This is a genomic window from Streptomyces kurssanovii (genome assembly GCF_040677245.1).
Taxonomy (GTDB): Bacteria; Actinomycetota; Actinomycetes; order Streptomycetales; family Streptomycetaceae; genus Streptomyces; species Streptomyces kurssanovii.
The window spans coordinates 1-57,671 of the sequence record NZ_JBFAQK010000041.1; the positions used below are offsets into that span (position 1 = coordinate 1).

The following is a 57,671-nucleotide window of genomic DNA, read 5'->3' on the forward strand; positions in this document are numbered from 1 at the left end:
GAAGCGCGGTACGGGTCCGGGCGGAGCCCGGTTACGGGAAGGGGCGGGGAGGGGACAAGCCCCCGCGCAGCGGACCCCCCGCCCACCCCACACGCACGGGCGGCGTCTTCCCGGACCGTCGCCCGTCGCGCCCGGTCGGGGCGGCGTGCGTGGCCGCGGCCGGCCGCCGCACCCCCCGGCCGGGCCACACCGCACCACCCACCCGACCCGCCAACGACCCCGTACAGAAGGGGACGCCATGCTCGCCCACCTCATCCGCAACGCGACCGTCGTCGACGGCACCGGCGCCCCCGCCTACGCCGCCGACGTCGGCATCGGCGACGACGGCCGGACTGCCACCATCACGGAGCCCGGCACCGGCGCCACCCCCTCGGCCAGGACCGTCGAGGACGCCACCGGCCTCGTCCTGGCCCCCGGCTTCGTCGACCCGCACACCCATTACGACGCCCAGTTGTTCTGGGACCCGTACGCGACCCCGTCCCTCAACCACGGCGTCACGACCGTCGCAGGCGGCAACTGCGGTTTCACGCTCGCGCCGCTCAACCCGGACCGTCCGGAGGACGCCGACTACACGCGGCGGATGATGTCCAAGGTCGAGGGCATGTCCCTCGTCGCGCTCGAGCAGGGCGCCCCCTGGAACTGGCACACCTTCGGTGAGTACCTGGACGCCCTCGAAGGCCGCACAGCGGTCAACGCCGGCTTCATGGTGGGCCACTGCGCCCTCCGCCGGCACGTGATGGGCCCGGACGCGATCGGCGGGCAGCCGACCCCGGCGCAGCTCGAGCGGATGCTGGCGCTCCTGCATGACGCCATGGAGGCCGGCGCCTGGGGCCTGTCCACCACGCAGTCGTCGACGCACTCGGACGGTGACGGCAGGCCCGTCGCGTCCCGTCACGCCCTGCCGCACGAACTGCTCGCCCTCTCCAGGGCTGTGGGGGAGCACGAGGGCACCCAGCTCGAGGCGATCGTCGCCGGGTGCCTCGACCGGTTCGGGGACGACGAGATCGACCTCCTCGTGGAGATGAGCGCCGCCGCGGGAAGGCCGCTGAACTGGAACGTCCTCACCATCGACGCCTCCGTCCCCGACCGTGTCCCCCGCCAGCTCGTCCCCTCCGAGCGTGCCCGTAAGGCCGGTGGCCGTGTCGTCGCGCTGACCATGCCGATCCTGACGCCGATGAACATGTCGCTGGGGACGTTCTGCGCGCTGAACCTGATCCCCGGCTGGGGCGAGGTCCTGTCCCTGCCCGTGCCGCAGCGCATCGCGAAACTGCGTGATCCGGCCGTCCGGGCCGGGATGCTGCGGCGCGCGGACTCCCCGGAGGCCGGTGTCTTCCGCCGGCTGGCCCACTTCGGCCGGTATGTCGTCGGGGACACGTACACCCGGGAGAACGAGGGCCTCACCGGCCGCGTCGTGCGGGACATCGCCGCGGAACGCGGCCAGGACCCTTTCCAGTGCCTGGTCGAGATCTGCGCCAACGACGATCTGCGTACGGTCCTTTGGCCCATGCCCAGCGACAACGACCCGGACTCGTGGGCTCTGCGCGCGGAGACCTGGCAGCACGAGGACGTGCTGCTCGGCGGCTCGGACGCGGGCGCGCACCTGGACCGGATGTGCGGCGCCCCGTACACGACCCGCTTCCTCGGGGACTGTCTGCGGGGCCGGAAGCTGGTCGGGCTGGAGGAGGCGGTGAAGATGCTGACCGACGATCCGGCCCGTCTTTTCGGTCTGCGCGACCGCGGCCGCATCGTCGAGGGTCACCACGCGGACCTCGTCCTGTTCGACCCGGAACGTATCGACGCCGGCCCGGCGACGCTCGTGCACGACCTTCCCGGCGACAGCCCGCGCCTGGACGCGAAGGCCGTCGGGATCGTGTCCGTGCGGGTCAACGGTGTCGAGACGATACGGAACGACAAGGTCACCGGCGCCGTACCGGGCCGGGTGCTCCGTTCCGGCCGTGACACGAGGACGGTGTCGACCCGGTGACGCCGCCGGAGCGGGCCGGGCAGCGGCTGTTCATCGGCGGACAGTGGGTCGAGCCCGACCTGGGTCACTACGAGGTGATCGACCCGGCGACGGAGGAGGTCGTCGGCCTGGCGCCCGAGGCGAGCCGCGCCCAGGTCCACGCCGCTGCCGCCGCCGCCCGCGAGGCCTTCACCACCTGGTCCCGCACGCGGCCCGAGGAGCGCGCCGCGGTCCTGGACCGGGCGGCCGCCCTGGTCCTGCGGGACCGCGAGGCCCACACGGAGCTGGCCCGTGCCGAGAGCGGCGCGACGACGGCCACGGCACGCGGGATGCAGGTGGCGGTGGCGGCGGCCCGGTTCGCCCGGTACGCCAAGGGCGCGCTGGAGCCGGTCGAGCGGGCCCTGCCGCCGCAGATCAGCGCCGCGGGCCCGATGGGCAAGGGCGGCGTGCTCGGCGCCGTCGCCGTACGCCGGCCGGTCGGCGTGGTCACCTGCGTCACCTCGTACAACAATCCGTGGGCGAACCCGGCCGGCAAGGTCGCTCCGGCGCTCGCCATGGGCAATACGGTCGTGGTGAAACCCGCTCCGCAGGACCCGCTGTCGGTCTACCGGATGGCGGCGGCCCTCGAGGAGGCGGGCGCCCCGCCCGGCACGGTGAACGTGGTCACCGGTTCCGCGCCGGCCGTCGGCGAGGCGGCCGTCGACTGCGCGGACGTGGACATGGTCAGTTTCACCGGCTCCACGGTGGTCGGGCAGCGCATCGCCGAGGTCTGCGGCCGTGGGATGAAGCGCCAGCTGATGGAGCTGGGCGGCAAGGGCGCGGCCCTCGTCTTCGACGACGCGGACATCGGTTCCGCCGTGCGCGGGATCGGTACGACGTTCTCCTTCTACAGCGGTCAGATATGCACGGCGCCGACGCGGGTGATCGCGCAGCGCGGCGTGTACGACCGGCTGGTGGAGGGGCTGGCCGGCTTGGCGCGTGCCCTGCGCGTCGGCGACCCGCGCGATCCGGCCACGGTCGTCGGACCGGTCATCTCGGCGGCCCACCGCGACCGGGTGGAGTCGTATGTCGACCTGGGCAGGAAGGAGGGCGCGCGTCTGGTGGCGGGCGGCGGGCGGCCCGCCTTCGAGAAGGGCTTCTACGTGGCTCCCACGCTCTTCGCCGACTGCACGAAGGACATGCGCGTCGTGCGTGAGGAGATCTTCGGGCCGGTGGTGGTCGTCGTCCCGTTCGACGACGAGGAGGAGGGGATCGCGCTCGCCGACGACGGCGAGTACGGCCTGATCGACTACGTCTGGTCGGGCGATGTGGCCCGTGCCTTCCGGGTGGCGGCCCGGCTGCGGGCGGGCGGGGTCGGGGTGAACACCGTCGGCCGGAACATGGAGGCGCCGTTCGGCGGGTTCAAGCGGAGCGGCGTGGGCCGGGACGTCGGCTCGTACGCGCTGTATGCGTACAGCGAGCTCCAGTCGGTGGTGTGGCCGGGCTGACGGCGGGCGACGGGTGGCCTAAATCCCTTGCGCCAATTGGCCCGGCGCCGGGCCGGAAAAACGCACGGGAAAATTTGAAACCGGACAAAACGGGTGACGCTGCGGTTCTCGCATCTCGGAAGAGTGGCGCTGACGCCTTGCGATGTACCGCTGGTAACCGCAATGAGGCTTCCGAATGTCTCGGAGACGTCCGCCTTGACCTTGGAATCAAGCGGCGAGGCTCCAGGAGAATCCGGACTTCGATCATCCGGATGTGGAAACCGCAGCACTTAACGTCCTCTCCATGACTCAGCTGGATGCGCGGCCACAGGCCGGAGACACGGTACGGAGCGCCCCCGACGGGGGTGTCCGCACCAAGGGCCTGGGCGGGAACTCCGTCGGCCTCATGGGTGGGGCTGTCATCGGCGTCTCGACGGTTGCCCCCGTCTACTGCCTGACCTCGACACTCGGGCCGACCGTCGGCGAGGTCGGACTCCAGATGCCCGCCATCTTCCTGGCCGGCTTCCTGCCGATGCTGCTCGTCGCCTTCGCGTACCGGGAGCTCAACAAGGCGGTCCCCGACTGCGGCACCTCCTTCACCTGGTCGGTGAAGGCCTTCGGTCCCAAGATCGGCTGGATGTGCGGCTGGGGACTGCTGGTGGCCACCGTCGTGGTCCTCTCCAACCTCGCCGGTGTGGCCACGTCCTTCTTCTGGCTCACCGCCGGAGAGATCACGGGCAGTGCCGACGTGGCCGCCCTCGACGGCAACAAGGCCGTCCACATCCTCACCACACTCGGCTTCATCGCCGTCGCGACGGCCATCAGCTACCGGGGCATCACCGCGACCAAATGGGTCCAGTACGCCCTGGTCGGCCTCCAGCTCACCGTCATCGTGATCTTCGCGGCCATGGCGATCGCCAAGTCCGGCGAGGTCGCCGGCTCCCTGGACTTCTCCCTGTCCTGGATGAACCCGTTCGGCGTCGAGTCCTTCTCCGCCTTCACCGCGGGGCTCTCCCTCTCGATCTTCATCTACTGGGGCTGGGACGCCTGTCTGTCCATCAACGAGGAGAGCGTCGGCAGCGCCCGCACCCCGGGCCGCTCCGCCATGCTCGCCATGGTCGTCATCGTCGCCTCGTACCTGATGGTCGCCATCGCCGTGCAGATGTACGCCGGCATCGGTGAGAAGGGCACCGGGCTCGGCAACCCGGAGACCTCGGACAACGTGTTCGCCGTGCTGGCCGACCCGATCATGGGCTCCGGTCTCGGCATCCTGCTCTTCGTCGCGGTCCTCGCATCCGCCGCGGCCAGCCTCCAGACGACCTTCATCCCGGTCGCCCGCACCGCCCTCGCGATGAGCGCGTACGACGCCATGCCGCCGGCGTTCGCGAAGGTCCACCCCCGCTTCAAGACCCCCGGGCTCGCCACGGTCGCCGCGGGCGTCGCGACCGGCGTCTTCTACACGGTGATGAGCCTCGTCAGCGAGAACGTCCTCGTCGACACGATCTACGCGCTCGGCCTGATGATCTGCTTCTACTACTCGATCACGGCCTTCGCCTGCGTCTGGTTCTTCCGCAAGGAACTGACCCGTTCGACCGGCAACCTGCTGGTCAAGGGCATCCTCCCCGGCGTCGGCGGCCTGATGCTCACCGCGGTCTTCGGCAAGACCCTCTACGACATGTGGGACCCGGCCTACGGCTCCGGATCCTCCGTCCTCGGCATGGGCTCGGTCTTCGTCATCGGAGTCGGCCTGCTGGTGCTCGGCTTCTTCCTGATGCTCCTCATGCAGCGCCGCAGCCCGGCGTTCTTCCGCGGCGAGGTCCTCACCAAGGAGACCCCGGCGCTGGAACTGGCCGACTGAGCGACCCTCTGCCGGGCCTGCGGTGCGTCTCTCGCGCCGCAGGCCCGGCTTTCGGCTGTCCGGGCCCCGTTGTCCGACCCGGGCCCTACAGTCAGCCGTATGACCGAGCCGCTGATCCGAGCCACCGAAGCGGGCGGGAGGTCCCTCGACGATCCGTCGGAGGTGGCCGTCCACGACCTGCTCGCCGACATGAATCTGGCGCACCCGTTCGTGATCGTCGAGCGGACCGACAGGGAACCGGTGGGCCAGCACTTCATGCAGGTCCATCTGAACGACGACTTCAGCTACCAGGTCGAATACCGCGAGGGCGGTGACCACCTGCACTTCGAGGCGCACGTGCCGTGGCAGGGGGACGTCATCGGACCCCAGTCGGTGGCCGAGGTCATCGGCGACTGGATGCGCGGCGGAGACCTGTGGCGCACGGCGCTGCCGTGGTCCCCGCTCTTCCCGGCCGGCAAGGACCGCGGCTAGGGTCGGGGCGGCCCCGGCGGCCGGCCCCGGGCCTCGCGGCCGTTGACGCCGTTCAGGCCGTGCGTTCGGCGGCGCCGCGCTCGACGCAGAACTCGTTCCCCTCCGGGTCTCCGAACACTCCCATCTAGCAGTTCTGGGAGTGCCCACCGATGGCAGCAAACACGCAGGTCAGCGCGCCTAGGCGTTTGACTCACTCTCCCGAGGGTGTGAAAACCAACCAGCCTCGCGCACTGTCCGCAATCCGCCTCAGCGTCGCCACGGACGAGACGACGTCCCCCGGTAGGCAGCGTGAAGCGAACGAGCTTGCCGCCGCTTCACTCGGCGCGATCATCGTCGGGGAAGCGGAAGACCTTGACGTGAGTGCCAGCAAGACCACGCCATTCGAGCGCCCGCAGCTTGGCCCCTGGTTCGAGCGGCCCGACGATTTCGACATCATCATTTGGTGGCGGCTTGACCGTGCCGTGCGCAGCATGGCCGACATGTCAGCGCTCGTGTCCTGGGCCCGGAAGCACGCCAAGCGACTCGTTTTCGCCGAAGGGCCCGGCGGGGCACGGCTCGAACTCGACATGTCCAATGTGGTCGGCGAATTGATCGCAACCCTTCTGGCGTTCGCCGCACAGATGGAAGCTCAGTCGATCGCTGAGCGCGTTACCGGCGCACAAGCGGCCATGCGATCCATGCCGCTGCGGTGGCGCGGTTCCCGTCCGCCCTACGGATATGAGCCTGCCGAACTCGACGGGGGCGGATGGACCCTCATACCGGACGCTGACGCCGTAAAGGTCATTGAGCGCATCACTCGCGAACTCATGGCGGGCAAGACAGCAAGCGCGGTTGCCGCTGAATTGAACGAGGAAAACGAACCCTCCCCGCGCGACTACTGGTCGATAAAGAAGGGACGCAAGACCGGAGGCAAGACCGGCGGGGCAAAGGGAGAGGGCGTCCAGCGGGAACAATTCAAGTGGGGTCCCAGTATCATCAAGCGCGTTCTCACCTCCGTTTCGCTGCTCGGTTGGAAGACGCACAACGGCAACCCCGTCCGGGACAGTGGGGGCCGTCCCGTTATGGCGACCAACGCACCGATACTCAGCCGTGAGGAATTCGACGCGATCGGCGCACTGTTCGCTGAGCGCTCCATAGACAACCGCGAACGCAAGGACACCAATGCGCTACTGCTGCGCGTAGTGCACTGCGATAGCTGCGGGGGCCGTATGTACCTCAGCAAGCCCACAAAGAAGGGTGCCAGCGTGAGCGACTTCTACAAGTGCAACGCGCACGCCCGGGGTGATAAGTGCGACGCACCCGCGAACATCAAGGCCGAATGGGCAGACGAGTACGCGGAACGAGAGTTTCTGCGCAGCGTAGGCGGACTCAAGATCACGGAAACCCGCACCATTCCCGGATACGACCCAACACCGGAGATTGAGGCCACTACCGCCGAGTTTGAAGACCACATGCGGCAAGAGGGCAGGCAGCGGAGCAATGCGGCACGGGACGCGTGGCAGCGGCGAGCGGACGCACTTGATGCCCGCTTGGCCGAACTTGAGGCACGGCCCAAGGTTGAGGCCCGTACAGAAGTGGTCCGCCTCAACCGCAGCTACGCCGACGAATGGCGGGCAGCGGATACAGCGGGCAAGCGCGCAATGCTCATTGAGGCGGGCGCACACCTGACCGTGAAGCGGGGCACCCGTGGCGGGTGGCGAACGCTGGATGAGCGGCGCGTGTGCTTCACCCTGCGGGAAGACTTCTTCGCTGAGGCAGCGGACGTTCTCAGTGACCACATAGCGGCCTAGCACGACAGCGAACAGCCCGTTCGGCCCGCGTGGTCGGGCAACACGACTTGACCGCAACGCTCGATGCCATCCTGCGTAGGATTTCGCTCGCGTTGAGCAAGCTCAGCGGTGAAGAGGAATCACTGATCACCCCGGGGTTTCGGCCCTGGGGCTTCCCATTTTGGAGAGAGTATGGAACCACACCCGCAAGACTCTGTGGCAGCCCGCCGGAAGCGGCACCAGGACGAGCCGACCGGGCCAGTAGTGCTCGGCGTGGTGCTCGCAAAGGCAGGCGGGGACACGGAAACCCACGCTGTCTTTGTCGGGGACCGTAGTAGAACGCTCTGCGGAGCACCGGTGTTCGCTGTCAGTGTCGGTAAGGGGGGCGGGACGCTGCCCCCGCCGTCATGCCGTGACTGTCGACGTGAGCTTAACGCGCTCTAGCCGCTCGCCTCAGCCCCTCTCAGCCCCGTTCGGCCCCAGTGGTCGAGCGGGGCTTTGTCATGCCCGCACACGGGCGCTGAGCGCCTTTCCGGTGCCCAGGTCGGCTGTGCCGCAACGTGCGTTCCTGCGCCGGGACAGGCGGCCGCAGAGAGCCCCTGAGGGCATCCGGGAAGGACGCTCGACGGCGGGTTCCCCAACGACGTTCGGTGCCCGCTGAGGGGGTGCAGCGTCATCCGACGGGGCGCGTTCGTCATCACAGCGGAAGGGGGGTGTCCCGCTGTATGAGAAATTGCGGGCCCGATTCGATTCGTCCACAGAGTTATCCACAACTTAGGTTCGCCTCAGTCGTCACCGCGTCACTCAGAAGCCAAGATCAATATGCCCTCTGACCAGCGGAAGTGACGCGAGTGACGAATTTAGGTTGTTTTTGGGTTCCCAACACAGGTATCTAATTAATGAGCTTTTATAGCTGCGAAACCAGAAGTGACATCATCGCGTCACTGCGTCACTCGGCCCGCTGAGTCGCCGGGCAACCCTCGCGATTCACGACGCAACCTTGCCCACTGACAGCGCGTGGGGGCTCCTGCACCCCTTCCCTTACCCGCTTCCGCGTTAGGCCAGCAAAGCGGCGCTTAGGCCGCTGAGCCATATCACGAATCAGTAACGGTAATTCCGGCGAACCCGACATAGTGGGCGCGATAAGCGTTTGACGCACTATCTAAATAGTAGAGGGGTTAACGCCCCTTGTCTTAGCGGACAGCGTGTGCGGACCCGAGTAGTTGAGAGTGCTATTCGGTTCCGCCCCTTCCGCTTACGTGTGCCAGCACGTAACACAAGCCCGGTGACCCCGGATCTCATGAGATGCGCTGCTGGCACAGCGTCCATGGGGTCCGGGTTTTTCCGTTTTCGGAGACCCTAATGCCCGACCTAAAAGCGTCCGTCCACCAGCTATGCCTAACGCTCGCATCCGCTGACCGTTCCTGCGGATGGTGCGCAAAGCCTGTTGGGATAGTGGACGGCCCCGGTCGACCCCGCAAGTACTGCACGGCGGATTGCCGAACCCGTGCTCAGAACTACCGCGCTGCTCTCAAGCTAAGGAACACAAAATGACTATCCCCGTGCCTAAGCCCGTGCCGATCCCCCGTCCGCTCGCTGACGAGATGGAATGGATCTTCCGTGACTTGGTCAAGTCGATTCGTGCCGATGGAACCGTGATCGAAGATGCGGACGGAAACATAGCCGTGCACCCGGGTGTTGAGCACATCAGTTGGCTTTATCGCTCGCTGCCTGCTAACCGTGTTTCTGGACGACGGGGCGACCATTGAGCGGGTATACGGACGACGAGCGAGATCTAGTTTTTGATTTCCTCCGAGCTAGGACCATAGACGCTCGGTCGCATCTTGTGCCCCGCCACTTGCTGATAGGCCTTATGCGCCGGTGGGCAAGAGAGAACGGGTATTCCGGGCATCCGGACAACGCGGCAACAACGGCGCTTCTCGCGCACGCTGGATACAAAACCGTCCGGGGCCGCAAAGACTGGGTCGTCCTAGGGCTGAACCTGCTACCCAAGGAAACGGCCAACGAAATGGACGCACCATGACGCTTGCATTCCTCGGCACCGTCGCTGTGCTAGCGGGTGAGCTTGCGGGCTCGCTTGCCGTGCGCCTGACTCGCCCCTAACACCCCTCAGCCGTAAGGCTGTTGTAAAACTCCATAACAACCGCAGCACCACAACCGCAGACACAACAGCGCGATCACAACCGGATACCACCAACAAGCCTGCGACCTACTCGATTGAGTGGGTCGCTTCCGTTTAAGGACCTACCTTGTCTTTCAACGTTTCCGCTGCCTCTAATGCACTCGCTGAGCGAGGACGAGCTACAGCCGAACTTCGCGCTCTCATGGATGAGTTTGCCAATAAGCCCATGCATGCCGCTGCGCGTTCGAAGGAAGCAAAGCTTCTTGAGATCATCGCGGATTATGACAAGATCCTCGGCTCGACCATTGCGGCCGGTGCTGCCGCTGAGCGTGCTGCGTCTCTCCACCAGGGTTACGTGATTCCGGGTGATCCGGTCGCTAAGCGTTCTCTTGCGGATGTCCGCGTGTTCGGCTCGTCTGTCGCTGAAATGCGTGAGGCTGATTTTGTGGCCGACACGTCTAGCGTTCCCGCTGCAACAATGCTCAGCGCTGCACCGAATGGTTCCCGACTGCTGGGCCGGCTGAATGCATTCGAGTTTTCGCGGACCCGTGGTGCCGTGCCTGTTGCCCCTCGTGTGACCGCTGAGCTTGCCCCGCGCAACGAGCCGATTGCCGATGTCGCCGTACCGGTGACCATTGGTTCGTTCCAGACGGTCAAGCCCACCGCGATTACTCGCATTGATGCGGACGAGCTGACCGATTACCCGTTCGCTGAGAAGTCCATAGAGGCTGCGCTACTTGCGGGTGTCGGTCAGCGTGTCGACCACGTTCTAGTGAACGGTGGCACCGATGGTGACGAGACTGTCTATGGCCTGCTCGACGTCGGCACCGTGACCACTACTCCGGCCGGTGAGACCACCCTCGACGCAGACCACGTCATTGACGCTGTGGCTCGCTGTGAGAACGCGGGCGGTACGCCTTCGGCGGTTATCGGTAACCCGGCTGAGATCCGAGCGCTACAGCGGTCTGTGGCGAGCCTTTACGGCGCTGCCTACCTTGACAAGCTTCCTGAGTTTGTCGCCCTGCCCGCTCTTGCAGACGGGACGGTAACCGTTCCTGCTGGCACGGTCGTTGTGGCCGATCTCGCTCAGGTCGGTGTGGGTGTTCGGAAGAACCTTGAAATTTCGAAGGTGACCACGGAAGCGAGCGTGTACGCGATTGATCACGTCGCGATTGCTGCTCGTGCTCGCGTTGGTGACGTGGCCATTGCGGACGCTGGACATGTTCAGGTCGTTGTAGCGGCTGCTGCGTAATGGCTGACAGCAATGCACCCCGGGTTCCCTCCCACCTCTGCGGAGGGGGCCCGGGGGCTTGTGCCGAGTGTCGACGCTACGACCAATGGCAGCGAGAGCAGAACGAGGAAACGGCAGCAACGATTCTCAACGACCGGGCCGAACGTAAGGGCTTTGAGGGTAAGTGGCCGTGCTATTGGGGCCGCTGCGAGCCTCAGCTACACGAGCCGTCTGCGCTATCTTTCGTGATCGCTGAACGGGCGTTGAGGTACCGAGCCAAGTTCCCTAAGACCATTGGGGAAACGGGGCTCGTGGTGGTCTGCCGTCCGTGCGAACAAGCCATACGTAACCGGACCCTTTTCGATGATGACGAGTTTGATGTTTGGGAGTCGCTGTGATCGGAGTCAAGTGGCGTTCCCGCGCTGCCCGCCTCCTCGCTCGCAAGTGGAATCCTGCAAGTGACGCAATCCTCACTGAGCTAGCGCAGCGAGCACTCAAGTTCGCCCGTGAGGGCAACGTCATTCGCTGTAGTCACTGCGGGGGAACGGGCCCCGTGCAAGGCGTTGTAGTTCTGTACGCGGACCCCGATCAGAAGGATTGGGATAGCGCTGCGGTGTGGTGCCAGGGCTGCGCTCGTGAGCTAGGCCGGCGGGACTATGTACGGCCTACTGCCCTGCCCGTTCCGCGTGATGACTCGGTTATCCAAGCCCTGTAAGGAGAGACATGTTCGAACCAACAGCAGCACAGATCGCAGCCGCTGTGTCTGCCATCCATGACTATGCGGTGGTGCCCGCCGATCCGGCGCAGCGGCACCGATTGTTCGCAGCGCTCGACGTGCTGAATGCCGTACGCCGCGCTGAGCAGCAAGACAGCGAGCGTGCTTATGAGTGACATCCTTCTAAGTGGCGATGACAGGGCGCACCTAACATACGAGCTGAGTTCGTGGGTATACCGACTCAGTCAAAGGAATGGTTACGAGCGTGTGCGATTCCCGGTCGCGCTGGCCGCTTCTATGCTTGGCGTGAATAAGCGCAAGCTATGGCGCAAGTTTGGGGACGTTGTCACGGCTGATCGGCTCGTAGAGTTTTGCCTGTTCGAGGAAAGCAGTCACCCGATGGTTGATATAGCGGCAATGGTTCTAGACAAGGACGACCGCTAGCACGAGAACCGGTAAGACCACTACACCCCCCGCCCCCTCAATTGAGTAGGTGGGGGGTGTTCGCATATAGGGGGTAGCAATGCGTACCCGGTGCCTAGGGATTCAGGGCCGTGCCTGTCGTGCCCTGGTGAAGTACGGCCATGGCTCACGCTGTGCAGCGTGTGAGTCTGAGTACCGCGCAAGGAAGAACGCGGTTAGTCGCAGCGTGCGTAAGCAACGCCTTGCGTCTGGCAATGGTGCTCAGCGCAGGATGCGCGCTGCGTTGAACCGTGTTGGTTCGGGTGTCTGCCGCTCGTGTCGGCGTGAGTCCTTGGCCATTGACCTACACGTTGACCACGTCGTGCCGCTTAGTAAGAACGGCATGGACATTGAGAGCAATGTGCAAGTGCTTTGCCGTGAATGTCATCGCCTCAAGACCCGCAGCGAGCGAGGCGGGGGCGGTAGGCCGCTGTGAAGTTGGCTGAGAGAGGGCTCAGCGAGCCCCGCTAAAACTCACAAGACGCACGCGTGACGCCGCCGCCCGCTGGGGCTGTCCGCCTACCCGCCACCCGTCACCACGAACGGAACACCAATGAAAATCACTAAGTGCCAGCACGTACCGTGCGGCAAGCCTTTCCCTGCTGGGTCCGACTGGCGTAAGCGGTACTGCGATGACCGTTGCCGTAAGGCTCACAATCGCGCTGAGAGGGTCGCGCAGACAGGCAGCGTCGCCACCGTCCACCCGATATCCCCTAAGGCGCTAGAGACCGCCTCAGAGCCCCTTGCGGAAGACGTTGTGAAACTATGGGCAGCGTTCATGGACCACGTTGCAACAGACGGACTTATGGTCATGGGAAGCGCGGGTGTCCCCGTCGCGCATCCGCTGTTGCGCTCGTTCAGCGCGCTGTATACGGCCATGAAGGAACAGACCGGTTTGGAACCCGCTGACGACGAAAGCGACGATGACAAGATTCTCGCCGCTGCCATGCGACGGGTTCACGCAATCCAAGCTGAGGAGTCCGCGCGGTATGGACACTGAGCCGCTTGTCTGCGCCATTGTCAGCGACGGTAGCGACCCGCTGTCACACGAGCTTTGGCCCGCTTTCGTGGTCCTGTTCAAACGTTCCTCAGGGCGTTTGCCAAGCCTCGCTGATCTCTACGCGTCCGCTTCCTGCCCGTGCTGTTTCTAAGAGCAACACCGTTGCCCCCGTGCCTAGTTGGCTGACGCTGACTGGCCGGGGGCTTTCGTGCGTTGGGGCTCAAGTAGGTGACCCTTGACAGGATTGCCGTTGTCGTGCTAGGGGCCGGCGGTGTCAGGCGTCCGCGACGAACGAGCCTTGACCCAGCACGGTGCGCAACTTCCCCTCAGCGCGGAGCGTGGCCACTGCCTTTTGAACCGTGGACGCTGCCACGTCGAACTCTGCGGCAAGGTCCACCACGGCGGGGAACCTGTCGCCGGGCGGGTAGGTGCCCGCGTCGATACGGCGGCGCAGCTCGTCGGCTACCTGCGGCCACACGGGCTTACCCCGGTCAAGATCCATGCTTCGAACGTATGCGTCTTCTCGAATTCGAGCGACCGCGAATGCGCGAATACGCGTATCCTCGGAACCGAAGGTGCCCCCGCGACGCTGCGAACGTCCGGGGGCGTGGTCGACGCTGAAAAGGAGCGCCAACGTGTTTGAGCTTATCCGCCGTCTCTTCGGGCTGTTCTTCCGGCCGTCCGGTCGACACCGAATCGACACGCCCCCCGCAGCGCCCGTAGTAACCCCTCCTCGGCCCGTGCGGCCCCATTTTGAACCGCTGGACGCTGAGGCGGTGGTCATGGTCCGTCCGTACCTTGTGGCGTGGGAGCAGCAAAGGGAACGGCAGTTGCAGCGGGAGCGGCGTACTGCGCTCGTTCTCGCCACTGCTGGTATCGACTATGCGGCGGTGAGCGCGTGAGCACTCGCCTACTCCCGTGGCCCGGTCCCGATGGGCAGCGCGCCTATCTGTCGACCGATGATGCGACGGGCTTCATGTCCCGGCTTGCCGACCGGCTCGAAGCAACGCAACTCGACACCGGGGCCGAAGTGCTCTGCCTGGTACGGCAGTTGCTCGAAGAGCCGAAGGTGTCTGACGCTGAACTCCGTTACGCAGTACGTCGGTTGAGCGAGTGCCTATCGGATGCGCTGCGGGTTGCTGAGTCGCGCGGAGCGCGCTTGCCCGTGCCGGACGGCGACGGAGACGACGACGGCCCCAGACTGCCCGCTGAGGCGTTCGGGTGACCCGCTCAGTGTTCCGCTACGAGCCCCACACCATCCGGACGGACACGAGTGCCGGGGCTACGTGGGAAGCGGCCTGTGTGACCGCTGACTGCCATGAGGAGTCCGGCCCGCAGACGGACAACGAAGCTGCGGATATGTGGGCGCTGCGCCACGCTGGACGCACCGGGCACATGCGGTTCCGGCGCACTGTCACCGGGTTCGCTGATGTGACCCGCTAGCCCCTCCAACTGCCCCCGTTGTGTGCTGCGCCGATGGTGCACGGCGGGGGCTTTCCCATGGTCTGACCAGGGGATACGATCAGAACTGGTAGTTACGAGTGTTCGGGTCCGCCAGCGTCACCCAACCCCGGCCGTCCGGCACACGGTGATCGGCGACGAGCGTCGCCCCGAGCGCCAGCAGACGCTCCACCTCCTCGTCACGGGTGCCTTCCGCCGGCACGATGTCCAGGTGGACGCGGTTCTTCAGGGTCTTCTTCTCGGGGACGGTGACGAACAGCAGCGCCCCGTTCTTCGACTCGACCAGAGCATCGTCGTCACCGGGAGCGTCGTCGTCGGAGACCTTCGCATCCAGCACCGCGGCCCAGAAGGTCGCGAGGCGGTAGGCGTCGGAGGAGTCGATGGTGATGTGGCGCACAATTGATCCCATGCCCGGAGCGTAGGCCCCGGGGCCGTACCGCACCGGCCATTTTCCGATGGGCGGGGAGGGCGGATAGGGTCGGACGCCGGGCCGCCCGCACCGCCGGCGGCCCGGACATCACTTCGCCGGACCGCGGGCTCAGCCGCCCAGAAAAACAGGGTTCGTGAACGCGGCGAGCGCCCCCGGCAGCGGCGGCATCACGGGCGCGTGACGTACCTCGGCGCGTACGTAGGTGGCGTACCGCGCGGTCGTGCGCCACTCCACCGTCCCGGTCCCCGAGGCGGGCAGCGCCGCCGAGTGCAGCACCCCTTGGTCGGTCACGAACCGAACCGTGCAGCCGGGCGCGCCCTCGACCTCCAGCCGGACCGTCACCGGATCCTTGTCGTCCACGCGGAGCCGCTCCCCGATGCCCGCGTGCCGGCCGCGCCCGCCGGCCGCGGAGAAGCCGAGCGAGACGTTTTTGGACTCGGCGACGTAACTGCGCCCTGCCTTGATCCCGTCGAGGATCGCCTCGCGGGTCAGGTCGTCGGCGAGGACGACGGTCTGCGGTGTGCCGACCGGGTCGGGGTCGCGGTGCGCGTCGCTGCTGCCCATGGCGGGTGTCCAGCGCCCGCCGTTGCGGGCGGCGAGCGCGAGGGTGCTGTCCCAGTCGGCGAGCGACACCTCGTCGTCGGGCGTGTAGGGCCCGTTCCAGACCTCCACCGCGTCGGCCTCCCCGAAGCCGAACTTCCAGTTGCAGCCGATGCAGGTGGCGTGCGGGTGGGCGGGGACCACCAGCCCGCCGGCCCGGCGGATCTCGCGGGCGTAGTGCCCGAAGCGGTTGTCGCGGGCGCGGTAGCGCCAGTCGACGAACGTGCCCGGATCGGTGCCGAGCGCCACCACGTGCCCGTTGCGGGTCGTGACCTCCTCCCCGAGCAGGATCAGCAGGTCGTCCCCGGCCTCCGCCGCCCAGTGGGGGTGCGCGGAGTGGGTGTTGTGCTCGGACGAGTTGATGAAGTCCAGCCCGGCGGCGCGGGCGAGGGCGGCGATCTCGGCGGGGGTGCGCCTGCCGTCCGAGTACCAGGAGTGGAGATGGCAGTCGCCGCGGTACCAGGCACGCCCACGGCCCTTGGCCCGCTCGGGCGGGTGAACCGCCTCCGGTGCCGGAGCCTGCTCGCCGTAGGTCAGCGTGACGGTCACCTCGTACGGGAGGCCCTGCGGCGCGACCGTGTACGGCCCCAGCGCGATGTGCCAGGTGCCGGGGCGGACCGGGCCCGGGATGTAGCCGGGGGTCGCCTCGTCCGCCCGGATGAAGAACTCCGTCCGGGCGCCGCCCGACCAGCCGCGGAAGCCGGCACCGCCGAGGGCGGTGCCGCGCTCGTCGAAGATGCCGATGTCGAGCGCGTTGCCCGCCGTCCCGGCCGGCTGGGCCGGCCGCTCGTACCGGTACGAGACGCGGATCTCCCGCACGCCCCGCGGCACTTCGACCGGCAGGTACACGTAGTCGGGGGAGCCCGGCGGCAGCGTGCCGCGTACGACCTCCGTCCGCCGGCCGCCATCGGGCGGCGCGGCGCTCGCGAAGCTCACGGTCCCGAGCGTAAGCGCGGCGGCGGCCCCGGTCACGAGCAGCCCGCGCCGCGCCATCGCGTGTCCCGCGTGTTCTTCCTCGTTGCACATGCCGTCGGACTCCCCAGGGTGTCGAAGGGCCTCAGTGACGCAGTCGAACGATGTGAACCCTGGTATTGAGCCGTGAACGGGCGACCAAGGGAAGGGGTTCGGCGGACGGCGCGGTCATGACCGGAGACGGCGCGGGCCCGTCCGCGGTCATGACCCGAGACGGCGCGGGCCCGTACGGCATACGTTGGGCGCATGCGGATGTCGACCACCATCTTCCTGACCGACGAGACGATCAGCCCGGTGCGGCTGGCCCGCGAGCTGGAGCAGCGGGGCTTCGCCGGCCTCTACGTCCCCGAGCACACCCACATTCCGGTGGAACGGACCACCGGCTACCCCGCGGGTGGTGAGCTGCCCCGCGAGTACGGCCGCACGCTCGACCCCTTCGTGGCGCTCGCCCAGGCGGCGGCGGTGACGTCGACGCTGGCCCTCGGCACGGGCATCACCCTGGTCGCGCAGCACGATCCGATCGACCTGGCGAAGCAGATCGCGTCCCTGGACCACGTCTCCGGCGGTCGCTTCACGCTGGGCGTCGGCTTCGGCTGGAACAAGGAGGAGGCGGCGGACCACGGGGTCGAGTGGTCGACGCGCCGCGAACTCGCACTGGACCGGATGCGTCTGATGCGAGCGCTGTGGGCGCCGGAACCCACCCCGTACAAGGGCGAGTTCGGCTCGGTCCGCCCTTCGTCGGCCTTCCCCAAACCGGCCGGCGGCGCCCCGCGCATCCTGGTCGGCGGCGCGGCCGGCCCGAAGCTCTTCGCCCACATCACTCAGTACGCGGACGGCTGGCTCCCGATCGGCGGCCGGGGCCTCACGGAGACGATGCCGCGGCTGCGTGCCGCCTGGGAGGCGGCTGGTCGCGACCCCAAGACCCTCCAGGTCGTTCCATACGCGGTCCGACCCTCGGCGGGGAAGCTGGCGCACTACGCGGAGCTGGGCGTGGAGGAGGTCGTCCTCCAACTCCCGCCGGGCGACGAGCCGGAGGTCCTGCGGGCGCTGGACGAGTACGCGCAGTATCTGTAACAGCTTCGGGAGGGGCCGTCGGACGGTGTACGGATCCCGCACGACCCGTGCGTCGATGCCGTCGATGCCGTCGACGACGCGCGCGACGGACACGAAGTCGTGGTCGCGATGCAGCACGACCAGGGCGTGGTGGGCCGACGTCGCACACAGCGGCAGGTCCAGCGGGCCGGCGCCGCGATGCCGAGTCATGCCGCCACGATGACGGCGGCCGTCGCACAGCCGCCGCACAGGCCCGGCTCGGGCGCGCGGAACGCGAGGTCGCAGGCGTCGCACGTCTGGAACGGGTCCGGGCGCGGCGCGGAGGGCGGGGCGGCCGGGAGCGGTGGCGGCAGTAGCTCCGTCAGCCGGTGCCGGAGCAGCCCCGCCGGACGGTGCAGCTCACCGGCGGGCAGCGCGGCCGTCAGCGTCCGCCGTACCGCGTCGGGCGCGACGCCCCGCTCGAGCCAGACGTCGACGGCCGGGGCCAGGCGGCCGATGTCCCGCTCGGAGAGCAGCAGCCGGGGATCGTGCCGCCGCAGGTCCGCGAGGAGGGCGGCGGGGACGGGCCGCGGTGGCGTCGGGGCGGGGTGCGCGGTCCCCGACCGGGGCCGTGGGCAGGGCTGCTTCGGCCGAGGTACGGGCTCGGGCCCCACGACCGGGTCCGGCACGGGCGGCTCGACGGCAGGCGGCGGCGCTTCCCGGACGGACGCGGTCACGGGCACGGCCCGCTCCGGCACACGGACCCGCATCGCGGTCGGGTTGTTGAACGACTCGGTCGTCGTGATCAGCCGCCCGGACGGCAACCGCACCCGCGTGCGCCGCAGATACCCGTACCGCTCCAGCTCGTTGAGCGCGTCCGAGATGCGGTCCTCGCCCTCGGGGAACCGCTCGGCGAGCTTCTTGACCGAGATCCTGGTCCCGGAGCGCAGCGACTGGATGTGCACGGACAGACCGATCGCGGTCAGCGAGAGCCGGTCGTGCTGGGCGAGGTGGTTGCCGACCACGACGAAGCGGTCGTTGTGCGGCAGGTTGATGTGCCGGATGCCGACCGTGGGAACGGGCGGCGACGCGCACAGGGGCGCGTTAAGCTGCGATACAGCCATGGGGAAGCGTTCTCTTCCTCGTTGGTGAGGCCCTCGATCGGGATGCCAGTCCCGGCCGGGGGCCGCCGCATTTCTGCGGTCGTGTTCTGTTGTCGAGGCTGAGCTTGCACCGCGTCATGGCATATGCGCCAGTTGAGTTGGGATGCGTCACCCGTCCGAGTGAGCGGAGGTGAGGTGGGGGTGGGGAAGGTTCTTTCCCTGGTTCTTGAAGCCTTTTGAAGCGGGCGGTTCGAGGTCCAGGAGAACCGGGACCGGGGAACCCCCGATCCGGCCGTACCATGGCAAATCGCCCCCATCCGGGCGCGCGTTCCGCCGCGGGTTCGGTTCAGCCCCTCAGGGCGTGCGAGCGGCCCCGGTGAGCGCGACGAAGTCGGCCCAGGCGGAGACTGGTTGTTGTAGACGTACAACTGGACGGCGTCCGCCTCCAACTTGGCGTAGCTCCGGTACCACTCCGGATGCCGAGTCCGGGCGCCTGAGCCTCCCGTACATCCGAAACCGCCGCCCGCAGTACGCCCCGCGCATCCAGTAACCCGTCCGCGCGTTCCAGGAAGTCGGGCTGTGGCGTCCGCACGCCGCGCTCACCACCCACTGATCGCACTCCCTGTGCGCGTATTGCAGCGCCCCGCAACGCGAGATGACCGACGTGCCGTTGCACGTCCGAGTGGCCCCCATGTGGACAGTGCGATCCGCCGTCAGTCGTCCGTCCTACCCATCGCACTCGGTCCGTACGCCCCGTTACAGAGACGCCGTCGTGTCCTCATCCAAGACACACGCAAGGATAGTCCCGGATTCGATCTCGGCGGGGACGATTCCTGTGAAAACCACCTTGGCGACGTGGGGGGGAGTGAAATAATCCACGAAGACTCCCTTGTACCGCTCGATTTGCTGAAGGCTGGCGCGAAATTGAGTGGAAGAGGCATCGCTGGTTGTGCTAGCGAGGGCGAACGTCTGGCCAATGTGCACCGTTCCACTGATGCATCTCACAATGTAGGTTCCGTGAGATGCGTCAGATGCTTCTGTGGAGTAAATCTGCAATTTACCGTCATCCGACATACCTGTAGGCCTCCGCGACGAAATGCTTTATCTGATCCGGTGACAGTTTGGGCACCTCCAACTTCAATGCCTCGCTTATTCCGCCTATATCGTGCACCTTTGGTAGGTGAATGCTCATATTTTCCAGGATGCCCTTCGCTGCATCTACGGGGAGTTCGACGCTGGCCAACTTGGCCAGTGCGGATGCGGGTAGTCCGACTGCGACCTCTGCTTCAGCCGGTATCCAGCCCCGCTCTGTAGGTACTCCGTCAAGAGCGCTTCGCGGGATCAGTTGAACTATCGCTTCGCCGAACCTCTCCGAGGTCCGTGCGCGGCGTCGGGCCGTAGACGCTCTCCGTGGACGCTCCAGTAGAGGTGGCAACCATCCGCATCCGCGGACGGGCGGGGCGTGCGCCGGGCCTCGGCCCGGACGAAGTGCGCCCCGGGCCGCGGCGAGGCGGCCCGGGGCGGGCGCTACTGCACGTATGGGATGGGACCGGGCGGCGGTCCGTGTCCCGTGCTGCTCGTCATCCGAACTGGCCGGGCCGGTAGCTGCCGGCGGGCTGCTGGACGATCACGTTCGCGCGGTTGTAGGTGTTGATGAGGGCGATGAGGCAGACCAGGGCGGTGAGTTGCTCCTCGTCGTAGAACTTGGCGGCGTTCGCCCATGCCTCGTCGGTGACGCCACCGGCCGCGTCGGCGATGCGGGTGCCCTGCTCGGTCAGCTCCAGGGCGGCACGCTCGGCGTCGGTGAACACGGTGGCCTCACGCCAGGCCGCGACCAGGTTGAGGCGCACGGAGGTCTCTCCGGCGTGCGCGGCGTCCTTCGAGTGCATGTCGGTGCAGAACCCGCAGCCGTTGATCTGGCTGGCGCGGAGCTTCACCAGCTCCTGCGTCGCGTGGGGCAGCGTCGAGTCCGAGACGACCTTGCCCGCGGCGTTGAGGTGCTTGATGAACTGGAGGGCGACCGGGTTGCCGAAGAGGTTCAAGCGAGCATCCATGGTGGGCTCCTGTGCCGTTTGCCGATGGTTACACCGACATGACGGAACGACCCGGCGCGGATGTGACACGGCTGGATGTGACCCGCGTCACGGTCCGCTGCGGTGCGGACACGGCGCCCGTCGATCACGTCGGCAGGGCCTTCGCACCTGGTGGGCGAGACGGTGGTCCCTGCGGATGGTCATGAACCGGGAGGTGCCTGCCGCACGCCGCCGCCGGCCATGCCGTGCGTGCCGGGAAGCCGGACCGTGACGAGGAGGCCGCCGGCGGGGCGGGGGACGAGGTCGAGGGTCCCGTCGTGGGCGCGGACGATGCTGTGCACGATCGCGAGGCCGAGACCCACGCCGGCATGCTCGTCGGTGCGTACGCGTTCTGTTCCGCGCCGGAAAGGCTCGGTGAGGGCCGGCACCAGCTCCGGTGGCACTGGATGACCCGTGTTCTCGACCCGCAGCACGCTCGCGTCGCCCTGCGCTTCGGTGTGGACCGTCACGGTGCCGCCGACGGGGAGGTTGTGGACGATGGCGTTCTGGACGAGGTTCGTCACCATCCGCAGCAGGAGCTCCGCGGAGCCGCCGGTCCATGTCGCTCCGCCGGTGACGTCGAGCGTGGTCCCACGCTGTTCGGCGAGGGAGAGCAGGGTCTCGGCGGCCTCTTCTGCGATGAGTGAGAGGTCGACGCTCTCGCGCGTGAAGGTCCCGCGGTCGCTGCGGCTGAGCAGCAGGAGGGACTCGGTGAGGCCGATCGCGCGCGTGTTGACAGCCCGCAGGCGTTCGATGAGTTCGGTCCGGTCCCGTGTGGGGTCCTTGCGGGCGACGTCGAGCAACGCCTGCGAGATGGCCAGCGGGGTGCGTAGTTCGTGGGAGGCGTTGGCCGCGAACCTCTGCTGCTCGGCGACGTGCGACTCCAGTTGCTCGAGCATGGTGTCGAACGCGTCGGCGAGTTCCCGGAATTCGTCCTGGCGGCCTTCCATGCGGATCCGGTGGGACAACGATCCGCTCCCGGCCATTCCCGCCGCATCCGTGATCCGTGTGAGCGGTGCGAGCATCCGTCCGGCGAGGATCCATCCCCCGACGAGGCCGAACACGAGCAGGAGGACCATCGCCACGGCCGCGGCGGGGAAGAAGGTGCGCACAAGGAGGTAGCGGTTGGGTGCGATCCCGAGAAGACCCTGAGAATTGTCGGGTACGTAGCGCAGCAGGAACACCCACACCACGGCCAGCAGGAGAGCGCCGGCGACGGCGAGGAACCCGGCGTAGCTGAGGGTGAGTTTCCAACGGACGCTGAGCCCTGGGCGTCTATGCATGCGCAGTGCCGGGGCGGGTGGTGTCGGGGCCGGTGTCGATGCGGTAGCCGACACCCGGCACCGTGGCGATGATCCATGGCTCGCCGAGCCGTTTGCGCAGGGCGGAGACGGTGATGCGCACGGCGTTGGTGAGGGGGTCGGCGTTCTCGTCCCAGGCCCGTTCCAGCAGCTCCTCGGCGCTGACGACCCCGCCCTCGGCGGCGACGAGGACTTCCAGCACGGCGAACTGCTTGCGGGTGAGCGCGACGTAGCGTCCGTCGCGGAAGACCTCCCGGCGGAAGGGGTCGAGCCGCAGGCCCGCGATCTCGCGGACCGGGGGCCGTGCGTACGCGCGCCTGCGGTCGAGTGCCCGCAGCCGCAAGACGAGTTCCCGCAGCTCGAACGGCTTGGTGAGGTAGTCGTCGGCACCGAGCTCGAAGCCGGACGCCTTGTCGTCGATCCGGTCGGCGGCGGTGAGCATGAGGATCGGGATGCCGCTGCCGGAGGCGACGATGCGCCGTGCGACCTCGTCGCCGGAGGGGCCGGGGATGTCGCGGTCGAGGACCGCGAGGTCGTAGGAGTTGACGCTCAGCAGTTCCAGGGCGGAGTCGCCGTCGCCGGCGATGTCGGCGGCGATCGCCTCCAGCCGCAGACCGTCACGGACGGCCTCGGCCAGGTACGGCTCGTCCTCCACGATCAGTACGCGCATGTCCGAAGCCTAAGCAGCACGACGTATCGCCGTCGTATCCAGAGACGTGTGCACATCGGACACGCGATTCAGCCCGCCGACGCCGACGCCGACGCCGACGCGGGCGCGGGCGCGGGCGCGGGCGCGGGCTCGGGCTCGGGCTCGGGTGTCGGCTCCGGGCCAGGCCGGTCCGAGGGCGCTTCCGCCGCGGTGCGCCACCAACGGCGCGACGCCAGCGCGGCCAGCACGGCACCGGTGGCGTTGACCAGTACGTCGTCCACGGAGGACACCCGGTCCAGCTGCAGGACGTACTGTGCGGTTTCGACCACGATCGAACAGCCCGCCCCGAGCGCCAGGACCCGCGGCACGGACGCCGGCGCCGCGAACCGCATCGGCGCGAAGAACCCCAGCGACGCGAAGACGAGCAGGTTGCCGGTGATCCCGAGCGGCCCCATTGTGACCAGGTCCCGCAGCGGTACCAGGCTCACCCGGGCGGGGACGATGCCGGCCCCGCCGCCCGGCATCATGGTCATCCACAGGAACGGCACCGTCCCGTGGACCATGCCCACCTCGGCCAGCGACATCCGCCACGCCGATGCGATGCCGGCGGCACGCCGGCGACGCGCCAGGGCCCACGCCACCAGCGCGGCCAACGGCAGCGCGACCAACGTCATGAGCACCACACCGTTGAACGTGTCGTAGCAACCGTGCCACCGCCCGGCCATGCACCTCGGAGCGGCCATCATGAGCGGCCCCCGCACGACGAACACGGCGCTCGCCAGGCCGAGGAGCGCCAGGCCGAGAAGCACGATCCTGCGCGTGCGGCGGGGCGGTGCCGACAGGGATGCGTTGTGGCTCATGCCCCCATTGGAGACGGAGGGCCGTTGCGGCGGCGTATGCGATTTTCGATACGCCCGCGATACACGGCCCGGCATCAAGGGACCGGCGCGAGCCGGAGCCGAGACGGCCCCGCCATCGGTGAGGCCCAACCTCCGGCCATGGCGGTAGTGCTCCTCACGGCCAGGCGCAGTTCGCGCCGTCGGTCGATCGACTCCTGCACATTCTCGCGGACCATCACGACTCGCTGCGCGACGGCGTCAAGGTCGGTGCGGTCAGGCCGTCTGTCGCGTCGTCCGGGCTCGCGTACGGGTCCGTCGGCGGGGTCGGGAGGTATGCGCACTCCGCGTGCACGCCCCCGTGGAAGCGGCCGCCGTCCGCGTACCACTCGTAGACCTGGCGGCCGTCGCCGTCGCGTTCCGTGCGCAGCGTCCAGTTGTCGCCCGACGGCGTGGAGTCGAACGAGACGACGTCCCAGCCCTCCGCCTTCAGGTGGTCGCGCAGGCGGCGCATGGCCGGGAGCGCGTCCGACTCCGGGACGTCGGTGAGTTGCCACTGGTGGGAGAGGGCGTAGGCGTTGTCGACGTGCTCGTCGGCCACGCTCTCCAGGCCGTCCGGGTAGCAGTAGCCGGACGACAGGGAGTTGAACTCGCCCGGCGGGAGCTGTGTGTCGAAGCCGAGGACGTCGTACGACTCCTGGGAGCGGGTGCCCGCCCGGTCGGCCATGGTCTGCGGCGCGGCCTTCGGGTAGTCCTCCGGGGTCGCGCGCTGGACGCCGTACGTCACCAGCACGACGAGGACCAGCAGCACAGGGATGCCGACGATCGCGGCCACGGTGATGCCGAGCCACTTGGCGGCGGACGCGGCGGACGGGCTGGTGCTGGGCGGCGCGAGATCTTCGGTCACGAGGACGACGCTACGAGGCGGGCCGCCACGGCCGTACCCGCCGACGCACTCAAGTCGGATGAGCACGGCTACTCAGCCGACCGGGCACGGTCCCGGCAGGTTGTCCGCGACCGCTCGTATGCTCGACGCATGACCGATCACCAGGGCGGACCCCATCCGGCACGGCCGACAGAGAACGCGATGCGGCGTGCGCTGAAGAGGGCAAGGGACGGGGTCGCGCTCGATGTCGTGGAGGCCGCCGTGCTGTTGCAGGCGCGCGGCGCGGACCTGGAGGACCTGGCGGCGTCCGCCTCGCGCGTGCGGGACGCGGGGCTGGAGGCGGCAGGCCGGGCCGGAGTCATCACGTACTCGAAGAGCGTCTTCGTCCCGCTCACCCGCCTGTGCCGCGACAAGTGCCACTACTGCACCTTCGTGACCGTGCCGGGCAAGCTCCGCCGCGCGGGGCACGGGATGTTCATGTCGCCGGACGAGGTGCTGGAGATCGCGCGGCGCGGCGCCGAAATGGGCTGCAAGGAAGCGCTGATCACACTCGGCGACAAGCCGGAGGACCGCTGGCCCGAGGCCCGTGAGTGGCTCGACGCGCACGGGTACGACGACACGATCGCGTACGTGCGGGCCATGGCCATCCGGATCCTCGAGGAGACCGGGCTGCTGCCGCACCTCAACCCCGGGGTGATGTCCTGGACCGACTTCCAGCGGCTGAAGCCGGTCGCGCCGTCGATGGGGATGATGCTGGAGACGACGGCGACCCGGCTGTGGAGCGAGCCGGGCGGGCCGCATTACGGGTCGCCCGACAAGGAGCCCGCCGTCAGGCTCCGCGTGCTGGAGGACGCGGGACGGACGAACGTGCCGTTCACCAGCGGGCTGCTGATCGGGATCGGCGAGACGTACGAGGAGCGGGCCGAGTCGCTGTTCGCGCTGCGCCGCGTCTCGCGGGCGTACCACGGCATCCAGGAGCTGATCCTGCAGAACTTCCGTGCCAAGCCGGACACGGCCATGCGCGGTATGCCGGACGCCGAGCTGGACGAGCTGGTCGCGACCGTCGCGGTCGCGCGCCACATCATGGGGCCCTCCGCCTGTCTGCAGGCGCCGCCGAACCTGGTGGACGCGGAGTTCGCGCGGCTGATCCGCGCCGGGATCGACGACTGGGGCGGCGTGTCGCCGCTCACCCCCGACCACGTCAATCCCGAGCGGCCCTGGCCCCGGATCGACGAGCTGGCCGAGAAGTCGGCGGCCGAAGGCTTCGAGCTACGGGAACGGCTGTGCGTCTACCCGGAGTTCGTCCAGCGCGGCGAGCCGTGGCTCGACCCGCGGCTGCTGCCGCACGTACGGGCATTGGCCGACCCGGAGACCGGTCTCGCGAAGAGCGACGCCTTCCCCACGGGGCTGCCCTGGCAGGAGCCCGACGAGGGCTTCACCGCCAGCGGGCGCACGGATCTGCACCGGACCATCGACACCGACGGCCGTACGCACGACCGGCGTGACGACTTCGACGCCGTCTACGGCGACTGGGACGCCCTGCGGGAGGCCGCCGCGCCCGGCATGGTGCCGCAGCGCATCGACACGGACGTGAGGGCCGCACTGGCCACGGCCGCCGACGACCCCACCAGGCTGACGGACGACGAGGCCCTGGCGCTGCTGCACGCCGACGGTCCCGCCCTGGACGCGCTCACCCGCATCGCCGACGAGCTCCGCAGGTCGGTCGTCGGCGACGACGTCACGTACATCGTCACGCGGAACATCAACTTCACCAACGTCTGCTACACCGGCTGCCGTTTCTGCGCCTTCGCCCAGCGGCGCACCGACGCCGACGCCTACACCCTCTCTCTGAGCCAGGTCGCGGACCGGGCGCAGCAGGCGTGGGACGTCGGCGCGGTCGAGGTGTGCATGCAGGGCGGCATCCACCCCGATCTGCCCGGCACCGCGTACTTCGACATCGCTCGGGCCGTCAAGGAACGCGTCCCCGGCATGCACGTGCACGCCTTCTCGCCGATGGAGGTCGTCAACGGGGCCAGCCGCACCAACATGTCCGTCCGGGAGTGGCTGACGGCCGCGAAGGAGGCCGGCCTCGACTCCATCCCCGGCACCGCCGCCGAGATCCTCGACGACGAGGTCCGCTGGGTCCTCACCAAGGGCAAGCTGCCCACGGCGACCTGGATCGAGGTCGTGAAGACGGCCCACGAGCTCGGTATCCGGTCCTCGTCCACGATGATGTACGGGCACGTGGACCAGCCCCGGCACTGGCTCGGCCACTTCCGTACGCTCGCCCGCATCCAGCAGGAGACCGGAGGCTTCACGGAGTTCGTGACGCTGCCGTTCATCCACACCAACGCACCCGTGTACCTGGCGGGCATCGCGCGGCCAGGACCGACCACCCGCGACAACCGCGCCGTCACCGCGATGGCCCGTATCCTCCTGCACCCGCACATCACCAACATCCAGACCAGCTGGGTGAAGCTGGGCGCGGAGGGCGCGGCGGAGATGCTCCGCTCGGGAGCCAACGACCTCGGCGGCACGCTGATGGAGGAGACCATCTCGCGTATGGCGGGCTCCAGTTACGGCTCGTACCGCTCCGTCCGTGACCTGACCGCCATCGCGGAGGCCGCGGGGCGGCCGTCCAGGCCGCGTACGACGCTGTACGGGGAGGTCCCGGCCGAGCGCCGGCAGGCGGCGAGCGCGTCCGACGGGCACCTGCCGGAGCTGCTGCCCCTGCTGCCGGAATGACGGCTGCCTGACGGACGCCGGTGGCCCGCCCGGCCGCCGATCGGTCCGGGTCGCCGATCGGCCCGGCCACCGACCGCCCGGGAGCCGACCGCCCCGGCCACCGACCGCCCCGGCCACCGACGGCCCGACCGCCGACCGGACCTCCACCGGTCGGCCCGGCCGCCGGCGCGCCGCGCGGAACAGGACGTCGGCCGCGGCCCGCCGGTGCCCGGCACGGTGGGGCATAAGGGTCGGTACGCCGCGCCTGCCTGCGTCCCGCGACATACCGGTGCGACCCGCGCACGGCCCGGCCGGGACCGGCCCTCGCCCCCTGAGCACGCCGTTCCCGTTCGATTACAGTGCTGGGCCGGGCAGTGTTCGTTCGACGTCGGGGAAGGAGCGCGGTGAGCGCAGCAGCCGCAGGCGTGTGGGGCCGTGCCGAGCAGCAGGACTTCCGCGCGAGGGTGCGCGGCGCGCTGCTCGGCGGTGCCATCGGCGACGCGCTCGGCGCCGGAGTCGGTGGGCTCACCATCGACGAGATCCGCGCCGCCCACGGCCCCGACGGGCTGACCGACCTCGAGCCGGTCAACGGCCGCCGCGGCGCGGTCACGGCCGCCACACAGCTGACGCTCTTCACCGTCGACGGCCTGATACGGGCCCAGGTACGCCGCGACACCGGCGCCTGGCATCCGCCCACCGATGTGCACCGCGCCTATCTGAGATGGGCCGCCACCCAGCGAGACTGGGGCCCCGACGAGCGGCGCAAGGACAACGGCTGGCTCGCCCGCGAGGAGTGGCTCTACAGCCGTCGCAACCCGCCCCGTGACACCGTCACCGGCCTCGGCGACGCGAACATGGGCACCCTGCAGACCCCCAAGAACCCGACCGCCCGTGACGCGGGAGCGCTGGTGCGGTCCGCGCCGTTCGGGCTGCTGGTCGGTTGGGAGCCGCAGTTGGTGTGCCAGCTCGCCGTCGAGTGCGCGGCGCAGACGCACGGGCATCCGACCGCGTACCTGTCGGCCGGTGCGTTCGCCGTCGTCGTACACGGTCTGGCCCGCGGCGAGACGCTGGACGGCTCGGTGCAGCGGGCATTGGCGCAGCTGGCGTCCAGGCCGGGTCATCAGCCCGTCACGGACGCGCTCAAGCAGGCGCTCGGCGCCGTGCGGCAGGGCATCCCCAGCCCGGCGCGGATCGCGTCCCTCGGCGACGCCAGGCAGGCGGAGGACGCCCTCGCGATCGCCGTCTACTGCGCCCTCGTGGGCGAGGACATCAGGCACGGGTTGCGTCTGGCGGTCAATCACGACGGCCCGTCCGAGGTGACCGGGGCCGTGTGCGGCGCGCTGCTGGGCGCGATGCACGGGGAGACCGCGCTGCCGCCGGCCTGGCTGTGCGAGCTGGAGGGCCGACCGACGCTGCTGGAGATCGCGGACGACTTCGCGATGGAGATGACCCAGGGTCCCGCACTGCACAGCCCCACGGTGACCGCGCCGGGCTGGCTCCAGCGGTATCCGCGGGCGGCGGCCGAACTGACCTGACCCGGCCGGCTTTCGCCGGTGGGACGGGCCGGAGGAGGCGCCCGCCGCGTTCCCGGAGCCGGGAGCGTCCGCCCCGTCCCGTTCCAGAAGCGACGAGGGCCCGGCCCCGTCCCGTTTCAGGAGCGGGAGCGTACGGCCCGTCCCGTTCCAGGAGCGACGAGGGCCCGGCCCCCCTCCTCGGGAGCCGGGCCCTCGCACGGTCGGCAGTGCTGATGGGGAGGCGTGCCTCAGCTGTCGGCGCCCTCGCGGCCGAGCACCTTGACCTCCGCGTCGCCGGCCGCGGCGGGTGACGGGATCAGCCGGGCGGTGCCGAGGCCGCCCTCGTCGTCGCCGTTGATCTTGGCGAGGACCGCGTCGCGTTCCGGGGTGTCCTCGGGCTTGATCCAGCCGATCGCGATGTAGAGGACGAGCGAGACGGCCAGCGGCACCGAGATCTGGTACTGCAGCGGCACACCGCCCTCGACGTTCCAGCTGATCGGGTAGTTGACCAGCCAGAAGGTGAGCAGTCCGACGCCCCAGCTGAGCAGGGCGGCGGTGGGTCCGCTCTTGCGGAACCAGGGGAGCAGGCCCAGCATCAGCGGGATGGCGATCGGGCCCATGAGGCCGGCGACCCACTTGATGACGACGGTGATGATGTCCCCGAAGAAGGGCGAGTTGACCTGCGTCGCGATCGCCATCGACAGACCGAGGAAGAGCAGCGTGGTCCAGCGGGCGGCGAGCAGTCCGACGCGGGTGTCCCACTCCCGTGCCTTGCGGGACAGCGCGGGCATGATGTCGCGGGTGACGACCGCGGCGATCGCGTTGGCGTCGGAGGAGCACATGGCCATGGTGTGGGAGAAGAACCCGACGATGACCAGGCCCAGCAGACCGTGCGGCAGCAGCTGTTCGGCCATCAGCGCGTAGCTGTCGGCGGGCACGTCGGTCTTGATGAGCAGCGGGGCGACCCACATGGGGAAGAACAGGACGGCCGGCCAGACGAGCCACAGCACCGCGGACAGGATGCCCGACCGCTGTGCGGACTTCGCGGAGTCGGTGGCCATGTAGCGCTGGGCCTGGTTCCACATGCCGCCGTTGTACTCGAAGGTCTTGATGAAGAGGTACGCGATCAGGAACACCATCATGTACGGGCCCGCGAGCGGCTCGGCGTGGCCCTTCAGTTCGGGCTCGTCCCACACGGTCCACAGGCTGCTGAAGCCGCCCAGCTCGGCCATGACGGCGACGAGCATCGCGATACCGGCGACGAACTGGATGACGAACTGTCCCAGTTCGGTGAGGGCGTCGGCCCACAGGCCGCCGACGGTGCAGTAGACGGCGGTGACCGCACCGGTGATCAGGATGCCCGTGTTGAGGGAGACGCCGGTGAAGACGGAGAGGAGTGTGGCGATGGCCGCCCACTTCGCTCCGACGTCGACGATCTTCAGCAGCACGCCGGACCAGGCGAGCGCCTGCTGCGTCGGCAGGTTGTAGCGGTTCTTGAGGTATTCGAGCGGTGAGGCCACGTGCAGTCGCGACCGCACCCGGTTGAGCCGCGGCGCGAACACCTTGGCGCCGATCGCGATGCCGATCGCGATGGGGAAGGACCAGGTGACGTACGAGGTGACGCCGTAGGTGTAGGCGATGGCCGCGTAGCCGGTGAACATCACCGCGCTGTAGCCCGACATGTGGTGCGAGATGCCGGAGAGCCACCAGGGCATCTTGCCGCCGGCGGTGAAGAAGTCGCTGACGTTGTCCACGCGTTTGTGGGACCAGACGCCGATCGCGACCATCACACCGAAGTAGCCGATGAGCACGGCCCAGTCGAGACTGTTCATGTCCCCTCCAGGGGGGTCCGCCTTGTGAACGAGGAGCGCGCTTCGTCTTTGCGTCCGTTGAGCGGCGCCCCCATGCGGGAGTTGGGGACTTCCCGGATTGAACAGGCTGCCGTGGCCGGTGGTCAAGGCCTCTGACGGTCATGAGTGTGAACGAGGATCAGCAAGACGAACGATTTTTACTCGTTCTTGACCTTGAGGGGCGTTGTCGCGAACGAGACGCGGGCCACACGATGAGCGGGCACTTCGTCGAGTCCGACAGACAGAAGAGACCGCACGGGATGCGGGTCCCGTGCGGCCAGGAAGAGGTGGTCCCCAGTCCTCGAACTACCGCATCAGCTCGCCGGCGTTGACGAGAAGCGACTGGCCGGTGATCGACCGGGCGCGGTCGGAGGCGAGGAAGACCGCCGCCTGGGCGACGTCCCGGTCCGTGGCGAGGTCGGGCAGGGCCGTCCGCTCGGTGAGCCGCCCGAGCACCTCGTCCTCCGGCACCCCCTCGGCGTCGGCGGTGAACCGGACGTACGCCTGCACCGGCGGCCCCCACATCCAGCCGGGCAGCACCGTGTTCACCCGGATGCGGTCCGGGCCGAGCTCCCGGGCCAGGGAGTACATCGCGGACGTCAGTGCGCCCTTGGACGCCGCGTACGCGGCCTGCCGCACCTGTGAGGGTGCGGCGACGGCCGACTGCGTGCCGATGAACACGACGGAGCCTCCCCGCTCCCGCAGTCCCGGCAGGCACGCCCGCGTCATCCGCAGTGTGCCGAGCAGATTCACGTCCAGCACGCGCTGCCAGGTGGCGAAGTCCGCGTCCTGGAGGCCGCCGAAGGAACTGTCCAGGGCGGCGACGTGCACCACGGCGTCGATGCGCCCGAAGCGCTCCGTCGCGAGCGCGGCCAGCGCCTCGCACTGGGCCTCGTCAGTGATGTCGGTGGCCCGGTACGCGCTACGGGCGCCGCCGGGGTCGATCCCGTCGGCCGTCTTCGCGAGGTTCGCCTCCGTGCGGGCGCCGAGTACGGCGCTGCCGCCCTCCTCGACGACCGCTGCCGCGACCTGGAACCCGAGCCCGGAGCCGACGCCCGACACGACGACGTTCTTGTCCCGAAGCAGCATCCCGGTGCCTCCCGAGGCTGGCGGATTATCTGACGGAGCGTCAGAGTAGGTCGGCCCGGCCCAGGAAGGAAGGGGAGCGCCATGAGCGAGGACAGGCACGGCGACGGCGACGACGGCGGTGAGGGCGGCACGCCCGGCGAGGACACGCGCAGCGAGATGTACGCGGAGCTGGCGTCCGTCGGCCCGTACGGGGTGCGCCCCGGCCACGCGCTGATCACGATGGTCGAGCCGCATCCGGGCCACGAGTACGCGTACAACCGCTGGTACGAGGACGACCACTACTACGCGGGCGCGATGGCGATGCCCTGGATCAGCGCCGGCCGACGCTGGGTGGCGACCCGGGACCTGCAACTGCTGCGCTACCCGGAGAAGTCCGCGGTGGCGCAGCCGGTGACGGCCGGGTGCTACCTCTCGACGTACTGGATCACCGAGGGCCGCTACGACGACCACATGAGATGGACCGTCGCCATCAACAAGCGCCTGGGCCGCGACGGCCGCGTCCACCAGCGGCGTACGCACGTCTTCACGGCCTTCCAGGACCACGAGGCCACCGTCTACCGCGACGGGGCCGCGGGCCCGCGCGACCAGCACGCGCTGGACCATCCGTACGCCGGTCTGGTGCTGGAGGTCGTCGACGCCGAAGGCCCCGCGCGGCGGGCCGAACTGCTGCGGTGGCTGCGGGCGAAGCATCTGCCGAAGAGGCTGGCGGGCTCGTGCGCGGCCATGGTGGCGGTCTTCCGTCCCACACCGCTGCCGGGGGACCGGATGACCTATGTGAAGCAGGTGGAGGGCGTGGACAGCCGGCTGACGCTGCTGTGGTTCCTGGAGGAGGACCCGAGGGACCGGTGGGAGGACACGTTCACCGGGCTGGACACGGCGGTGGCGGAGTCGGGGCTGGGGCGGGTGGAGCTGGTGGCGCCTTTCGTGCCGACCGTCCCCGGGACCGACCGCTATGTCGACCAGCTGCGCTGACGCACGCCGCCGACGCGGTCCGGGGAAATGCCGAGCCCCCTCGGCCGGGACGGCGATCCAGTCGAGAGGGCTCTCGGTACTGTCTTGTGCGGGGTGTCTCTCGTGTCTTCGCGTTGCTCGTACTGCGGGCGGTGACGCGCTCAGCCGAGATTGAACGCGCCGTCGCCCACTTCATTCACGAACGCGTTCCACGACTCGGGGACGAAGGTGATCGTCGGGCCTGCGGGGACTTTCGAGTCCCGTACGGAGATCGCCTGGACTACAGGGGACTTGACCTCTACGCAAGCGCCGTTTCCCGTGGAGTACGAGGACTTCGTCCAGCTCTCCGTCGCGCCCTGAAGGATTGCCATGTTCGCTCCGCTTCCGGCAAGTGGTGTGATCCGAGCCAACGTCTTGCTGGCGTGATCGACGCTACTCGCCGACAGGGCTGCGCGAGACGGGCGTTCACTCGACCGGATGGCATATTCCATGCGACTCTTCCGTCACACGGTGCCTCTGGTGTACCGTTCCGCCGCCTTGGTCAGGCGGCGTCTCCCGCGGTGTAGTCCTTGGCGATGGACGCGATGAACTGACGGGTCTGCTCCACGTTCAGGGCCTGCGCGCGCAGGTGCTCGTACATGACGCTGTACTTCTGCACGTCGTTGGCCTTCTCGAGATACAGGTCGCTCGTCACACCCTCGATGTAGACGACGCTCGAGTCGGAGGTGTCCGGGAACTCGAGGATCGCGTACTGACCGTTGACGCCCGGGTGCGCGCCCATCTCGAACGGCAGCACCTGCACGGTGACGTGGGGCTGCTGCGACAGCTCCACCAGATGCTCGAGCTGCTCGCGCATCAGCTGCCGGCCGCCGACCTGCCGGCGCAGCGCCGCCTCGTCGATCACCGCCCACATCCGCAGCGGGTGCTCCGCGTCCCTGATCCGCTCCTGGCGGCGCAGACGGACACTGACGCGCTTCTCGATGTCGGTCGTGCCGCTCTCCGGCAGCGCGCCGGAGATGAGGGCCTCCGCGTACTGCCGCGTCTGCAGCAGACCGGGAACGACCTGCGGCTCGTACACCCGCAGGCTGGCCGCGTCGGTCTCCAGCCCGATGTAGACGCTGTACGGGATGTCGCCGAAGGCGTGCCACCAGCCCTGCTGGCGGGAGTCCTTGGCCATCTGCATCAGCGAGTCGACGATCCGGTGGTCCTCGACCTCGTAGACGCCGCACAGATCGCGGACGTCGCGCTGGCTGATGGAGCGGCGGCCGTTCTCCAGACGGCTGATCTTCGACTGGGAGACGAGGAGGCGCTCCGCGACCTCTTCCGCCGTCATGCCCTTCAGCTCCCGGAGCCGGCGCAGCTCCTGCCCCAATCGGCGTCTCCTGACGGTGGGATTGACGTTGGACGCCACGGGTACTGCACCTCCGACTGCGTAGCTGTGCGTATCTACTGCTGAGCAGATTGCCACCAATGGTGGTCGCTGCGCTGCCAAATGGCTACACGCGCGAACGCCGTGGCTGCACATACGAACGCGCGGGGCAGCCTTCTGGCTGCCCCGCGCGTTCTTCTTGCGGCTCCCGAACCGGCCGTTGGGGACGACGGTGCGGCGGTCCTGCTGTGCGGCACCGCGGTTCCGTCTACGGCGCTTCAGCGCTCCGGTTCCGCGGTGCTGCTCCGGGGTGTCGGGTGGTGCGGTGGTGCGGTGCCGTGCTCAGTGCGCGACGACACGTGCCGCCATGCTGCTGCGGCGTGGCTGCATCGGTACGGGCCCCGGCTGGCGGCCTGCGGGGGCCGCCGGCTGGGCACGGCGCGGCTGGGCGGCCACACCGTTCTGGACGTCCATCACCGCGTGCGCGACGAGGCCGCCCATCGGGTCGTGCCTGATGAGGTCCCGCAGACGGGACCGCGAGGAACGTCCTTCGTTGCCCGGGTACAGGTGCTTGCCGAGTCCGACCGCGTGGGCCAGTGCGGCGAGCGCCGCGGTCCGCGGGTCCGGCGGTACACCGGTGCGGATCGCACTGTCCAGCCGGGCCCTGATGTCCCGGCTGATCGCCGTGTCCGTCGCCTGGTAGCGAGTCGTCGGCAGAACTCCGCACATCTGGCCCGCGACGGCATGGACCATGCCGCACCGCTCCAGATGCGAGAGGTATATCTGGCGCAGCCCCAGGCGGGGCCCGCCGATCCAGTGGACCGCCCGTACCGGACTGCCGCGTCTGCGCAGCAGTTCCAGTGCGGAGTCCAGGGTCGGATCTCCTGTCGGCCGTGGCATCACCACGGCGATACGATCCCCGTCTGGGGCTATCCGTCCTGCCAGAGCCAGCTCTACTAGCTGTGCCCCGGCCAGGCCGAGGTCGAGCGACTGCGGCTGCGCTGTGGTACCCGTTGCCGGGTCCAGAGCGAGCAGCAGAAGCTCCTCCGGAAGTGTTCTGCGGCTCCTGCCCATCCATGCCTCCCCGCGTGGATGAATGACAGGGTGACCCCTCTCACATTGGTCTGTCGAGGGCGCCTGGGTGCTTTGTTAGGGAACCGATAGGTATGTCGTTCTCGTCTAGCACGGGAGCCAAGCGCTCACACAGGACACTGGTAGATGGTTCGGACACCACGGGCCGTCGGCGGGCCGCCGGTTCCTGGTGTTCGTGAAGACATACGCATGGCGCATGGCACATGACTCATGGAGGAGGCACGGTGGCGGGCGAGTCCCCCGACAAGTCGGAGCAGCGGAAGTCGTCGGGGGAGACGACTCAGGAGGAACGCGATCCGCGTCTCACCGTGTTCCGCCGGCCATCTCCCGGACGCGACGCCGCGCAGGGACAGGGCTCCGGCCATGACACCTCCACGACGACGGCGACGGACGGGACGACGGAGAGCCCGGCCCCCGTCGACCAGGCGACGGCCGTCTTCAGGACCACGCCGCCGCCGGAGGAGCCGGACGCGGCCCCTTCGGGCAATGACGCACGCCTGCGCGCCGCGGTTGCGGCGTGGGTGGCGACGGCGGACGAGCCGGAGGGCGGCTCGGAGGACCCGGACGGCGCGGAGGGCCCTGAAGGCCCCGAAAACGCCGAGGGCTCCGAGGGCACTGAGGGCTCGAAGGGTGGCTCCGAGGGCTCCGAGGACTCCGACGCGTCGGAGAGCTCCGTGGGTGGCTCTGCGGCCGTCTCGCGGGACGGGGAGGCCGAGGAGGGCGCGGAGGCGCCGGACGAGGCGTCGGCCACGGAGACCGCGGCAAAGGCCACCAAGGAGCCCGCTGCGGAGTCGGGCGCGGCCGCCGCGCCCGCCGCGCCCGCCAAGGACCCGTCCAGCGACGCCGCTCCCGACGGTGACGCGGTGAGCGACGACGCATCGGCCGCCGCGGCCGATGCGTCCGACACGTCGGACGGCGCGGAGCCGGCCGATGCGGCGGCACCTGACGCCGCCACAGCCGCGGCCGCAGGCGATACGGCGGCAGCGGAACGGCCCCGGTCCGCCGACGGCTCGTCAGTCGGCGATGCCGACGCCGACGCCGACGCCGGTCGCGACGAAGCGCCTGAGCGCGGGAGCGCGCCGGTGACCGCGTCCGCGTCGGCGGACACCCCGGTGGACGGCGCTGACGGCGCAGACGGCGAAGCCACAGCTTCGGACAGTGCGGAAGCAAAGGGCGAAGACGACACCCCTGCCGAGACGGGCGGGCACGGCGTCGACCAGCCGACGACCATGTTCAAGGCGCTGCGGCGCCCCGCCGTCGATCAGCCCACCACCGCCCTCAAGATGCCCCCGCGTGCCACGCCCGCCGCGAAGCCGGAGTCCCGTCCGGAGCCCCGGCCCGAGCCCGCGTCGCGGCCGGAGACGGACGCCGAGCGCACCAGCACCTTCGTGCCGCTGCGCCGTGACGACGTACGTCCCGCGTCCGCCGTGCCCAAGACGCCCAAGGCCGCCGCACCTTCCGCACCGGCCCCGACGGCCCCCGCGCCGGCCACCCCCGCACCGGCGCCGGCGCAGCCGCTCCCGGCCGCGTCCGGGACTCCCGCGTCACTCGTCGAGGCCGAGCGGACCAAGCAGCAGCCGATGCCGCCGCTGCCGCCGCTCGACCTGCTCGCCGAGCTGACGAACACGCCCCCGCCGCCGCAGACGCCGGTCCGCACCGTCGTGCGGCGGGTCAAGATCTGGACGCCGCTGGTCCTGCTCCTCCTCGTCGTCTTTGCGGTCGTACAGCTTGTGCGTCCGCTTCCGGATCCCACGCTCACGCTGTCCGCGGAGGAGACGTACACCTTCGAGGGCGGCAAGCTCGAACTCCCGTGGCCGGCGGAGGGCCAGGGCGCGGCCGAGGTCGTCGGCGTCGGCAGTCTCGGTCAGTACGGTGCCCAGAAGCCCGCTCCCATCGCGAGCGTCGCGAAGACGATGACGGCGTACGTGATCCTCAGGGACCACCCGATCACCGGCAAGCAGGTCGGTCCGAAGATCACCGTCGACAAGAAGGCCGAGGAGGAGTCGAAGGCGAAGAGCGAGTCGACGGCTCCCATCAAGGAAGGCCAGCAGTTCACCGAGAAGCAGATGCTCCAGCTGCTGATGATCCCCTCGGGGAACAACGCGGCCCGTCTGCTGGCGCGCTGGGACGCCGGCTCCGAGGAGGCGTTCGTCAAGAAGATGAACGACGCCGCCAAGGAACTCGGCATGACGAACAGCACCTACACCGACCCGAGCGGTCTCAAGGCCACCACCGTCTCCACCCCGCTGGACCAGATCAAGCTCGGCAAGGCGGTCATGGAGAACGACGTGTTCAGGGAGATCGTGAACACGACGCAGGTCGAGATCCCGGGCATCGACGGCAAGATCCGCAACAACAACGACCGCGCCCTGCTCATGGACGGTGTCGGCGGTATCAAGACCGGTTCCTCCACGCCGGCCGGCGGCAACCTGCTCTGGTCCGCGAACGCCGTCGTCGACGGTGAGGTCCGGCGCATCGTCGGGATAGTGATGGGTGCGCAGGACGCTCCTCAGCTGTGGCAGAAGCTGGAGAAGGCGATCGACTACAGCATCGCGCTGATCCCGCCGGCCCAGGAGGCCGTCACCTCGGCCACGGTCGTCAAGAAGGGGGACGTCGTCGGACACGTCGACGACGGACTCGGCGGCCGTACGCCCCTCGTGGCCACCAAGGACCTGAAGGCCGTCGGCTGGGCCGGTCTCGAGGTGAGGATCGAGATCGCGGAGAACGGCAGCGCGGTCCCGCACGCGGCGAAGGCCGGAACGGTCGTCGGCCAGGTGTCCGTCGGCGAGGGCGTCGGCAAGGTCAGCGCACCGGTCGCCCTGCAGCGGGACCTCTCCGAGCCGGGCTTCGGCGCCAAGCTCACCCGCCTCGGCTGACCGCCGCGCGGGCGTCCCGGGAGACCGGGGCGCCTGCGTGCTAGCGTCCCGGGGCAACTCCGGGCGCCCGGGCGGCGTCTTGAGGAACGACAAGCGAACAGCGAGCATCGAGGCGCGGCCGGCCGGGAGGACGACGGCGGACAGCAGGACAGGACGGGGAGAGCCGAAGTGACCACCGCTGAGCCGACACGGACGGACGGCAGCAGCACTCACGGCACAACCACGGGCGGAGCCGGCGGTGACCGGCCCGCCGTCGACGCCACCGCGGCCGCCGACGGCACCACCACCGTCACCGACGGCACCACCATCGGCACCGGTCCGCGAATACCGCTCCGTCTGCGGTCGCGGTTGCCGGAGCCCCGCCTCGCGTCGACCTCCGCCCCCGTCCCCGCCTCCGCCCCGGCTCCCACCCGGTTCGCGGGCGTACGCGACCGCCTCTCACGTCACCCCGTCGCCCTCGCGACGGCCGCGGCCGCCTTCGTGCACCTGCTCTGGTTCTTCTTCTTCGCCAACAGCGGCGGCGACATCGCGGCCCAGGACGCCTGGGCCGAGTTCGTCGGCCGCCACCCCGACTCGGCGTACAACCTCGCCTGGTACGGCGGCATGCACCCCGTCTCGTACAGCGTGGTCTCCCCGTACCTGATGTCGGTCCTCGGCGTGCGGACGACCATGATGCTCGCGGGCACCGTGTCGGCCACCCTGACCGCGCTGATGCTGGTCCGGGTGCGTGCCGTGCGCAATCCGGTGGCGTGTTCCCTCGTGGGCGTCTTCGCGTTCCTGTGCAACGCGCTGTCCGGCCGGGTCACCTTCGGCCTCGGCATGATGTTCGCGCTCGGCGCGGTCGGCGCCGTCTTCTGCTGGCCGCACCGTCTGCGTCACCACCGCTGGGCGAAGGCGGCCGTCGCCGCGCCGCTCGCCGGTCTCGCCACGGCGGCGAGCCCCGTCGCGGGCCTGTTCCTCGGCGTCGTGGCCGCGGCGCTGTTCCTCAACGGCCGCCGCCCCGGGGCGTACGCGATCGGCCTCACGCCGGTGCTCGTCGTGGCGCTGTCCGCCTGGCTGTTCCCGTTCTCCGGCACGCAGCCCATGTCGATCTGGTCGACGTCGCTCCCGTTCCTCTACGGCGTCCTCGTGCTCCTCCTCGTACCGAAGGAGTGGCGCACCGTCCGCACCGGCGCCGCGGTCTACGCCGTCGGCACGTTGCTGACCTGGGCGATCGACTCGCAGATCGGGTCCAACGTGTCCAGGCTGCCGATGCTCTTCGCGGGCGTGGTGCTGCTCGCCGCCCTGCCGTACACCGTGCCGCGTTCCCGCAAGTGGTACGCCGTCGTCATCGCCGTCGTCGGACTGAACACCTGGATCGGCTACAAGGGTGTGGACGACATCGTCCGCACGGCCCCGACGGCTTCCTGGAACCGCGAACTCGCGCCGCTGGTCAACCGGCTCCAGGAGGTGAACGCCGAGCGCGGCAGGGTCGAGGTCGTGCCGGCGAGCAGCCACCGGGAGGCGTCGGCGCTCGCCCCGTACGTCAACCTGGCCCGTGGCTGGAACCGCCAGGCCGACATGAAACGCAACCCGCTCTTCTACGACAAGGAGAACGTCCTCACCTCCGCGAACTACCGCGCGTGGCTCGACCGGTGGGCCGTGCACTACGTGGTGCTTCCGCAGGGGGCGCCGGACTCGAGCGGAGCCCAGCAGGAGGCGGAGCTCGTACGCGAGGGCCAGCCGTACCTGACCCGTATCTGGGGCGACGCCAACTGGCAGCTGTTCGCGGTCGAGAACCCGACGCCGATGGCCGAACCGCCGGCGACCGTGGACCACGCGGGTGCGGGCGAGCTGACCATCCATGTGAAGAACGCGGGCCGGGTGCTGATCCGCGTCCCCTACTCGCCATGGCTGAGCCTCGTGGACGAAGAGGGCAAGGGTGTCGACGGCCCGCAGGAGACGCCGGAGTCGCAGGCACGCGAGGACGGGCCCAGGAGTTTCGTCAACACCAACGGCTGTCTGCTGAAGGCGGAGGAGGACATGGAGGGCGACGAGTGGACCGAGCTCCTCGCCCCGCGGCCGGGAACCTACCGGCTCGCCGCCCCGTACCAGCTTCCCCGCGGAACCCCGTGCCCTGACGAACTCCGCTAGATCCTTTCGCCCTTACCCGCGTTAACACCTACCTCACCTTCCGCTGCTCGTGCATAGTGGACGCGCTCGGCATACCGATCGGTCGGTCCACTGATGCAGGTGCGAATACATGGCGTGCAAACAATGCGGCGACGGCACACAGGCACTCCCCGGTATGAACTGCCCGCGGTGCGGGACGGCCGGAGGGACGGCCAGGCGCGGGGCGGCCGGGCACCCCGGTCCCGGACGGTCGAAGGGACGGGCCCTGCGGGGACGCCTGCTCCTGCTCTCCCGCAGGAACAAACTCCTGCTGACAGCGGCCGTCGTGGTGGCGGTGGTGGCCCTGACCGTCTCCACGGCGGACCTGTACGGGGACACCTCACAGGCCTCGGAGGCCGGCGACGCCCCCGGCGCGGGCGACGACATCGGAGATCTGGGCGGCGCACCGCAGCGCATCGCCCCCGCGGACCCGCCGAGTGACGCGGCCTCCCCGCCGCCCGTGCGCGCCACCCCCAAGCCGCCCGCGAAGGTCCGTCCGCCCGAGGAGGCACGGGGGCCCGCCTATTCCGCCTGGGCCGGGCCCGGTTGCACAGGAGGCGGCCTCTACAGCGAGGAGAACCGCTTCAGCGACGGCGACGACGGCTGGTACACCGTCAGCTCCGGCGGCCACCGCGGCGACGGCTGCGACGGCCGCTTCACGGCGGTCCCCATGTCCGGCAGGAGCACCAAGGACGCAGGGGGACGGGCGACATGGTCCTGGTACGTCGGCAGCGGCTACGTCACCTGCTCGGTCGCCGTCGTCGTACCCGACAGCGGACGCGACCGGGACGTGGCGGGCCGGCCCACCACGTACAACGTGCTCTCGGACCCCGACGACCCGGGCAGCGTGGTCAAGGTCTTCGAGATCGACCAGACCGAACTGCGGGGCAGCGGCCTGGTCATCGAGAAGGTGCCGGTCCACGACCAGAAGCTGACCGTCCAACTCGTCGACAGGGGCGAGGACCAGGGCGACGGCGACCGCGGCGGAGCACACCACGCGGCGGCGCAGATGCGGGCCGAGTGCCGCGCGTGAGCCTCCTCGCGGGACGAACAGACCCCTTGCCTGCGGGCGGGTACGGCAGTGCTGCATAGTGTCCGTCATGCTTTGTGAGGGATGCAGACCCGACGGACGCGCGTGCGAGGCGTGCGCGGTGCCCGGCGCTCGGACATCAGGCCGTCACCGGGCCCCGTCACGCCCCAAGGTGCTGCTCGGCCTCTGCGCCGTACTCGGAGCGGGCGCGCTGCTCGGCGGCGCGGCGCTGATACTCGGGGACGACGGCGGCGAAGCCGTGGGGGAGCCCGCTCCCGTGGCCGACATCGAAGTCGGCGGGCGCCCCAACCTGATCACCCCGACGGACGTCCCGTCGCCCACCGCGGGCGCCCCGGACCCTTCGTCCACCGCGGGGGCGCGGCCCGCCTCGTCCCCCGCCTCCTCTCCGGCCTCTTCGCCGGTCTCCTCCCCGGCCCCGGCGAAGGCGTCGGCCTTCGTCTCCTCCTCGCCGTCGTCCCGCACCACCACGGCCGCCACGCCGACGCCCACCCCCACCCCGTCCGAGACCTGGCGGGACCGGGACAACTGCCGCGACGACCGCGACCACCCCGGCGGGGGCCGCTGGGACCGCGACGACTGCGACTGGTGACGGGGCCTTCCGGATTCCTCGCCCCGGCGTGAGGCGCGGCCGTCGCCCGGGCCCCGCGCCCCTCCTACGGCTCCGTCGGCCAGACCACCGCCTGGGCCACGACGACCCTGTCTCCGTCGAACGTGACGGCCGGCCCTTCATGGAGCCGGTATCCAAGGGCGAGGGCCTCACTGACACGACGGCAGAACGCCGCGTCGTCGGGACCGGTCAGAACGCGGTAGACGGGCAGACCGTCGGGAGGTGTGCTCATGGCCTCAAGGGTCTCAAAGCCCCTGTCCACGCGGAGACAGGATCAGAAGAAGGTCTTGAAGCGGGTGGAGTCGGTGCGCAGGGGCAGTGCGTAGGCCGTTTCGAAGGGCCGGGTCGTGCTGTCGCGGCCGGAGTAGAGCGCGGAGCCGGAGGGTCCGACGGCGTAGAGGTCGGCAACGCCCGTGCCGTTCCTGCCCGCCGGGAGCACGTGGGTGTACTTCTGCCAGCCGCCGCCGACCTTGCGACGGGCGGTGAAGGTGCCGTCGCCCTTGCCCAGGTAGAGCCACAGGGTGCCGGAGGTGTCGCGGGCGAGGAGGTCGCCGCCCGAGGCCCCCGCGATGTTGCCCGGAGCGGTGAGGAGGTTGTAGACGCCCCAGCCGCCGCCGATCTTCTTGCGGGCCTTGAAGGGGGCCGTGGCATTGCCGGTGGAGGCGTAGAACCACAGCACGCCGGAGGTGTCGGTGGCGAGGAGGTCGCCGCGCCGGTCGCCGTTGAGGTCGGACCCGCCGGTGATCTTGTTGTAGACCTGCCAGCCGCCGCCGATCCTCGTACGGGGCAGGAGCTTCTGCTTGCTGCTCCGGTGGAGCCACAGCACACCGTCGCGGTCCCGGCCGACGACGTCGTCCGAGGCAGTGCCCGCCGCGTTTCCGGGGGAGGCCATCAGCGTGTACGTGTTCCAGCCGGTGCCCAGCACGTCCGGCTTCGGGTCCCGGACGACCGGCGGGCAACCCTCTTCGTGGCAGTCGGGGCTGTTGCCCATGGCGCGCAGCTGGCTGAGGTCGTACGCGGAGAGGTTGCCCGAGCTGTCGCGGACGAGCGCGTCCGCGTGGGCGTTGTCGTTGAAGTCGCGCGCCGCGGTGCCACGGTCCACCGTGGTCGTACCGGTCTTCACGGCGGCGGGGCCGACCCCGGACGCGGGGTGGGCGGTCATCTTCCAGGTGTACGCGCCGTTGTAGGCGCCGATCACCTGGTCGAGGTAACCGTCCCAGTCGATGAAGGTGTCGTAGTAGCTCCAGAGCGACACCGTGCGGCCGGTGGCCACGTGGGTGAGATCCAGCGAGACGCCCAGGTCCGAATCGCTGGTCTTCCAGGTCACGCGACCGTCGGTGCCGTCGAAGCGGTACACGCTCGGAACATTCACCTGCTCCAGGACGATTCCCAGGGGGCGCTGCTCGTCCGCGATCATGGTGGCCGCCGGGGTGCCGCTCGCGTCGAGCGAGATGCGGAAGAGGCCTCGGCCTTGGGCGAAGGTGCCGCCGGGCACCAGGAGCGTGCCGTCACCGACCTGGGCCACGCGACCCGCGAGGTCGAGGAGCGGGACCTTCCGGCCGTCCTTCAGCGACTTGAGGACGACCGGCCTGTTCGGGTACGTGACCCCGTCGACGACGAGCCTGTCGCCGCCCGTGATCGCCAGCCAGTCGCCGCCCAGGGCGATCTGCGCGCGGTAGGGGTGGGTCTCGGCCTGCCTGGTCTCGCGGTCCACGATCGTGGTCCGGCCGTACGGCGACTCCCACAGCACGCGGTCGGGCGTGACCTGCGCGAAGCCGCTGTAGTTGCCGACGTCGTACGTCTCGACGGTGGCGGCCGTGGCCACGTCGACCAGGGCGATACGGAAGCCGTAGTCCGGCGCCGAGGTCTGTACAGCGACCGTGCCGGGCGTAGAGCCGTAGAACTCCCAGAGGACTCCCGCCGGCATCCCGGTCACCTTGCGGTCGACGACCTCGCCGCCGGGTACCCGGCTGACGAGGTGGAGTTCGTCGGTGGCCGTGTCGACCATCACGAGCGTCGACCCGTTGACCTCCTCCAGCCGGTAGGGGATGTCGATGACGACCGGGTCGCCGCCCTCGGCCATGTCGCGGACGGTGTGGCGGGTTCCTTCGCTCGCCACGACGACGTCGGCTCCGGCGGCGCCTCGGTAGGTGACCGCGGCGTTCTTCGGGAACGTGGTGCCGGAGCCGTCCGCGTACCGCATCCAAACGGCGACGCCGTCCGTCCGAACGCCCAGGAACCCGTTGGGCCCGGCGGAGAGGAAGCTGCCGGTGAACGGGAAGGCCGCGTCCCCGGCCTGCCGCGCGACCTCGGCCGCTCCGGCGGGTGCCGCCGTCGCGGCGGTGGCCGGGCCGGCGAGCGTGCCGGCGGTCGTGGTGGCCAGGGCGACGGCGACGGCGACGGTCAGCCGGAACCTGGAGGTGCGGACGCGGGCGCGTGACATGGGGCGGGGGCCTCCTCGGAGAAGGACGTGCGAGCGGCGGAGAACGCCACGCCCACAAGACCTGTGAGACGGCCGGACGGTTGTACGCCTGATGCGACGAATGTTCTTGAACGGGGGCTTTGTTCCTCGCGGCTGAAAGCTCCTTCGGAACGGAGCCGGCGGCCGGTACGCACCGCGGTACGCGCCGGGCCCTCTTCGACACCTGATGTGAACTCAGGGTTGTACGGGAGGCTGCCCGTTGTTTCCCGGCGGCGGTAGGGGCCTGACCCGAGGGAGGCGCCGACGTGGCCCCCGGGATGCCCCGGAGACGGCCCGGCGTGGCCGGAGAGGCCGGGTGCGGCCCGGTGTTCTGTGCAGGCCTTCCCACGCGTACAACCCTCCGGTCCGAACGGAAGTCTCATGGAGCGGCGCCAGCAGGATCACGCGTCGATTCGATTTCCCCAGGAGGAACTTTTGATCTCCGCACGCACGACCCGTCGGAGTGTCTCCGCAGCGATCACCACCGTCCTCGCTGTCACGCTCGGTGCGGGCGCCCTGTCCGTCCCGGCCACCGCCGCACCCCCGCCCGCCGCCGTGGCGGCCGAGGCGGGAACGCAGGCGGCACCCGTCGCGTACCCGACGGACGCGTACCGGTTCGCCGCGGCCGGAAAGACCGGCTTCCTCACCCAGGAGCGGGGGACCACGGGTCCGGTGCTCAAGTGGACCCGGTTCGCGGACGGTTCGACCACCGTCATCGACGCCCCGGTGGCCGATTCCACCGGGTCGGACGTGATCATGACCGGGCAGGGACAGAGCACGAGCCGTTCGCTGGTCGTGAAGCTCCATGACATGGCCGACGGCGGCAGGACCGTCACGATCGACCTCCGCCCGCTGAACGGCGTCTATGTGAAGGCCGTTTCCCGTGACACGGTCCTGGCGCAGATGACACAGCCGGACGGCTCCGTGGAGCTGCGCCTCGTCACCCGTACCGGCGACACCGTCACGCAGCGGAAGGTCGAAGGCCTTCCGCCCGGGGCTACGAGCATCGTCTCCGGTTCACCCCGTGACGGCTCGGTCCTGCTCTCCTACGCCCTGCGGTCGGAGACGTCGTGGCGGCGCGAGTTCGCCGTGGTGGACCTCGCCGCCGCCAAGGTGGTCTCCACCCACGAGACCGACGCCTACTTCACCAGCTGGAGCTCGCTCTCCGCCACGCACCTGGTCTGGTCGGAGGAGGGGGGCAAGGTCTACACGGTGGACCGTGCCACCGGCGTCGAGACCGTGACCGACTTCGATCTCTACGAGGGCGAGAGCATGGCCGTCGGCCTGCTGGGCTCGTGGTCCATGTACGGGACCCCGGGGACCCTGGAGGGAGACGGCACGGGTGACTCGCGACCGCTTGTGCCCTTCACGGCGAAGTCCCTGACCTCGGGCGAGACGGTCAAGCTCGTCGACTACGTCACCCAGGTCGAGACCGGCCCCGACAACACGCTGTTCGTGCGCGGTGGCACCGTCGAGCACGGCGACGGGCTCTACCGGATCTCCCTCGGCGCGGACGGCAAGCCGGCCGCCGAGCTGGTCGCCTCCACCGGGAAGCCGGTGCAGCTCCTCTACCTCGGTGCGCAGATTCCGCACACCTTCGACCTCACCTCCCCGATACCGCTCAAGTGGAAGCTGTCCCGGGAGAACGTCGACGTAGACCTGAAGATCACCCACCGCGGCACCGGCAAGTCCTTCGCGAAGAGGCTGCACATCTACAGCGAGTCCGCCGGCAGCCCCTACTGGTACCGCGACGGGTTCTTCGGCATCAGATGGCAGGAGATCGCGGCCGAATCCCAGATGGGCAAGGACGCGGAGGTCGGGACGTACGACTGGTCGTTCACGGCCCATCCGCAGAACGGCGTCGGTCCGGCCGTGGAGGCCTCCGGCAGCTTCACGGCCGCCAAGGGCGTCTCCTCCCCGCACGACCTCAACTGGAACGGCACCCCCGACCTGCTGGCCCGGGATGCCGAGGGCGTGCTGTGGCGGGCCGACACCACGTACGACGCCACCAAGAAGACCCTCGTGGCGTCGACCAACGAGCGTGGCCGGGTGGGTGGCGGCTGGCAGGTCTACGACCGGATCGAGACCATCGGCGGCATCGGCGCCGGTGCCGCGGACTTCGTCGCCCGGGACAGGAGCGGCGTCCTGTGGCTGTACGACGTGACCGGCAACGGCTACGGGGCGTCGTTCTCGGCCCGCAAGCAGATCGGCGGCGGCTGGAACACGTACACCCGGATCACCGGCGGCAGCGACCTGAACGGTGACGGCCGGGCGGACATGGTCGCCACCGACAAGGCCGGTGTCCTGTGGCTCTACAAGAACACCGGCAACCTCAGCGCCCCCTTCGCCAAGCGGCAGAAGATCGGCAACGGCGGCTGGGGCGTCTACAACCAGATCACCGCCACCGGCAACATCGGCGGCGCCGCCGCCGGTGACCTCGTCGCCCGTGACAAGGCCGGTGTGCTCTGGCTCTACCTCGGCAAGGGTGACGGCACCTTCGCCGCCCGCAAGCAGATCGGCGGCGGCTGGAACGCGTACACCGACACCATCGGCATCGGCGACGCCAACAACGACGGCCGCCCCGACCTGTTCGCGTACGGCCCGGGCAACACCGGCTACTTCTACGCCGGAACCGGCAACTACAGGAGCCCCTTCGCCGGCCGTGTCTCCAGCCCGGTCCTGACCGGTGGCCCCGCGTACAACCACGTCTCCTGACCCACCCGAAGCCCCACACCGCCGCCCCGCGGGTCCTCCACCAGGAGAACCCGCGGGGCGGCGGCGCGTCCAGCCTCGGGGCGGAGTCTTCAGCAGCCCGGTGTCCTCACCGTCGACTGCTCGTGCGATGCGAACGTACTCGCGGTCCTTGCAGCGGTAGGCCCGCTGGACGACGACCTCGACGAGGTCGATGAGCTTCGCCCTGGTCGGCTGATCATGGTCGGCAACGGCCATGCGGCGGATGAGCGACTGCTTCGTGCCCCACGCCTTTGCGTGCTCTGTCCATTCGCGGGGGAACCGTGCTTCCACTCCAGAAAGAGAAGCGCATAGGGCAGACTCGGCCCGCGGGCGCCCTCGCCCACCCACAGTCCTTCCGGCAGGGAATGACTACACATGTCTGCGTACACCTCGCGCGCCCGCCTGAAGGCCGGCTCCTGATACTGCTCCTCCGGCCCCAGCGGCCTCGTGAGATGCCACAACTCGTTCCACCGGTCGAGAGCCGCCCAGGCATTTCTCCGAGCCCCATCCAGATGAGCGAGTGCCACCTCCCGCTCAGCGGGATCGTCGGCTATGAGGCCGAACGCCCAGCCCAATCGTGCACGCCAGGCGTCGGCCTCGTCGCTGTCCGAGCCTGCCCGGCCGCCCTTCGTCATGCCGGAGATCATCTCTCAGGCCGCGACGACGTACATCACGCACGCCTACAACACACGTATCGATGGTGACGAGGCGCGGTGATGCGGCGGATCACCCGAGAGGCACTGGACAGGTTGTGACCTCGCGGCGTCCTAGATCCGGCGGTTACGCCGCTGTGGTGTGGGTGAAGCCGAGGGAGGCCAGTCCTTCGGCCCGGCACAGCCGGTCAGAGGGGCCGCCGACCTCGGTCTGGAGGAGTTGGTAGGCGGCGCCGTGGGACTGGCCCCAGTGCATTGCCGCCTGCCACAGGATGCGTCCCAGGCCCTGGCCACGGGCCTCGGGCAGGACGGCGAAGTACTGGGGCATGAGTTGGGGGCGTCCGATGGCATCGGGGAGCACCTCCATGGGGCCGATCGCGCCCACGATGCGGTCCTCGACTGCGGCGGTGAGGACCGGGCCGCACCGGCTGGCCTGCATCTGGGTGTGGAGGAAGGCCAGGCCGTCGGCGGCCATCGCCTCGGCAAACGGCGCGAAGGTCTTCTGCACGGCGGTCGGCCAGGCGGTGATGGGCCGGACCGGGCCATCGGGGGCGGGGCAGGAGCCCGCGGTGAAATCCTTCAGCTGGATGCGGGTGCCGCGCGGATGCGTGGTCTCGGGGCTGAGGGGGCGTACGACCCGGGCGCCTGCCACGTCGTACCCGGCGGTGAGCTTCGCGGCCAGCTCGGCGGCCTCATCCACGACGCCGTCGGGGAGCCCGTAGGCGAAGACCTTCACAGTGCCGCGTCCGCGCCGGGTCAGGGTGGGGATGAGGGTGCGCTCAGGGTGATGCACCACGTCCTCGTGAAGGACTTTCTCGTCCTTCTCGCCGCCCCAGCGCCGGTCCTTGTCGTAGGGCAGGAAGCCACCGGTGTCGGCCGCTCGCAGGACGTCCTCAAAGATCCCGACGGTCAGGGCGTCGGGGTGGACAGGACCGAGAGTCGGCACGATCGGCGCGGTCAGTTGGGGCCGGAGCCAGTCCCAGCGGAAGAACATGAGCGGCACCCTAACGGTGAGCCGGGCAGGGCTCAGGCCCCGACGCGAGCGCGCCAGGGCCTGAACTGAGTTGACCTGATCGTGTCGGTCAGTGGGGGTTGTCGTCCCCGGCGTCGCAGGAGCACTCCGCGCTCTCCACGATCACGTCGAGGTCCTGGACGGCGGTGATCGACGCGGTCGCGACGGGCGGGGCCGCGCGGCGGGCCGAGGCCGGCGGGCCGGGGAGGATGGTCACCGGTACGGGCGGGGTCATGAGGCGTTCTCCTTGTCTCCGTGCTGGCAGTAGCTGTGCAGCGGCGCCTTGGCCTCCTGGTAGTGCTTGGCCAGGGGGCGGCAGACCCGGCAGGTGCCGGACAGGGCGCAGCCCTCGCACCCACCGGTGCGAAGCATGAGGCGGTCGGCGATGGCGCCGAGCCGGGTGAGGCCGTCGATGCCTTCGGCCATCAGGTCGATCTGGTCGTCGCGGCCGACCTTGCAGATCGAGACCTTGGCGTGAGGGTCGGCGTGGAAGAAGGTGTGTCCAGCGTTGCAGCCGGCGAACGGCTTGCGCTGCCGCAGGTGGGCGGCGGACTGGGCGAGCAGCGGCTCACCGCCGCCGTAGATCGTGGGCGTCATGTTCGTGTACGCGTGGTTCTCGACGTTCCACTCGTCGGCGAGGGCGGCCATCTCGTCGGCCTCGGAGGCGTTGTCCTCGGTCACCACGACGTTGATCCGCAGCGGCAGCCCCGCCTCGCGTGCGGCGTCGACGCCGCGCCGGAACGCCTTCCACGCCCCGCGGCGCTGGGTGAGCGTGTCGAAGGACTCCTCACTCGCCCCGTACATGCTGACCACCAGGCGGTAAGGCGGGCAGTCACGGAAGAGCTTGAGGAGGTCCGGCCGCCAGAGCAGCGAGCCGTTGGTGGAGATGGTGAGCATCATCCCGGCCTGCCAGGCGTACCGGTAGGCGCCCTGGAAGTGGGGATCCATGGTGGGTTCGCCGCCGGTGATCTGGAGCCAGAGGACACCGGCCTCGCGCATGATGTCCAGCAGCCGCACCTTGTCCTCCCAGCCGAGGCCGGAGAAGGGCCGCTCGCCGAGGTAGCAGTGCTTACAGCCGAAGTTGCAGCCGAGGTTGATTTCCCAGGAGGCCCGGCAGTATCCATACGGGGACGGCTGGCGTACCAGCACGGTGTCCTGCGCGGGGCGGCCGCCCAGGTCCAGGCCCCACATGTCGGCGGCGGTCTGCACCGCCCAGGCGGGAAGCGACTCACCGTCGGTGGCGGCCTGGCGCAGGCCCTCGTAGTGGTCGGCGGAGATTCGGGCACCGGCCCTTGCTCCCGGCTTGAGGAGAAGGTGCCCGTCGAGGAACGGGGAGGCGATCAGAGCGTGGGCCATCGGTGGCCCTCCTTCCGGATCACGGAGCGGGACAGCACACGGGACTCCTGGCGGCCGGCGGCGGCAGTGGATCTCGCCAAGCCCGTTGCAGGTGCCGCAGGTTCTGCCGGACGAATTGGCGCCGCTGCCACCGCAGTCCCCGCACTGTTCGTTGCGAGGCGAGCGAGGGCGCCAGGTCTTGGGCGGGCTCGCGATCAGTTGGTGCACGAGACCTCCTCCAGGGCGTCTTCCCAGGTGTGCTGCCTGGCGTGGTCGGCGAACAGGCAGCAGCCCTCACCGTCAGGACCCGGGGCGGCCACCGGGCAGTCCGGCAGTACGACAAGTTCCGCCTCGTCCGCCCCGTGCCAGCGGAGCCACAGCGCGGTCCCGTATGCGCCGGCGTCGGTGAGGAGACCGAAGTGCTCACCTTCGTCGTGTGCGGACAGCTGGCACTGCACGGCCCTGTCGATGTACGGGGCGGCCGACTTCTCCCGCGCTTCCCGTGCCAGGTCGAGGGGCACCCCGCGCCAGTGCACGCACCGCATCACGACACCATCCGGAAGGATGCGACGGCGTTCCGGGCCTGCTGCGAGCACCGGGGGCAGAGGCACGGCGGGTAGCGGCCCGGGTTCTCCGGGACCACCGGGTCCTCGCCCACGCGTACCTCAGTGAGAGGCCCCCACGTCTGGCCGGAGTCGCGGGAGACCCGCAACGTCATCCGTACGTCGTCCTGTCCGTTCGCCATGGCCAGGAGCATCGCGATCCGCGGGACCGGTCAGAAAGGCCAAGCGGATTACCCAACTTGGGTAACATCACCCTCGGTTGACCAAGTGCAGCGATCCGTAGTCCTCATGCCGGAGCGTGCCCGATGCCCGAGCCATCTCGCTCGAAGGAACTCCCGGTCAGCCTGCTCACGGACCCAGTGATGATCGAGGCATGCCAGGCCAGAGACTTCGGCCGCATCTTTCAGCTGGTCAAGGCACGAGCAGGCATCTATCCGTCGATGGTCGCGCGTCGCTGCGACCTGACCCCGAGCCGCGTGGGCGAGGTGATCGCCGGACGGCGGCAGCTGCTGCACATGGACGTGATCGAACGGATCTCGGACGGACTGCGCATCCCCGGACACATGCTCGGCCTTGCCCGACGCTCCTGGGAGACGCCGCCCAGCCTGACAGTCACGCCCCGCGAACCGGCCGAGGTACCGGCCCCCTCAGCCGTCGAACCACTGGCCGTCGGACTACCGGGGGCGGACGTCGACAGCATCCTCGCCCTGGCAGCCGAGCAGGATCTCAGCGCGTCGACGCTGGACGCGTTGCACTCGTCGATCGCGGATTACTGGCGCCGGGACGACGAGCACGGCGGCGAGACCTTACGGTCGGCGGTCGTCGGCCAGCTCCGCTACGTCGTCGACCTCCTCAAGGAGCAGCGTCCGGCTCCTCTACGGGACGGCCTGCACAGCATCGCGGCCGAGTTGGCCCGGCTCACCGGATGGACCTACTTCGACGCCCGCCAGTACAACCAGGCACGCGCCTACTTCACCGAATCCCTCGGCCTGGCCAAGGCCATTGACGACCGCCAGTTCATGGCCAACGTCCTCGCCTGCATGAGTCTCCAGGCCACCTACCAGGACAAGCCCGGCGACGCCCTCGCACTCGTCACGGCCGCCCAGGACCAGGCCCGAACGACCGCAGGGACGACACCGCGCGTGCTGGCCATGCTCGCGATGCGCGAAGCCTTCGCCCACGCCACCCTCGGCAACCACGGCGCTACCCACACCGCGATCTCGGAAGCGCACACCCACTTCGGACGGATCAGCACCGGTGATCCGGACCCGGCCTGGGTCGCCTACTTCGACGAGCCGAAGCTGATCGTGGACACCGGTATCGCGCACGGCCGCCTGGGCGAAGTCGCCCTCGCCGAACCCCTCATCGCGGACGCTCTGCGCCGAGAACACCAGACGAACCACCGAGGCCGCGCCTTCCACGCTTTCTGGCTCGCCCGCACCCAGCTCCAACGCGGCAAACTCGACGAGGCGTGCCACACGGCCATGGACGCCCTGGCCCCGGCAGCGGCCGTCAGCTCGCAACGAGTCGCCGGCCACCTCCGGGAGTTCTACGAGCAGCTGGAGCCCTTCCGCCGGGAACCGGCCGCGGTGGCGTTCGAGTCCAGGCTCCGGGAAGCGCTGCCCCGGCAGATCAGCGGATCGCGTCGTCCATAAGTACGTAGAGCAGACCGACGAGGGAACCACTGCTGACAATCTCGCGTCGGTCGATCATGCCCCGCACGTTGGCCAGCGGGATCCATTCGATCCGGTCCGACTCGTTCTTCTCGGTCGGCGGACCTTCGTACGTCGCTCCGTCAGCCCGGAAGACGTGGTGCTGGGAGTCGGTGATGCCATTGGCCGGCTCGGCGTAGATCAGCGACTTGATCGGGCCGGGCCGCCAGCCGGTCTCCTCCAGCACCTCACGGGCTGCTGCTTCCGCCGGGCTCTCGCCCTCCTCGACCAACCCCATGGGCAGCTCCCATGCCCAGGCGTTCGTGATGAAGCGATGCCGCCACAGCATCAGGACCTCGCGCCGCTCGTTGACGACGGCGGCCACGGCCAGGTGGCGGAGCTTGACGACGTGATGCTCCCAGCGGCTCCCGTCAGGCGTCTCGACGTCGGTGAGCCACAAGTTCACCCATCTGTTCTCGTAGATCGGACGTTCCCCGTGGATCTTCCACTGCATCGCTGCGGCCCCTCTCGATCGGCCTCCAGCATCGCAGAGCTACGGACACCGGCTCCCAGGTTCAATCAAATTCACGTCATAGTGACGAATAGGCAGCCGGCCTGAGGAGACGCGGACGGTAGCGATTGGCCCTCGCCCAAGACCGCGAGCGGGGCATCTGTAGGACTGCTGGAGAGGGTGCGATCGGGCCCGCAGCGGTCGCAGTGGACCCGGCGTGGACCGCCTGGGACCACAGGGGCTAGTGACGGGCCCGAAGGAGCAGGTCAGGCACGTACAGCAGGCTTCCCGCAGCACCCTCTTGAAAACCGCCGTGGCGCGAGTCACCGTGGGTTCAAATCCCGCACGCACCGCACAGTGAAACGGTCCCTGACCAGTGCTACGGCCAGGGGTCGCTTTCAGGTTTGGCCGCCCGCAAGCGCCCGTCGGTCCCTGCTGTTCCCCGCTGCACGGGGCACGCGAGGGACACGCCCCAGCCGATCTGGTCATCTCGGGATCCGGGCCTTCTGGGCGGCTCTGGGCACGCTTGAATGTGAGGGTGACGAAGTGGGAACCGCCTTACGTACCTCGGACCGCCGAGCTCGTGCCCGCACTCCTGGAGCAGGTGGAGGCAGGGACCGGAGACGAGAGCGTGTGGCGCGAGCTATGGACCATGCTGTGCATCGAGGGCGAGACCCTCGTCCCTGGGAGTCTTGCCGCACTGCCACGTCTGGTCGCGCTCGCCCGGAGCGAAACACAAGCGCTGGATATGGCCGGAGGGATCGTGCGCAGCGCGATGACGGACGATCAGGGTGAGCGCATGTTCGTGGAGAGCCCCGACGCCATCGCGGAGCTTCGGGAACTGGTGGACCAGCGTCTGCGGACGCGTCCGACCGACTACATCGGGGCCTTCGCACCCTCCTCGCGATCGAAGGGCAGTTCCACTGGAGTGCCGTCCTCGGTGACGTCAGCGACGAGTTCTACGAGGTGGACTGTCCGCACTGCGCCCTGACGGTGACCATCGCCATCGGGGGATACGGGTACTACTCGGCCTACCGGGACTGGGACGCGGGCGATGTCGACCGGCGCGACCTGCTGCCGGCGTCCGTCGCGGAGCTCGACGGCATGGGGCGGTGGATGTACGACCTCGCGGTCCGGGACGGTCAAGACCGGCTGGCCGAGGGGGTGACATATCTCTTCGGCCGCGCGGAGTGCCCACGCTGTGCCAGCGTGTTCCGCACAGCCGATGAGTACGCAGCCGCCAACCTCCCTGTGTTCGGGTGACACGCACCCGGTTGGGAAGCTGCGTCCGGACTCGCTCCTCGCGTCGTGATGGAGATCCTCGGGCACAGCCAGATCAGCGTCACCATGGACGTCTATACGCACGTCGTCCAGGACACGCAGCGCGAGGCCATCAGCCACATGGACCGGCTGCTCAAGAGGCGGCCCGGTCGTGAGTGACCGCCCGCGTTGATGTCAGAAGTGGATGTCAAAGGCCCCGGACCATGATCGGTCCGGGGCCTTTGCGCTGGTGCCCCCGGCAGGATTCGAACCTGCGACACCCGCTTTAGGAGAGCGGTGCTCTATCCCCTGAGCTACGAAGGCATGGACCTCGGCCGAGATCCGGCGACTAGCCTAGCGGATAAGGGATACGCGCTGGCAACATTCCCGTTTCCGCAGGTCAGCGGCGTACTGGTGTGGCGCGGGAGCATGGCGGGTCCGTGCACGGGGTCGGGCCCTGGGGGAAGGGCATCGCGCCCCCGCCCGTCCCGGGCCCAGGCGTGGAGCATGCCCGGGCCCGGCCTCCAGCCCGCTCCCGCGAGCACTCCGGCTCAGGTGGACGAGTACAGCTCCTCGATGTCCGCCGCGTACGCCTTCACGATCGCGCCCCGTCGCAGCTTCAGTGACGGCGTCATCAGGCCGTCGTCCATGCTGAACTCGTTCGGGAGGATCCGGAACGCGCGGATCGACTCGGCCCGGGACACCGCACTGTTCGCCATGGTCACGGCCCGCTGGATCTCCGCGTGCAGTTCCTTGTCGATCGTCGCGCCGTGAGGGAACGACAGCTGTTTGCCGCGCAGTTGGTACCAGTGCTTCGACGCCTCGGGGTCCAGGGTGATCAGGGCCGCGATGAACGGCCGGTTGTCGCCGACCACGAGGCACTGCGAGATCAGCGGGTGCAGGCGTAGCCGGTCCTCCAGGATCCGGGGGCTGACGCTCTTCCCGCCGCTGGTGACGATGATGTCCTTCTTGCGTCCCGTGATCACGAGATAGCCGTCGTCGAGCCAGCCCACGTCGCCCGTCGCGAGCCAGCCGTCGCGCAGGACGGACCCGGTGGCCACCGGGTCGTTGTGGTAGCCGGCGAAGACGACGTCGCCGCGGACCCAGATCTCCCCGTCCTGGGCGATGTGTACGGAGCAGCCCGGCAGCGGCCGGCCCACGGTGCCGAACCGGGGGCGGCCCGGTGGCTGGCTGGTCACCGCGGCGGTGGTCTCCGTGAGCCCGTACCCGTCGTGGACGGTGATCCCTGCGCCGTCGAAGAACAGGCCGAGTTCCCGGTCGAGGGTCGAGCCGCCTGAGGTGGCGTGCCGGACGCGGCCGCCCAGTACGGCCCGCAGCCGCCGGTACACCAGGCGGTCGTAGAGGGCGTGCCTGGCCTTGAGCATCCGTCCCGGCCCGGGCCCCTCACCTGTCTCCCGCCGCTGCACCTCCTCGGCGTAGCGCACCGCCGTGTCGACGGCCTTGTCGAACAGTTCCCCCCGCCCGGCCTGCTCGGCCGCCCGGCGCGCCTTGTCGAAGATCTTCTCGAAGATGTACGGCACGGCGAAGATGTAGGTCGGCCGGAAGGACGCGAGGGCGGGGAGCAGCGCGTCGGGCGAGAGGTCGGGCTGGTGGCCCAGCCTGACGCCGCCCCGCATGCAGGCCACCTGCACCATCAGCCCGTAGATGTGCGACAGCGGCAGGAAGGCGAGGATGCACGGCTGCTCGCCCGGCTCGGCGAGGATGCTCTTCCAGCCCGTGTACAGGGTGTCGCACTCGGCCGCGAGGTTGGCGTGGGTGATCACACAGCCCCTGGGCCGGCCGGTGGTGCCCGACGTGTACGTGATGGCGGCGATCGACTGCGGTCCCACCGCCCGGCGGTGACGGTGCACCACGGTCTCCGGCACATGCCGGCCCCGCTCCGTCAGCCGTTCGACGCAGCCCGAGTCCAGCTGCCACATCGAACGGAGCAGCGACAGCCCGTCGCAGGCCGCCCCCACCGTCATGGCGTGGTCCTCGTGCTCGACCACGATGGCCACCACCTCGGTGTTCGACAGGATCCAACGGACCTGGTCCGCGGAGGAAGTGGGGTAGACGGGTACGACCTGCGCGCCGATCGACCACAGCGCATAGCTGAACAGGGTCCACTCGTAGCGGGTCCGGGACATCACGGCGACCCGCTCACCGAGTCGTATGCCCTCGGCCAGCAGTCCCTTCGCCAACCCCACCACCTCGTCACGGAATTCGGACGCGGTCACCGGGACCCACTCGTCGCCGCCGGGGCCGCTGACGCGCCGGGACAGCTGTAACAGCTTCGGGGTGCGCTCGGCCACGTCGTAGACCGAGTCGGCAAGGCTTCCCGTCGCCAGGGTCTCCACCAGCGGCGGAAGGCTGAAGTCGCGCAAAGTACCCCCTTGATGAGCCACCGCCGCGCCGCGTTTCGCAGCGGGCAGGGGCGCAAAGTACCGGCCATTGACGTGGCTGCCTAGGGTCTTGACGCCGCTCGCTCGCATGCGCGATTAAGACCGGGTTACGACAGTACGTCGGGAGTGGGAATCCGGTCGGCGGTCAGGGTGGACGGGGGTTGGCCAGGGGGCGGGCGGGGCCGGCGGCCGGCGCTTGACGGGGTCCGAGGAGCGGCATAGCGTCGCGGGCGTACTGAGCATGCGCTTAGGAAGGCCGCCCGTGTCGCACTCGTACCCCGTAGCCGCCCTCACCGCTCCCGGTGCTCCCTTCGAAGTCGTACGGGGCGAGGACGGCGGGCTGATCTACGCGAACGGGCCCCGCACCTTGCCGGAGTTCGTCGAGGCGACGTGGGCGTTCGGGGACCGGCCGTTCCTCGTGGCGGAGAGCGGGACGTACACGTACGGCGAGTTCTTCGCCGCCGCGTCCGCCCTGGCCCGGCGGTTCGTGGACGTCTACGGGCTGCGTCCCGGGGACCGGGCGGCCGTCGCGATGCGCAACCACCCCGAGTGGCAGATCGCCTTCTGGGCGGCGCAGCTCGCCGGCCTCGTCGCCGTCCCGCTCAACGCCTGGTGGACCGAGGAAGAGCTGACGTACGCGCTGGACGACTGCACGCCGCGCGTCCTGCTCGTGGACGGTGAGCGGCTGCCGCGCGTCGAGGAGTGGCGGAAGCGCAACGGCGCGCGCTGCGTCGTCTTCCACCAGGAGGGACCCCGCGACGGTCTCGACGACGGACCCCGCGACGGGCACGAGGGCGGACTCCGCGACGAGGCTGCCGGCGCTGGTGCCGGTGGTGTCGAGCGGTACGAGGACCTGCCCGCGCCGGACCCGTTCGCCGCGCCGCCCGCCGTCGAGGTCGCCGCTGAGGACGACGCGACGATCATCTACACGTCCGGGACCACCGGCCGCCCCAAGGGCGCCGTCGCCACGCATCTCGCACAGGCCGGCGCGGCACTGCACCCCCGCTACCACGCGGCGGCCGCATCGCTCGCGCGCGGTGTGCTGCCCGGACAGGGGCCCGCGCCGGTCGTCCTGATGACGTTCCCGTTCTTCCATGTGGCCGCGTTCACCACGCTGTACTCGATGATGGGCGTCGGCGGCACGCTCGTACTGATGCGGAAGTGGGACGCGGAGAAGGCCCTCGCGTTGATCGAGGAGCACGGCGTCACGCACTACTCGGGCGTGCCGACGACGGCGCTCCAGCTTCTCGACGCCGCCGAGCGCACCGGCTCGGACCTGGCGACGCTCAGCCACCTCAGCACGGGCGGCGCGGCCGCCCCGCCCGATCTGGTCGCCCGGCTGACCGCCCGCTACGGGCACCGGATCGAGCCCCGCAGCGGTTACGGACTGACCGA

Annotated in this window: 46 protein-coding genes, 1 tRNA gene and 1 pseudogene (1 of these 48 running past the window's edge); 24 read left to right on the top strand and 24 right to left on the bottom strand. The window is 69.4% G+C overall.

Features of this window, described 5'->3' with window-relative positions:
• Positions 1-238 precede the first annotated feature (238 nt).
• From AB0K36_RS24515 to AB0K36_RS24555, 9 genes are all read left to right on the top strand, one after another.
• Positions 239-1,984, top strand: coding sequence for an N-acyl-D-amino-acid deacylase family protein (locus AB0K36_RS24515; protein WP_364598157.1), 1,746 nt, complete (start codon positions 239-241; stop codon positions 1,982-1,984).
• Positions 1,981-3,450, top strand: coding sequence for an aldehyde dehydrogenase family protein (locus tag AB0K36_RS24520; protein WP_364598160.1), 1,470 nt, complete (start codon positions 1,981-1,983; stop codon positions 3,448-3,450). The genes AB0K36_RS24515 and AB0K36_RS24520 overlap by 4 nt, the downstream gene beginning before the upstream one ends.
• Before the next feature lie 283 nt (positions 3,451-3,733).
• Complete coding sequence (locus AB0K36_RS24525) at positions 3,734-5,287, top strand: APC family permease (protein ID WP_364598163.1); 1,554 nt, start codon at positions 3,734-3,736, stop codon at positions 5,285-5,287.
• A 99-nt stretch (positions 5,288-5,386) separates the two neighbouring features.
• A complete protein-coding gene (locus tag AB0K36_RS24530) occupies positions 5,387-5,758 on the top strand; it encodes a hypothetical protein (RefSeq protein ID WP_364598166.1) in 372 nt (123 codons plus the stop codon).
• Between the two features lie 206 nt (positions 5,759-5,964).
• Positions 5,965-7,548 carry a recombinase family protein gene (locus AB0K36_RS24535; protein WP_364598169.1) on the top strand — a complete coding sequence of 528 codons (1,584 nt, stop codon included), beginning with the start codon at positions 5,965-5,967 and terminating at the stop codon, positions 7,546-7,548.
• Between the two features lie 1,529 nt (positions 7,549-9,077).
• A complete protein-coding gene (locus AB0K36_RS24540; protein WP_364598172.1) occupies positions 9,078-9,296 on the top strand; it encodes a hypothetical protein in 219 nt (72 codons plus the stop codon).
• A 576-nt stretch (positions 9,297-9,872) separates the two neighbouring features.
• Entirely contained in the window at positions 9,873-10,922 is a 1,050-nt protein-coding gene (locus tag AB0K36_RS24545; protein WP_364598175.1) for a phage major capsid family protein, read from the top strand.
• 702 nt (positions 10,923-11,624) lie between these two features.
• A complete protein-coding gene (locus tag AB0K36_RS24550) occupies positions 11,625-11,792 on the top strand; it encodes a hypothetical protein (protein ID WP_364598178.1) in 168 nt (55 codons plus the stop codon).
• 518 nt (positions 11,793-12,310) lie between these two features.
• Positions 12,311-12,514, top strand: a complete 204-nt coding sequence (locus tag AB0K36_RS24555) for an HNH endonuclease (protein WP_364598181.1) — start codon at positions 12,311-12,313, stop codon at positions 12,512-12,514.
• Positions 12,515-13,352: 838 nt separating this feature from the next.
• Here the strand turns inward: AB0K36_RS24555 and AB0K36_RS24560 are convergent.
• Positions 13,353-13,580: a GntR family transcriptional regulator gene (locus tag AB0K36_RS24560; RefSeq protein WP_364598184.1), complete on the bottom strand. Its 228-nt coding sequence runs from the start codon at positions 13,578-13,580 to the stop codon at positions 13,353-13,355.
• 731 nt (positions 13,581-14,311) lie between these two features.
• Between AB0K36_RS24560 and AB0K36_RS34790 the strand changes: the two genes are divergently transcribed.
• A complete protein-coding gene (locus AB0K36_RS34790) occupies positions 14,312-14,521 on the top strand; it encodes a DUF7848 domain-containing protein (protein WP_494517680.1) in 210 nt (69 codons plus the stop codon).
• Between the two features lie 79 nt (positions 14,522-14,600).
• On the opposite strand, the gene AB0K36_RS24565 is transcribed toward AB0K36_RS34790, so the two are convergent.
• The gene (locus tag AB0K36_RS24565) at positions 14,601-14,948 is read right to left on the bottom strand and encodes a VOC family protein (protein ID WP_364598187.1); all 348 of its coding nucleotides are present in this window, start codon (positions 14,946-14,948) and stop codon (positions 14,601-14,603) included.
• Positions 14,949-15,077: 129 nt separating this feature from the next.
• Entirely contained in the window at positions 15,078-16,595 is a 1,518-nt protein-coding gene (locus AB0K36_RS24570; RefSeq protein WP_364598190.1) for a CehA/McbA family metallohydrolase, read from the bottom strand.
• Between the two features lie 192 nt (positions 16,596-16,787).
• On the opposite strand from AB0K36_RS24570, the gene AB0K36_RS24575 reads away from it, so the two are divergent.
• The gene (locus AB0K36_RS24575) at positions 16,788-17,615 is read left to right on the top strand and encodes an LLM class F420-dependent oxidoreductase (protein WP_364598193.1); all 828 of its coding nucleotides are present in this window, start codon (positions 16,788-16,790) and stop codon (positions 17,613-17,615) included.
• Positions 17,616-17,800: 185 nt separating this feature from the next.
• On the opposite strand, the gene AB0K36_RS24580 is transcribed toward AB0K36_RS24575, so the two are convergent.
• The 6 genes from AB0K36_RS24580 to AB0K36_RS24605 all read right to left on the bottom strand — a co-directional run bounded on the left by AB0K36_RS24580 (position 17,801) and on the right by AB0K36_RS24605 (position 24,441).
• Positions 17,801-18,697, bottom strand: coding sequence for a helix-turn-helix domain-containing protein (locus AB0K36_RS24580; RefSeq protein ID WP_364598196.1), 897 nt, complete (start codon positions 18,695-18,697; stop codon positions 17,801-17,803).
• A 1,559-nt stretch (positions 18,698-20,256) separates the two neighbouring features.
• Entirely contained in the window at positions 20,257-20,730 is a 474-nt protein-coding gene (locus tag AB0K36_RS24585; protein ID WP_189468978.1) for a carboxymuconolactone decarboxylase family protein, read from the bottom strand.
• 179 nt (positions 20,731-20,909) lie between these two features.
• The gene (locus tag AB0K36_RS24590) at positions 20,910-22,031 is read right to left on the bottom strand and encodes a sensor histidine kinase (RefSeq protein ID WP_364598199.1); all 1,122 of its coding nucleotides are present in this window, start codon (positions 22,029-22,031) and stop codon (positions 20,910-20,912) included.
• A complete protein-coding gene (locus AB0K36_RS24595) occupies positions 22,024-22,719 on the bottom strand; it encodes a response regulator transcription factor (protein ID WP_364598202.1) in 696 nt (231 codons plus the stop codon). Before AB0K36_RS24595 ends, AB0K36_RS24590 begins: the two co-directional genes overlap by 8 nt.
• Before the next feature lie 68 nt (positions 22,720-22,787).
• The gene (locus AB0K36_RS24600) at positions 22,788-23,558 is read right to left on the bottom strand and encodes a VanZ family protein (RefSeq protein WP_364598205.1); all 771 of its coding nucleotides are present in this window, start codon (positions 23,556-23,558) and stop codon (positions 22,788-22,790) included.
• 214 nt (positions 23,559-23,772) lie between these two features.
• Entirely contained in the window at positions 23,773-24,441 is a 669-nt protein-coding gene (locus AB0K36_RS24605) for a hypothetical protein (RefSeq protein ID WP_364598208.1), read from the bottom strand.
• 129 nt (positions 24,442-24,570) lie between these two features.
• Here AB0K36_RS24605 and AB0K36_RS24610 point away from each other — a divergent pair, with 129 nt between their 5' ends.
• Positions 24,571-27,165, top strand: a complete 2,595-nt coding sequence (locus AB0K36_RS24610; RefSeq protein ID WP_364598211.1) for a bifunctional FO biosynthesis protein CofGH — start codon at positions 24,571-24,573, stop codon at positions 27,163-27,165.
• Between the two features lie 383 nt (positions 27,166-27,548).
• Positions 27,549-28,679 (top strand): ADP-ribosylglycohydrolase family protein, encoded by a 1,131-nt coding sequence (locus AB0K36_RS24615; RefSeq protein ID WP_364598214.1) that lies wholly within the window; start codon positions 27,549-27,551, stop codon positions 28,677-28,679.
• A gap of 227 nt (positions 28,680-28,906) precedes the next feature.
• Here the strand turns inward: AB0K36_RS24615 and AB0K36_RS24620 are convergent, their stop codons facing one another.
• Together AB0K36_RS24620 and AB0K36_RS24625 are read right to left on the bottom strand one after the other, a co-directional pair.
• Complete coding sequence (locus AB0K36_RS24620) at positions 28,907-30,490, bottom strand: sodium:solute symporter family protein (protein WP_364598217.1); 1,584 nt, start codon at positions 30,488-30,490, stop codon at positions 28,907-28,909.
• Positions 30,491-30,814: 324 nt separating this feature from the next.
• Complete coding sequence (locus AB0K36_RS24625; protein WP_364598220.1) at positions 30,815-31,597, bottom strand: SDR family oxidoreductase; 783 nt, start codon at positions 31,595-31,597, stop codon at positions 30,815-30,817.
• An 81-nt stretch (positions 31,598-31,678) separates the two neighbouring features.
• On the opposite strand from AB0K36_RS24625, the gene AB0K36_RS24630 reads away from it, so the two are divergent.
• Positions 31,679-32,569: a hypothetical protein gene (locus tag AB0K36_RS24630; RefSeq protein ID WP_364598223.1), complete on the top strand. Its 891-nt coding sequence runs from the start codon at positions 31,679-31,681 to the stop codon at positions 32,567-32,569.
• 140 nt (positions 32,570-32,709) lie between these two features.
• Here the strand turns inward: AB0K36_RS24630 and AB0K36_RS24635 are convergent, their stop codons facing one another.
• The 3 genes from AB0K36_RS24635 to AB0K36_RS24645 all read right to left on the bottom strand — a co-directional run bounded on the left by AB0K36_RS24635 (position 32,710) and on the right by AB0K36_RS24645 (position 34,991).
• On the bottom strand, positions 32,710-32,919 hold the full coding sequence (locus tag AB0K36_RS24635; protein WP_364598226.1) for a DUF397 domain-containing protein: 210 nt from the start codon (positions 32,917-32,919) through the stop codon (positions 32,710-32,712).
• A gap of 170 nt (positions 32,920-33,089) precedes the next feature.
• Positions 33,090-33,959 carry a helix-turn-helix domain-containing protein gene (locus tag AB0K36_RS24640; RefSeq protein ID WP_189469002.1) on the bottom strand — a complete coding sequence of 290 codons (870 nt, stop codon included), beginning with the start codon at positions 33,957-33,959 and terminating at the stop codon, positions 33,090-33,092.
• 300 nt (positions 33,960-34,259) lie between these two features.
• Positions 34,260-34,991, bottom strand: coding sequence for a GOLPH3/VPS74 family protein (locus tag AB0K36_RS24645; RefSeq protein WP_005316328.1), 732 nt, complete (start codon positions 34,989-34,991; stop codon positions 34,260-34,262).
• Between the two features lie 221 nt (positions 34,992-35,212).
• On the opposite strand from AB0K36_RS24645, the gene AB0K36_RS24650 reads away from it, so the two are divergent.
• The 4 genes from AB0K36_RS24650 (at position 35,213) to AB0K36_RS24665 (ending at position 41,676) form a co-directional block, all read left to right on the top strand.
• Positions 35,213-37,885: a serine hydrolase gene (locus tag AB0K36_RS24650; protein WP_364598230.1), complete on the top strand. Its 2,673-nt coding sequence runs from the start codon at positions 35,213-35,215 to the stop codon at positions 37,883-37,885.
• Positions 37,886-38,053: 168 nt separating this feature from the next.
• A complete protein-coding gene (locus AB0K36_RS24655; protein ID WP_364598233.1) occupies positions 38,054-40,018 on the top strand; it encodes a DUF8823 domain-containing protein in 1,965 nt (654 codons plus the stop codon).
• A 109-nt stretch (positions 40,019-40,127) separates the two neighbouring features.
• Positions 40,128-41,069, top strand: a complete 942-nt coding sequence (locus AB0K36_RS24660) for an adhesin (RefSeq protein ID WP_364598236.1) — start codon at positions 40,128-40,130, stop codon at positions 41,067-41,069.
• Between the two features lie 118 nt (positions 41,070-41,187).
• Positions 41,188-41,676, top strand: a complete 489-nt coding sequence (locus AB0K36_RS24665) for a hypothetical protein (RefSeq protein WP_364598239.1) — start codon at positions 41,188-41,190, stop codon at positions 41,674-41,676.
• A 64-nt stretch (positions 41,677-41,740) separates the two neighbouring features.
• Here AB0K36_RS24665 and AB0K36_RS24670 read toward each other — a convergent pair whose 3' ends face one another.
• Together AB0K36_RS24670 and AB0K36_RS24675 are read right to left on the bottom strand one after the other, a co-directional pair.
• Positions 41,741-41,926, bottom strand: coding sequence for a DUF1737 domain-containing protein (locus AB0K36_RS24670; RefSeq protein WP_189469008.1), 186 nt, complete (start codon positions 41,924-41,926; stop codon positions 41,741-41,743).
• Positions 41,927-41,968: 42 nt separating this feature from the next.
• Complete coding sequence (locus AB0K36_RS24675; protein WP_364598242.1) at positions 41,969-44,137, bottom strand: hypothetical protein; 2,169 nt, start codon at positions 44,135-44,137, stop codon at positions 41,969-41,971.
• Positions 44,138-44,590: 453 nt separating this feature from the next.
• On the opposite strand from AB0K36_RS24675, the gene AB0K36_RS24680 reads away from it, so the two are divergent.
• Positions 44,591-46,870, top strand: coding sequence for an FG-GAP repeat domain-containing protein (locus AB0K36_RS24680; RefSeq protein WP_364598245.1), 2,280 nt, complete (start codon positions 44,591-44,593; stop codon positions 46,868-46,870).
• A 798-nt stretch (positions 46,871-47,668) separates the two neighbouring features.
• Here AB0K36_RS24680 and AB0K36_RS24685 read toward each other — a convergent pair.
• The 5 genes from AB0K36_RS24685 to AB0K36_RS24705 form a co-directional block, all read right to left on the bottom strand.
• The gene (locus tag AB0K36_RS24685) at positions 47,669-48,535 is read right to left on the bottom strand and encodes a GNAT family N-acetyltransferase (RefSeq protein ID WP_364598248.1); all 867 of its coding nucleotides are present in this window, start codon (positions 48,533-48,535) and stop codon (positions 47,669-47,671) included.
• Between the two features lie 88 nt (positions 48,536-48,623).
• Positions 48,624-48,788, bottom strand: a complete 165-nt coding sequence (locus AB0K36_RS24690; protein ID WP_162952559.1) for a hypothetical protein — start codon at positions 48,786-48,788, stop codon at positions 48,624-48,626.
• The gene (locus tag AB0K36_RS24695; protein ID WP_364598251.1) at positions 48,785-49,909 is read right to left on the bottom strand and encodes a radical SAM protein; all 1,125 of its coding nucleotides are present in this window, start codon (positions 49,907-49,909) and stop codon (positions 48,785-48,787) included. The genes AB0K36_RS24690 and AB0K36_RS24695 overlap by 4 nt, the downstream gene beginning before the upstream one ends.
• 194 nt (positions 49,910-50,103) lie before the next feature.
• A complete protein-coding gene (locus AB0K36_RS24700) occupies positions 50,104-50,433 on the bottom strand; it encodes a hypothetical protein (RefSeq protein WP_364598254.1) in 330 nt (109 codons plus the stop codon).
• A complete protein-coding gene (locus tag AB0K36_RS24705) occupies positions 50,433-50,633 on the bottom strand; it encodes a hypothetical protein (RefSeq protein ID WP_364598257.1) in 201 nt (66 codons plus the stop codon). Before AB0K36_RS24705 ends, AB0K36_RS24700 begins: the two co-directional genes overlap by 1 nt.
• A 123-nt stretch (positions 50,634-50,756) precedes the next feature.
• On the opposite strand from AB0K36_RS24705, the gene AB0K36_RS24710 reads away from it, so the two are divergent.
• The gene (locus AB0K36_RS24710; RefSeq protein ID WP_364598259.1) at positions 50,757-52,106 is read left to right on the top strand and encodes an NsdA family TPR-like regulatory protein; all 1,350 of its coding nucleotides are present in this window, start codon (positions 50,757-50,759) and stop codon (positions 52,104-52,106) included.
• Here the strand turns inward: AB0K36_RS24710 and AB0K36_RS24715 are convergent.
• Complete coding sequence (locus tag AB0K36_RS24715; protein ID WP_364598262.1) at positions 52,084-52,617, bottom strand: NUDIX hydrolase; 534 nt, start codon at positions 52,615-52,617, stop codon at positions 52,084-52,086. The two genes, AB0K36_RS24710 and AB0K36_RS24715, sit on opposite strands and share 23 nt — an antisense overlap.
• 535 nt (positions 52,618-53,152) lie before the next feature.
• Here AB0K36_RS24715 and AB0K36_RS24720 point away from each other — a divergent pair.
• From AB0K36_RS24720 to AB0K36_RS24730, 3 genes and pseudogenes are all read left to right on the top strand, one after another.
• The gene (locus tag AB0K36_RS24720; protein ID WP_364598265.1) at positions 53,153-53,605 is read left to right on the top strand and encodes a hypothetical protein; all 453 of its coding nucleotides are present in this window, start codon (positions 53,153-53,155) and stop codon (positions 53,603-53,605) included.
• 2 nt (positions 53,606-53,607) lie between these two features.
• Positions 53,608-53,877 (top strand): hypothetical protein, encoded by a 270-nt coding sequence (locus AB0K36_RS24725; RefSeq protein WP_364598268.1) that lies wholly within the window; start codon positions 53,608-53,610, stop codon positions 53,875-53,877.
• 21 nt (positions 53,878-53,898) lie between these two features.
• Positions 53,899-54,054, top strand: a pseudogene (locus tag AB0K36_RS24730) (site-specific integrase); the annotation flags it as partial.
• 68 nt (positions 54,055-54,122) lie between these two features.
• On the opposite strand, the gene AB0K36_RS24735 reads toward AB0K36_RS24730, so the two are convergent.
• Positions 54,123-54,198 (bottom strand) — tRNA-Arg (locus tag AB0K36_RS24735).
• A gap of 227 nt (positions 54,199-54,425) precedes the next feature.
• On the bottom strand, positions 54,426-56,258 hold the full coding sequence (locus tag AB0K36_RS24740; RefSeq protein WP_364598271.1) for an AMP-dependent synthetase/ligase: 1,833 nt from the start codon (positions 56,256-56,258) through the stop codon (positions 54,426-54,428).
• Between the two features lie 259 nt (positions 56,259-56,517).
• Here AB0K36_RS24740 and AB0K36_RS24745 point away from each other — a divergent pair, with 259 nt between their 5' ends.
• Positions 56,518-57,671 carry the 5' portion of a class I adenylate-forming enzyme family protein gene (locus tag AB0K36_RS24745; RefSeq protein ID WP_435877929.1) on the top strand. Its footprint extends 595 nt past the window's final position, so the window shows 1,154 of its 1,749 coding nt (coding positions 1-1,154); the start codon lies at positions 56,518-56,520; its stop codon lies off the right edge, out of view.

Excerpts from the sequence above, each read along its gene's own strand:
- AB0K36_RS24515 (WP_364598157.1), top strand. The coding sequence starts at position 239 with ATGCTCGCCCACCTCATCCGCAACGCGACCGTCGTCGACGGCACCGGC.
- AB0K36_RS24525 (WP_364598163.1), top strand. The coding sequence starts at position 3,734 with ATGACTCAGCTGGATGCGCGGCCACAGGCCGGAGACACGGTACGGAGC.
- AB0K36_RS24530 (WP_364598166.1), top strand. The coding sequence starts at position 5,387 with ATGACCGAGCCGCTGATCCGAGCCACCGAAGCGGGCGGGAGGTCCCTC.
- AB0K36_RS24540 (WP_364598172.1), top strand. The coding sequence starts at position 9,078 with ATGACTATCCCCGTGCCTAAGCCCGTGCCGATCCCCCGTCCGCTCGCT.
- AB0K36_RS24545 (WP_364598175.1), top strand. The coding sequence starts at position 9,873 with ATGGATGAGTTTGCCAATAAGCCCATGCATGCCGCTGCGCGTTCGAAG.
- AB0K36_RS24550 (WP_364598178.1), top strand. The coding sequence starts at position 11,625 with ATGTTCGAACCAACAGCAGCACAGATCGCAGCCGCTGTGTCTGCCATC.
- AB0K36_RS24555 (WP_364598181.1), top strand. The coding sequence starts at position 12,311 with ATGCGCGCTGCGTTGAACCGTGTTGGTTCGGGTGTCTGCCGCTCGTGT.
- AB0K36_RS24560 (WP_364598184.1), bottom strand. The coding sequence starts at position 13,580 with ATGGATCTTGACCGGGGTAAGCCCGTGTGGCCGCAGGTAGCCGACGAG.
- AB0K36_RS24565 (WP_364598187.1), bottom strand. The coding sequence starts at position 14,948 with ATGGGATCAATTGTGCGCCACATCACCATCGACTCCTCCGACGCCTAC.
- AB0K36_RS24570 (WP_364598190.1), bottom strand. The coding sequence starts at position 16,595 with ATGTGCAACGAGGAAGAACACGCGGGACACGCGATGGCGCGGCGCGGG.
- AB0K36_RS24575 (WP_364598193.1), top strand. The coding sequence starts at position 16,788 with ATGCGGATGTCGACCACCATCTTCCTGACCGACGAGACGATCAGCCCG.
- AB0K36_RS24580 (WP_364598196.1), bottom strand. The coding sequence starts at position 18,697 with ATGGCTGTATCGCAGCTTAACGCGCCCCTGTGCGCGTCGCCGCCCGTT.
- AB0K36_RS24585 (WP_189468978.1), bottom strand. The coding sequence starts at position 20,730 with ATGGATGCTCGCTTGAACCTCTTCGGCAACCCGGTCGCCCTCCAGTTC.
- AB0K36_RS24590 (WP_364598199.1), bottom strand. The coding sequence starts at position 22,031 with ATGCATAGACGCCCAGGGCTCAGCGTCCGTTGGAAACTCACCCTCAGC.
- AB0K36_RS24595 (WP_364598202.1), bottom strand. The coding sequence starts at position 22,719 with ATGCGCGTACTGATCGTGGAGGACGAGCCGTACCTGGCCGAGGCCGTC.
- AB0K36_RS24600 (WP_364598205.1), bottom strand. The coding sequence starts at position 23,558 with ATGAGCCACAACGCATCCCTGTCGGCACCGCCCCGCCGCACGCGCAGG.
- AB0K36_RS24610 (WP_364598211.1), top strand. The coding sequence starts at position 24,571 with ATGACCGATCACCAGGGCGGACCCCATCCGGCACGGCCGACAGAGAAC.
- AB0K36_RS24620 (WP_364598217.1), bottom strand. The coding sequence starts at position 30,490 with ATGAACAGTCTCGACTGGGCCGTGCTCATCGGCTACTTCGGTGTGATG.
- AB0K36_RS24625 (WP_364598220.1), bottom strand. The coding sequence starts at position 31,597 with ATGCTGCTTCGGGACAAGAACGTCGTCGTGTCGGGCGTCGGCTCCGGG.
- AB0K36_RS24630 (WP_364598223.1), top strand. The coding sequence starts at position 31,679 with ATGAGCGAGGACAGGCACGGCGACGGCGACGACGGCGGTGAGGGCGGC.
- AB0K36_RS24635 (WP_364598226.1), bottom strand. The coding sequence starts at position 32,919 with ATGGCAATCCTTCAGGGCGCGACGGAGAGCTGGACGAAGTCCTCGTAC.
- AB0K36_RS24645 (WP_005316328.1), bottom strand. The coding sequence starts at position 34,991 with ATGGGCAGGAGCCGCAGAACACTTCCGGAGGAGCTTCTGCTGCTCGCT.
- AB0K36_RS24650 (WP_364598230.1), top strand. The coding sequence starts at position 35,213 with ATGACTCATGGAGGAGGCACGGTGGCGGGCGAGTCCCCCGACAAGTCG.
- AB0K36_RS24660 (WP_364598236.1), top strand. The coding sequence starts at position 40,128 with ATGGCGTGCAAACAATGCGGCGACGGCACACAGGCACTCCCCGGTATG.
- AB0K36_RS24670 (WP_189469008.1), bottom strand. The coding sequence starts at position 41,926 with ATGAGCACACCTCCCGACGGTCTGCCCGTCTACCGCGTTCTGACCGGT.
- AB0K36_RS24675 (WP_364598242.1), bottom strand. The coding sequence starts at position 44,137 with ATGTCACGCGCCCGCGTCCGCACCTCCAGGTTCCGGCTGACCGTCGCC.
- AB0K36_RS24685 (WP_364598248.1), bottom strand. The coding sequence starts at position 48,535 with ATGTTCTTCCGCTGGGACTGGCTCCGGCCCCAACTGACCGCGCCGATC.
- AB0K36_RS24690 (WP_162952559.1), bottom strand. The coding sequence starts at position 48,788 with ATGACCCCGCCCGTACCGGTGACCATCCTCCCCGGCCCGCCGGCCTCG.
- AB0K36_RS24695 (WP_364598251.1), bottom strand. The coding sequence starts at position 49,909 with ATGGCCCACGCTCTGATCGCCTCCCCGTTCCTCGACGGGCACCTTCTC.
- AB0K36_RS24700 (WP_364598254.1), bottom strand. The coding sequence starts at position 50,433 with ATGCGGTGCGTGCACTGGCGCGGGGTGCCCCTCGACCTGGCACGGGAA.
- AB0K36_RS24705 (WP_364598257.1), bottom strand. The coding sequence starts at position 50,633 with ATGGCGAACGGACAGGACGACGTACGGATGACGTTGCGGGTCTCCCGC.
- AB0K36_RS24710 (WP_364598259.1), top strand. The coding sequence starts at position 50,757 with ATGCCCGAGCCATCTCGCTCGAAGGAACTCCCGGTCAGCCTGCTCACG.
- AB0K36_RS24715 (WP_364598262.1), bottom strand. The coding sequence starts at position 52,617 with ATGCAGTGGAAGATCCACGGGGAACGTCCGATCTACGAGAACAGATGG.